General features: G+C 46.3%; 47 protein-coding genes (2 of these 47 running past the window's edge). 34 read left to right on the top strand and 13 right to left on the bottom strand.

The window, feature by feature from the left end:
• Window positions 1–270: the end of a YdiU family protein gene (locus MHI53_RS20005; protein WP_061140882.1), read on the top strand. 1194 nt of this gene lie to the left of the window's left edge; the window shows 270 of its 1464 coding nt (coding positions 1195–1464); its start codon lies off the left edge, out of view; it ends in the stop codon at window positions 268–270.
• 64 nt (window positions 271–334) lie between these two features.
• On the opposite strand, the gene MHI53_RS20000 is transcribed toward MHI53_RS20005, so the two are convergent.
• The gene (locus tag MHI53_RS20000) at window positions 335–766 is read right to left on the bottom strand and encodes a MarR family transcriptional regulator (RefSeq protein ID WP_100532850.1); all 432 of its coding nucleotides are present in this window, start codon (window positions 764–766) and stop codon (window positions 335–337) included.
• Between the two features lie 221 nt (window positions 767–987).
• Between MHI53_RS20000 and MHI53_RS19995 the strand changes: the two genes are divergently transcribed.
• Both MHI53_RS19995 and MHI53_RS19990 read left to right on the top strand, forming a co-directional pair.
• Window positions 988–1389 carry a VOC family protein gene (locus MHI53_RS19995; RefSeq protein ID WP_340372067.1) on the top strand — a complete coding sequence of 134 codons (402 nt, stop codon included), beginning with the start codon at window positions 988–990 and terminating at the stop codon, window positions 1387–1389.
• A gap of 476 nt (window positions 1390–1865) precedes the next feature.
• Window positions 1866–3959, top strand: coding sequence for an Ig-like domain-containing protein (locus MHI53_RS19990; RefSeq protein WP_340372066.1), 2094 nt, complete (start codon window positions 1866–1868; stop codon window positions 3957–3959).
• A 49-nt stretch (window positions 3960–4008) separates the two neighbouring features.
• On the opposite strand, the gene MHI53_RS19985 is transcribed toward MHI53_RS19990, so the two are convergent.
• The 7 genes from MHI53_RS19985 to nikC all read right to left on the bottom strand — a co-directional run bounded on the left by MHI53_RS19985 (window position 4009) and on the right by nikC (window position 10729).
• Entirely contained in the window at window positions 4009–5328 is a 1320-nt protein-coding gene (locus tag MHI53_RS19985) for a transporter (protein WP_100532841.1), read from the bottom strand.
• A 3-nt stretch (window positions 5329–5331) separates the two neighbouring features.
• Entirely contained in the window at window positions 5332–6030 is a 699-nt protein-coding gene (locus MHI53_RS19980; protein ID WP_061140878.1) for an AraC family transcriptional regulator, read from the bottom strand.
• 14 nt (window positions 6031–6044) lie between these two features.
• Window positions 6045–6791, bottom strand: a complete 747-nt coding sequence (locus tag MHI53_RS19975) for a histidine kinase (protein WP_100532839.1) — start codon at window positions 6789–6791, stop codon at window positions 6045–6047.
• 79 nt (window positions 6792–6870) lie between these two features.
• The gene (locus MHI53_RS19970) at window positions 6871–7857 is read right to left on the bottom strand and encodes a dipeptide ABC transporter ATP-binding protein (RefSeq protein ID WP_061140876.1); all 987 of its coding nucleotides are present in this window, start codon (window positions 7855–7857) and stop codon (window positions 6871–6873) included.
• Window positions 7857–8882, bottom strand: a complete 1026-nt coding sequence (locus MHI53_RS19965) for an ABC transporter ATP-binding protein (RefSeq protein ID WP_340372065.1) — start codon at window positions 8880–8882, stop codon at window positions 7857–7859. The genes MHI53_RS19970 and MHI53_RS19965 overlap by 1 nt, the downstream gene beginning before the upstream one ends.
• Before the next feature lie 11 nt (window positions 8883–8893).
• Complete coding sequence (gene nikB / locus MHI53_RS19960; protein ID WP_061140874.1) at window positions 8894–9814, bottom strand: nickel ABC transporter permease; 921 nt, start codon at window positions 9812–9814, stop codon at window positions 8894–8896.
• A gap of 12 nt (window positions 9815–9826) precedes the next feature.
• Window positions 9827–10729, bottom strand: coding sequence for a nickel transporter permease (gene nikC, locus MHI53_RS19955; protein WP_100532835.1), 903 nt, complete (start codon window positions 10727–10729; stop codon window positions 9827–9829).
• 210 nt (window positions 10730–10939) lie between these two features.
• Here nikC and MHI53_RS19950 point away from each other — a divergent pair, with 210 nt between their 5' ends.
• The 12 genes from MHI53_RS19950 to MHI53_RS19895 all read left to right on the top strand — a co-directional run bounded on the left by MHI53_RS19950 (window position 10940) and on the right by MHI53_RS19895 (window position 29293).
• Complete coding sequence (locus tag MHI53_RS19950) at window positions 10940–12496, top strand: glutathione ABC transporter substrate-binding protein (RefSeq protein ID WP_061140872.1); 1557 nt, start codon at window positions 10940–10942, stop codon at window positions 12494–12496.
• Window positions 12497–12561: 65 nt separating this feature from the next.
• Window positions 12562–14070 carry an amidohydrolase family protein gene (locus MHI53_RS19945; RefSeq protein ID WP_340372064.1) on the top strand — a complete coding sequence of 503 codons (1509 nt, stop codon included), beginning with the start codon at window positions 12562–12564 and terminating at the stop codon, window positions 14068–14070.
• A gap of 1 nt (window position 14071) precedes the next feature.
• Entirely contained in the window at window positions 14072–15574 is a 1503-nt protein-coding gene (locus MHI53_RS19940) for an amidohydrolase family protein (protein ID WP_061140870.1), read from the top strand.
• Between the two features lie 100 nt (window positions 15575–15674).
• Complete coding sequence (locus MHI53_RS19935) at window positions 15675–17240, top strand: glutathione ABC transporter substrate-binding protein (protein WP_340372063.1); 1566 nt, start codon at window positions 15675–15677, stop codon at window positions 17238–17240.
• Between the two features lie 380 nt (window positions 17241–17620).
• On the top strand, window positions 17621–18868 hold the full coding sequence (locus tag MHI53_RS19930; RefSeq protein WP_340372062.1) for an amidohydrolase family protein: 1248 nt from the start codon (window positions 17621–17623) through the stop codon (window positions 18866–18868).
• Between the two features lie 24 nt (window positions 18869–18892).
• Window positions 18893–20143 carry an amidohydrolase gene (locus MHI53_RS19925; RefSeq protein ID WP_340372061.1) on the top strand — a complete coding sequence of 417 codons (1251 nt, stop codon included), beginning with the start codon at window positions 18893–18895 and terminating at the stop codon, window positions 20141–20143.
• 20 nt (window positions 20144–20163) lie between these two features.
• Window positions 20164–21417 (top strand): amidohydrolase, encoded by a 1254-nt coding sequence (locus MHI53_RS19920; protein WP_340372060.1) that lies wholly within the window; start codon window positions 20164–20166, stop codon window positions 21415–21417.
• Window positions 21418–21872: 455 nt separating this feature from the next.
• Entirely contained in the window at window positions 21873–23168 is a 1296-nt protein-coding gene (locus MHI53_RS19915; RefSeq protein ID WP_061140864.1) for a uracil/xanthine transporter, read from the top strand.
• A 248-nt stretch (window positions 23169–23416) separates the two neighbouring features.
• Window positions 23417–23677, top strand: a complete 261-nt coding sequence (locus tag MHI53_RS19910; protein WP_081092299.1) for a hypothetical protein — start codon at window positions 23417–23419, stop codon at window positions 23675–23677.
• Window positions 23678–23823: 146 nt separating this feature from the next.
• Window positions 23824–25773 carry a putative thiazole-containing bacteriocin maturation protein gene (locus tag MHI53_RS19905; protein WP_340372059.1) on the top strand — a complete coding sequence of 650 codons (1950 nt, stop codon included), beginning with the start codon at window positions 23824–23826 and terminating at the stop codon, window positions 25771–25773.
• Entirely contained in the window at window positions 25770–27713 is a 1944-nt protein-coding gene (locus MHI53_RS19900; protein ID WP_340372058.1) for a TOMM precursor leader peptide-binding protein, read from the top strand. Before MHI53_RS19905 ends, MHI53_RS19900 begins: the two co-directional genes overlap by 4 nt.
• 23 nt (window positions 27714–27736) lie before the next feature.
• Entirely contained in the window at window positions 27737–29293 is a 1557-nt protein-coding gene (locus tag MHI53_RS19895; RefSeq protein WP_340372057.1) for a SagB family peptide dehydrogenase, read from the top strand.
• Window positions 29294–29362: 69 nt separating this feature from the next.
• On the opposite strand, the gene MHI53_RS19890 is transcribed toward MHI53_RS19895, so the two are convergent.
• Complete coding sequence (locus tag MHI53_RS19890) at window positions 29363–30205, bottom strand: MurR/RpiR family transcriptional regulator (RefSeq protein ID WP_061140859.1); 843 nt, start codon at window positions 30203–30205, stop codon at window positions 29363–29365.
• A gap of 725 nt (window positions 30206–30930) precedes the next feature.
• On the opposite strand from MHI53_RS19890, the gene aspA reads away from it, so the two are divergent.
• The gene (aspA, locus tag MHI53_RS19885) at window positions 30931–32358 is read left to right on the top strand and encodes an aspartate ammonia-lyase (RefSeq protein ID WP_061141061.1); all 1428 of its coding nucleotides are present in this window, start codon (window positions 30931–30933) and stop codon (window positions 32356–32358) included.
• Window positions 32359–32678: 320 nt separating this feature from the next.
• Here aspA and MHI53_RS19880 read toward each other — a convergent pair whose 3' ends face one another.
• Entirely contained in the window at window positions 32679–33368 is a 690-nt protein-coding gene (locus MHI53_RS19880; protein WP_340372056.1) for an N-acetylmannosamine-6-phosphate 2-epimerase, read from the bottom strand.
• A 32-nt stretch (window positions 33369–33400) separates the two neighbouring features.
• The gene (locus MHI53_RS19875) at window positions 33401–34936 is read right to left on the bottom strand and encodes a maltose/glucose-specific PTS transporter subunit IIC (protein ID WP_340372055.1); all 1536 of its coding nucleotides are present in this window, start codon (window positions 34934–34936) and stop codon (window positions 33401–33403) included.
• A gap of 417 nt (window positions 34937–35353) precedes the next feature.
• Here MHI53_RS19875 and MHI53_RS19870 point away from each other — a divergent pair, with 417 nt between their 5' ends.
• The 13 genes from MHI53_RS19870 (at window position 35354) to MHI53_RS19810 (ending at window position 50962) form a co-directional block, all read left to right on the top strand.
• On the top strand, window positions 35354–35701 hold the full coding sequence (locus tag MHI53_RS19870) for a hypothetical protein (RefSeq protein WP_061140849.1): 348 nt from the start codon (window positions 35354–35356) through the stop codon (window positions 35699–35701).
• 193 nt (window positions 35702–35894) lie between these two features.
• Complete coding sequence (locus tag MHI53_RS19865; RefSeq protein ID WP_340372054.1) at window positions 35895–36941, top strand: ABC transporter substrate-binding protein; 1047 nt, start codon at window positions 35895–35897, stop codon at window positions 36939–36941.
• Window positions 36942–36962: 21 nt separating this feature from the next.
• Window positions 36963–37892, top strand: a complete 930-nt coding sequence (locus tag MHI53_RS19860; protein WP_061140847.1) for a nucleoside hydrolase — start codon at window positions 36963–36965, stop codon at window positions 37890–37892.
• A 24-nt stretch (window positions 37893–37916) separates the two neighbouring features.
• Window positions 37917–38738, top strand: a complete 822-nt coding sequence (locus MHI53_RS19855) for an ABC transporter permease (protein WP_340372053.1) — start codon at window positions 37917–37919, stop codon at window positions 38736–38738.
• A gap of 6 nt (window positions 38739–38744) precedes the next feature.
• Window positions 38745–39533, top strand: a complete 789-nt coding sequence (locus MHI53_RS19850; protein ID WP_340372052.1) for an ABC transporter permease — start codon at window positions 38745–38747, stop codon at window positions 39531–39533.
• Between the two features lie 15 nt (window positions 39534–39548).
• Window positions 39549–40613: an ABC transporter ATP-binding protein gene (locus tag MHI53_RS19845; RefSeq protein ID WP_340372051.1), complete on the top strand. Its 1065-nt coding sequence runs from the start codon at window positions 39549–39551 to the stop codon at window positions 40611–40613.
• A gap of 16 nt (window positions 40614–40629) precedes the next feature.
• Window positions 40630–42339: an adenine deaminase C-terminal domain-containing protein gene (locus MHI53_RS19840; protein WP_340372050.1), complete on the top strand. Its 1710-nt coding sequence runs from the start codon at window positions 40630–40632 to the stop codon at window positions 42337–42339.
• A 161-nt stretch (window positions 42340–42500) separates the two neighbouring features.
• Window positions 42501–42653, top strand: coding sequence for a hypothetical protein (locus MHI53_RS19835; RefSeq protein ID WP_155645369.1), 153 nt, complete (start codon window positions 42501–42503; stop codon window positions 42651–42653).
• An 857-nt stretch (window positions 42654–43510) separates the two neighbouring features.
• The gene (locus MHI53_RS19830; protein ID WP_340372049.1) at window positions 43511–45415 is read left to right on the top strand and encodes an endonuclease MutS2; all 1905 of its coding nucleotides are present in this window, start codon (window positions 43511–43513) and stop codon (window positions 45413–45415) included.
• Window positions 45416–46292: 877 nt separating this feature from the next.
• Complete coding sequence (locus MHI53_RS19825; RefSeq protein WP_061140841.1) at window positions 46293–48077, top strand: sensor histidine kinase; 1785 nt, start codon at window positions 46293–46295, stop codon at window positions 48075–48077.
• Window positions 48049–48792: a LytTR family transcriptional regulator DNA-binding domain-containing protein gene (locus MHI53_RS19820; RefSeq protein ID WP_061140840.1), complete on the top strand. Its 744-nt coding sequence runs from the start codon at window positions 48049–48051 to the stop codon at window positions 48790–48792. The genes MHI53_RS19825 and MHI53_RS19820 overlap by 29 nt, the downstream gene beginning before the upstream one ends.
• Window positions 48793–48933: 141 nt before the next feature.
• Window positions 48934–50727 (top strand): carbon starvation protein CstA, encoded by a 1794-nt coding sequence (cstA, locus tag MHI53_RS19815; protein WP_061140839.1) that lies wholly within the window; start codon window positions 48934–48936, stop codon window positions 50725–50727.
• Between the two features lie 79 nt (window positions 50728–50806).
• Complete coding sequence (locus tag MHI53_RS19810) at window positions 50807–50962, top strand: DUF1540 domain-containing protein (protein ID WP_064505156.1); 156 nt, start codon at window positions 50807–50809, stop codon at window positions 50960–50962.
• A 169-nt stretch (window positions 50963–51131) separates the two neighbouring features.
• Here the strand turns inward: MHI53_RS19810 and MHI53_RS19805 are convergent, their stop codons facing one another.
• Complete coding sequence (locus tag MHI53_RS19805) at window positions 51132–51767, bottom strand: O-methyltransferase (protein ID WP_340372048.1); 636 nt, start codon at window positions 51765–51767, stop codon at window positions 51132–51134.
• Complete coding sequence (locus tag MHI53_RS19800; protein ID WP_340372047.1) at window positions 51754–52077, bottom strand: hypothetical protein; 324 nt, start codon at window positions 52075–52077, stop codon at window positions 51754–51756. The genes MHI53_RS19805 and MHI53_RS19800 overlap by 14 nt, the downstream gene beginning before the upstream one ends.
• A 502-nt stretch (window positions 52078–52579) precedes the next feature.
• Here MHI53_RS19800 and MHI53_RS19795 point away from each other — a divergent pair.
• From MHI53_RS19795 to MHI53_RS19775, 5 genes are all read left to right on the top strand, one after another.
• Complete coding sequence (locus MHI53_RS19795) at window positions 52580–53977, top strand: DHA2 family efflux MFS transporter permease subunit (RefSeq protein ID WP_340372046.1); 1398 nt, start codon at window positions 52580–52582, stop codon at window positions 53975–53977.
• Between the two features lie 232 nt (window positions 53978–54209).
• Window positions 54210–56282, top strand: coding sequence for a BglG family transcription antiterminator (locus MHI53_RS19790; RefSeq protein WP_340372045.1), 2073 nt, complete (start codon window positions 54210–54212; stop codon window positions 56280–56282).
• Entirely contained in the window at window positions 56279–56548 is a 270-nt protein-coding gene (locus MHI53_RS19785) for a PTS sugar transporter subunit IIB (RefSeq protein WP_061140836.1), read from the top strand. Before MHI53_RS19790 ends, MHI53_RS19785 begins: the two co-directional genes overlap by 4 nt.
• A 14-nt stretch (window positions 56549–56562) precedes the next feature.
• Complete coding sequence (locus MHI53_RS19780; RefSeq protein ID WP_133350448.1) at window positions 56563–56829, top strand: PTS sugar transporter subunit IIB; 267 nt, start codon at window positions 56563–56565, stop codon at window positions 56827–56829.
• 31 nt (window positions 56830–56860) lie between these two features.
• A protein-coding gene (locus tag MHI53_RS19775) for a PTS ascorbate transporter subunit IIC (protein WP_340372044.1) crosses the window boundary here: on the top strand, window positions 56861–57671 show its 5' portion. It continues 458 nt past the right edge of the window; only the first 811 of its 1269 coding nucleotides appear in the window; the start codon lies at window positions 56861–56863; the stop codon falls past the right edge of the window.

Below are 57671 nucleotides of genomic sequence, written 5' to 3'. Positions count from 1 at the left end.
TGGCATGAGCTCTGGCAGGCCAGACTGGGCAGGCAGCAGGAATCGAAAGCCTCAGCGAGCCAGCTGATGCAAAGCAGCAACCCGGCGGTGATCCCGCGTAACCACCGGGTCGAAGAGGCACTCTCAGCTGCCGTGGAAAAAGGAGACTACAGCGTGATGCAGCGGCTGTTGGATGTTCTCTCAAACCCTTACGAGCACTCCGCCAAGCAAGCCGAATACACCACATTGCCTGTTTCATCAACGCCCTATCGGACTTTTTGCGGGACTTGAGATCAGGTGAAAAAAAGACGGTATCCCGAGGTTTCGGGATACCGTCTTTTCATATGGCTGCGTATCATTTAGGTCCTTGTTTATTCGAGCTGAGCTGCTGAATCTGTTCATCGAGGACAGAGCTTGCTTTACCCAAAAACGTGGTGATGAGCTCCAGCTCTTCCGGCGTGTAGCTGGAAACGAGCTTAACCATTTCATTATGAAGCGGTAGATACGTGTTGTACACTTCTTCTTTATCTTCATATTCGGGTACGATGATCACCCTGCGCCGGTCATTGGGATCATTTTGTCTGCGGACGTATCCGAATTTTTCAAGCCGATCGACCAATGCCGTTATGCTGCCAGTGGTGAGGCCGGTTTTTTTGGCAAGTTCTCCGGCAGTGATCGGACCGGTTTCGCGCAGGATATCAACGGAGATGAAATCATGATTATACAGTCCAAGCGAGGTGGCGACATTTTGCTGATATAAAATCGTTCGGGTCCCTAGACCCCGCATGGCCGAGACGAAATATTGCTGTGAATCTGTCGTTGGGACTTGATGTGGGTTTGACAAAAGTGAATCCTCCTTTTAATATAAATATATATCTTGATGACAAAGATGTTTAATTGTCGAGATAATGAATGTTCGTTTATTCTTTATGCATTCATTCTAACGAAACATTTCACATGTTGTAAAGGAAGCATCCTAAATCAAAAGCAGAAAGCGAGGGAACGATATTGAAAATCAATCATCTGAATTTAACGGTAACGGATGTCCCTGCAACGCGAAACTTTTTGGAAACGTATTTTGGTTTAACCTGTATCGGAAGCAAAGGATCGGGTTTTGCGGCCATGTTCGATGACGATGGATTCCTGCTGAACTTAATGAAGGGCAAGGATGCACATTATCCAAAAACATTCCATATAGGTTTCCCCCAGAAAAACAAGCAGCAGGTGGATGAGGTAAATCGAAGACTGTCAGCGGATGGATACGAGGCGGGGCTGCCGAAACATGAACATGCCTACACCTTTTATGTTTCTGCACCAGGCGGATTCCTCGTCGAAGTTTACTGCCAAATAGCTAAGGAAGAAGCAACAGGACCATCCACAGTCGGCAGTTTGGAACGTCCTACAAGTTAGCCAGAAGGCCGTTGAAAGCTGTTCATGCATGAAGCCAATAATGAGCTTCCCCGATTCGAAGTGGCCGTGTATCCACATCAATCGGGGAAGCTTGTCTTTTTTTAGAAAGCAAAATACCCTGAATGAGTAGGAAGCCCAATCGAGATTAAAGCGACCAAATCAAGAGCCAGCTGCTGAATTCGTGAGTAAAAGTGTCGAATTCGCGAATAAAGTACCGAAATTCGCGAGTAAAAGGGCTAAATTCGCGAATAAAGTGCCAAAACTCGCGGATAAACCGAGGAAACTCAAGGTTAAAGCGACCAAATTAAGAGCCAATCACTGATTTGGCTAGAAAACAGAAAATTCTTCTAAATATTTTTAAGTATTATCCATACAATTCCAGTGAATTATTGCATAATGAAATTATTGAATTTGCTGTCGATATACTTATAGGATGACTTAAAGAAAAATTAATGAAGAAGGATGGTTCACTTTTTATGAAGAGAAATATAATTATCAAGATGATTCTCGTGATGATACTATCGCTTTCGATTGGTTTGGGCAGTAGTACGGTACAAGCTGCAGGTACTGATTCAATAAGTGATGGGACTTATACAGCTGGGGAGGGAATATCCGCTGGCTTAACTGAATTCAGTATTACAAGAGGGACCGCAATCATTACTATTACGAGGGATACGAACGAAATAATTAATGAAACGCTCAGTGATGATGGATACATGCCTACACGATTTACGGTACGCTTGAAAGCTGGAGACAAAATAGAAAGCAATCTATATGATGGTGCTTCCACTATGGACGTCCGGCAAATCCCGAAAGTAGACTTGAGAAACATATCCGCTGGTTATTATGAGATAGGCACCGATATTCCTGCAGGCACGTATGCATTGGATATTGACCGCCCTTCGGATGACTATGATGTGGCGTATATAAATATTTTGGATGACCGATATAACCGAAAAGATTCTCTTAACCTCTTCAACGAAGAAGATCCTTATGAGTATAGGGCTTCGGAGGGAGAAAAAATCTACATTTCTTCATTGGTCGGTACGATGAGTTTTAAAGAAAAGATCCTAGTTCCGAAAAGTATCACGTTGAGTAAGCCTAGTCTGTCCCTGTTAGTGAGCCAAACCGCACAATTAAAGGCTACGGTGTATCCGAACAGTGCCATTAATAAAAGTGTTAGTTGGACTGTCGGTGATCCCCGAATTGCGACAGTAGATGTGAAAGGAAATGTAAAAGCACTTAAAGCTGGCAGGACAACAATCACAGCTACTGCCGATGGTGATGCATCCATTAAAAAAAGCATCGAAGTTACAGTGACGAATATTGTTCCTACTAGTTTGAAATTAAGTAAATCAGCGTTAAACATCTCAAATAACCAAACGATTAAAGTAACTGCGACAGTAGCTCCAGGCAATGCAGCGAATAAAACGATTTTATGGAAAAGCTCGAATTCCAGAGTCGCTAAAGTCGATTCAAAAGGCAATATAAAAGGATTGGAAAATGGATCGGCGACCATAACGGCGACTGCCAAAGAGAACACGAAGGTCATGAAAACCGTTGCCGTAAAGGTTTCCACAAAAACGGTGAAGGTGAATAAATCAAGCTTGTCTATCATGGCAGGCAAGACAGGAACCCTGACTGCGTCCGTGTCACCCTCTGATAGCACGGACAAAACGGTGAAGTGGAAATCCGCTAATACCAAAATCGCCACCGTTGATAGCAAAGGGAAGGTCACCGGCAAACTAAAAGGGACGACCACCGTCACGGCAAGCGTTAAAGGGGCAAAGGATGCTAAGGTGAAGGTCACCATTACAGCCCCGGTCATGGCAAAATCAATTAAAGTGAACAAGACTTCCGCCACTTTGTTAAAAGGTAAAACATTGGCCTTATCCGCAACTGTTAGTCCTAGCAATACAACGAATAAAACGGTGAAGTGGAAATCGTCCCATACAAAAATAGCGAAGGTCGATAGTAAAGGGAAAGTGACCGCTGTGGGAGTTGGAACGGCCAAAATTACGGCGACTACTGTAAATGGAAAATCAAGCGTCACCACGATTTATGTACCTTATAGTAAAAGTTTAAGTGCAGGAAAATGGAAGGCAGGCAAAAATTTGCCGGCAGGACGTTATAAAATCACGACAAAATCGGGCAGCGGCAATTTATTTATCGCGGATAATAGCTACGATCGCTATGTAAATGAAATCCTATCAAATGAAGATGATGGTTATAGTGTAACGGCTGTTACAACGGATATTAAATCGGGGGACAGTATTGAAATAGCTGGACTGGACAGTGTACAGTTCACCAAAGTATCCCATGTTAAATCGAATACCCTGCATGCTGGATACTGGACAGTAGGCAAAGATATAGCAGCGGGAAGATATAAAATAACGACACCAAGTTCAGCAGGAAATTTATTCATTTACAGGGGAGACCATTTACTTGTAAATGAAATCCTCTCCAATGAACGTGATGATTACATGGTAACAAGTGTAACGACCACGCTGAAAAATGGAGATCGCATTAATATTTCTAGCTTGAATAAGGTGGATTTCACCAAAAAATAGCATTCCAGCAGAGGAAAAAAGCTGTCGACATCATGTCGGCAGCTTTTTTTTAATCTTTGCGAAGCTCCCATTTATTCCGGATGAAGCTATAGATCATGCATGCGACGATGATCGTGAAGGATGTTAAACCGCTGAACCATATGCTTTGAAATTCACTTGCATAAGGCTGGATGATGTAGGAGGCAGCGATGGCCAAGACCGCACTTATCGGAATGTAATTGGCGACTTTCCCTTTGCTGAACACAATCACCAGGATGGGGGCGAGCAAGGCCGAATAGATATTCCCGGAATAAAATAAAAGCTCCAATAGGTTTGGGGAATATAAGAGTGTAGCCATGAATATCAATACGCCGATACTGATTGATAGAAGGTAGGCCATCCTTATTTTTTGCTGGTCAGTCGTTCTGTCCTGGAAGGGATCGATCATATTGGCGACAATCAGGCTGACCAAGGCATGCAGGCAGGCTCCGAATGTTGACGTGATTGCACTGAAGGCACAAAGCACGAACAGGATGAAAAAAAATGGCGTCGTGATCTTGTTTGCCAGCCCCTCTAAAATGGAGTGGATATCAGTGAAGCCGCCAGTGAAGATCACCATGATGAACAGTGATGAAAATGAGAGCGGGAATATGAGCCATATCAGGCCGGACAAGGAAAAGGTTAAGGGAACCTTTTTCAGTTCGATCATGAACAAACGCTGCCATGATGTCAGATCAAAGAAAAATTGGCCGAATCCGACGAGCAGTCCGGCAAAAATGAAACTCCATAAATCATATTTATTGATCACGAGCATATAGGGATGATACAGGCGGATTCCATCATAAACGGGCTGGATGCCTTCTTTGACGAAAAAATATAAAGGAATCAAGATGACGGCGGCAAACATGAAAACGACTTGAAAGGCGGCGAAACGATGAATGAGCTTCAACCCGCCGAAGCCTGCAAAAAGAACACAAAAAACGAAAAAGAAAAATAAACCGACATACAGCGGTGTATCGAAAAGGAATTGACAGAGGGTGGAGGCGGCCATTCCCTGAATGAATAAAATGTGTAAGCTGGTTATGACCAGGATGACCAGCAAGATCCAATATCCCAGTGGATGCAGCCTCGTTTTTAAATAGTCGCCCATGGTCAATCCCACCGGAAAATCCTGCCGAACCCGCTTGCCGATGAAGCTGAACATGAACAGGGCGATCGCCCCCATTATCGCGTAGCCGATTCCACCGAACACGCCATACTTCACCATGGATTCAGGAGAGGATAAGATGGTGGTTCCCGTCACCCAGCGTGCCAGGAGGGAGATGATTCCTAAGCCCATTCCGATTTGGATCGGGCCTTGTACGTATTCTTGAAATGTCCGTGATCGCAATGGTCATTTTCCTTTCTCGCGGAACTCCTTCGGTGTAATTCCCTCTATTTTACGGAATAACGTGCTGAAATAATGCTGACTGTTGAAACCGGAGTGTTCAGCTACATCCGAGATGCTCCAGTTCGTGTTAGTGGTTAACGCCCTTTTAGCGGCTTCGATTCGATAGTGCATTAAATATTCGGAAAAGGAGGTGCCGACCTCTTCATGGAATTTCCTGCTCAAATAAGTCGGGTTCGTATGTACTTCACGGGCGATGTCCGAAAGCGAGATTTTATCCGCATAATTTTCATGAATGAATGATAGCGAATGATGGATCAGGCTTGAATAGTTTTGGGTTACCCCGCTTTCTTGATACTTGGATAGCACTTTATGCAATTCACTTTCAATCACCGGTTTCGTTAAGTAATCAACAACCCCGATCCTGATGGATTGCTGGGCATAGTCGAAGCTTTGATGGGCGGTTACCATGATGATTTCCACATCTTTATTGAGTGCCCGCAGATCTTCACCGAATTCAAGGCCCGATCGCCCTGGAAGGTTAATGTCCAGGAAAGCGAGGTTGATTTTGTGATTCTGGTTGAGGGTAAGGGCTTGAACAGCATCAGCGGCTTTATGGAACTTCCAAAAAGGGAATATCGATTGGATCATATATTCCATTTGTTCAAGGACCAGTGGTTCGTCATCAACTAATAATACATTCATTCCGGTGCCTCCTTCTATTTCGTATCAAAAACAAGTGGCCAGGACACCTCCACCTTTGTGCCCGATTCATCAGAAGCTATCGTTAAATGTGCACGAGTGCTGAAATACAAGTGTAGGCGTTTTTGGATATTGTCCAGGCCATGTCCGCCATCCTCAGCAGCGGAAGTGGCGTTTCCGATGAACCCATTATCCTTCACGACGAGATACATCGTCTCCGATTCCAAATGGAATTGAATATGAAGAAGGGCTGCCCCGACCTTTTTTTCCAAGCCGTGCTTGAACGAATTCTCCACTAATGTTTGCAGGATGAAAGGGGGCACCAGTGCGATGGTTAAGTGGTCAGGGCACGACATGTCGATCTTAAGCCGATCTCCAAAGCGAATGCTTTGGATGTCGAGATAATGCTGCGTGTACTGAATTTCCTGGGCAAGGGGAATCAATGGCTCGGAAGCTTTGTATTTGAATTTCAGGAATTGCGAAAAAGCCTCCAGGGCTCGGATCAATTCGGCCTTCCTGTCCAGGCGGGCCAAGCCCAATATGACATTCAGGGTATTGAAGAGAAAGTGTGGCTGGATTTGCTGGTTCAGCTTGTTATATTGCGCTTCCTGCAGGGCTTGCTCCAGCCGGATCTCTTTGTTTTTATTTTCAAGCAGGTCGATTCTCTTTTCGAATATGAATAGAAATAAAAGAGCGATAGCCCCCATGATGGGAGCTAAAATGAAGAGCATGATAATTATGGTGAATCCCTCGTAACTTAGCATGGAGAACCTCTGCTGGTTATATTTTTGAATTATTTTGTCTATGAGTATCTTACTAAAGACTTCTGCGGAAATCTACAATTTATGACACAATGTGACAAGCCACTTGATGATTTTGTGTTGATCTTTTCAATTCCGGTGCCTTCGTTTTGCAGATGTCCATGACAAACGGGCACCGTGTATGAAAACGGCAGCCGTTCGGAGGGTCGATCGGCGAGGGGACATCACCCGTCAATAGGATCCGTTCCCTTTCCTGCACGGGATTCGGTACAGGGATCGCAGACAGCAAGGCCCTTGTATAAGGGTGCTGAGGCTGTTCGAATATCGACTTTTTGTCGGCGATTTCGACGATCTTTCCTAGATACATCACCATGACGCGATCCGAGATATGGCGCACGACCCCTAAGTCATGCGATATGAAAAGAAAGGTAAGTTCGAATTGCCGTTGCAATTTTTTTAATAGATTCAGCACCTGCGCCTGAATGGAGACATCGAGTGCAGATACCGCTTCATCGCAAATGATCAATTTAGGATCTACGGCAAGTGCCCGTGCAATCCCGATCCGCTGCCTTTGACCGCCGCTGAATTCATGTGGGTATCTTTCCAGCGATTCAGGTCTCAGGCCGACATGTCCCAATAATTCCTCAATCCTGCCCCGGCGATTTTCTTTAGGCACTACATTTTGAATCGCTAAGGCTTCTCCGAGAATTTGCCCGATCGTCTGTCTAGGATTGAGGGAGGCGAAGGGATCCTGAAAGATGACCTGCAAATCCTTCCTCGTACGCCTCATATCCTTTTTTCCTAAACGTAAAAGGTCCTTGCCCTGAAAGTGTATCTGCCCGCTTGTAGGTTGATCCAATCGAAGGATGGCCCGTCCGGTTGTCGATTTACCACAGCCGGATTCACCGACTATACTTAACGTTTCCCCCTGATAAATATGGAAGCTGATGTCGTCGACGGCCTTTACATGGTTAACGGTCCTTCCGAAAAAACCACCCTTGATCGGGAAATATTGCTTCAATTGATCTACTTTAAGCAAAACCTTCTTGTCTTCCACCGTTGCTCCCATCATTGAACCCCCACTTTCTCTTCCGCTTCATATTCTTTTTCCCATTGCGGGGTATACATCCAACAGCTGACCAATGTGTCGGGTCCGATTGATTCGAGATCCGGTACGGCTTGTTCGCAAATGCTCTTCGCATGTGCACAACGGGGTGCGAAGCTGCAGCCCTTGGGCATATCATACGGACTTGGAACGGTCCCGGGGATGGTGGTCAATTCCTCCTGATCCAAGTCGAGGCGAGGAAGGGAGTTCAATAATCCGATGGTGTAAGGATGTTTAGGGTTGGTGAAAATTTCTTTCGCCAAGGTGTATTCAACCATTTTTCCGGCATACATCACCGCCACCTTATCGCATGTTTCATACACGACACCTAAATCATGCGTGATTAAAATCACAGCCGTTCCGAAATCCTTTTGCAGCGATTTTATCAGTTCCAGGATTTGCGCTTGGATCGTCACGTCAAGCGCCGTCGTAGGCTCATCCGCTATCAATACCTCAGGGTGGCAGGCAAGTGCCATCGCAATCATGACCCTTTGCCTCATTCCGCCGCTCAGTTCATGCGGTTCCTGCTTTGCCCTTTTTTCAGGGGAAGGGATTCCGACAAGCTGAAGCATGTCGACCGCTTTGTTCCACGCTTCTTTTTTTCCAAGCTTTTGGTGAAGCCGGATGGCTTCTGCAATTTGTTCGCCCGCTGAATATACCGGATTCAATGAAGTCATCGGTTCCTGGAAGATCATCGAAATTTCGTTTCCGCGAATCGACCGCATTTGTTTTTCGGTTTTGGCAAGCAGGTCCTCTCCTTTAAAAAGGATGCTGCCGCCGGTGATTTTACCGGGAGGGGATGGAATTAACCTTAACAGGGATAAGGAGGTGATGCTTTTCCCGCTTCCTGATTCCCCTACGATTCCAAGCGTTTCTCCTTTGTTCAGGGTGAAGCTGATTCCATTCACGGCTTTGCTTATTCCTTCGTCTGTGAAAAAGTGAGTTTGTAAATTTTTAACTTCCAGGATTTTTTCATCAAACTGTTTCATCACGTACCTCCTTAGTTTAGGTCTATTCGCTTGTTAAAGTATCGATAGAGGACATCGACAGCCAAATTCATGAATACGAAGATGACGGAGGCGATAAGGACACCGCCTTGGACCATCGGCAAATCCCTCGTTCTGATGGCATCCACGATCAATCGTCCAAGTCCGTTGATGGCAAATACGGACTCGGTCAATACGGTGCCGCCAAGGAGTGCACCGAACTGGAGGCCAACGACCGTAATGACGGGGATCAGCGCATTTTTCAGCCCGTGCTTATAAATGATGACATGCTCCTTCAATCCTTTTGCTTTCGCGGTACGAATGTAATCCTGACGAACGACCTCAAGCATGCTTGACCTGGTCATCCGGGCGACAATCGCCGCTCCGCCGGCACCAAGGGTTATCGCAGGCAGGATCATATGCCTGAAGGTCCCCCAGCCTGAAACGGGAAACCAATGAAGATTGACGGAAAAAAAGTAGATGAGCATCAGCCCTAACCAAAAACTAGGCAGGGAGATTCCTAATAAAGCAACGATCATGATGGAAATGTCAGCTGCAGAATATTGCTTGGTTGCCGAGATGATTCCGGCCACCATTCCAAACACGACAGTGATGAAAATACTGGCAAGTGCGAGTTCAAGGGTAATTGGCAAGCGGACCATAATCTCGTCCAGGACAGGGCGGCTGCTCCGGAGGGATTCGCCGAAATCGCCTTGTACGGCATGAATCACATAATCAACGTACTGATAGATGATGGGGCGGTCCAAACCAAGCTGGTGCCTGATCATTTCTATCGTTTCTTTTGTCGCACCTTCACCTGCAAGCAGGGTTGCCGGGTCACCGGGAACCATCTGCATGATGAGGAAGACGACTAAACTTACTCCTAACAATACCGGTATCGTTTGCAAAATGCGCCGGACGATGAATACGAACATGTTCTCTCCTCCTTATTTTTTCATTCTTGGGTCCAAGGCGTCCCTCAACCCATCCCCGAAGACATTGAAGCCAAGTACAAGTGTGGATATGGCGATGCCCGGAAATAAAGCGATGTGCGGAGCGCTGAACAAATAGTCCCGTCCGCTGCTTAACATCGCGCCCCATTCCGGTGAAGGAGGCTGGGCTCCTAGTCCGAGGAACGACAAGCCGGCTGCCGAAAGAATGGCCGTTGCCAGGCGCAATGTCGCTTGTACGATGACGGGTGAAAGGATATTAGGGAAAATGTGCTTGAATATGATCGTGAAATCGGTGGCTCCCAATGCACGAACGGCGTCAATGTATTCAAGCTTCCTGACCGAAAGTGTGGAACCCCGTACGATTCGGGCGAACATGGGGATGGAAAACACACCAACCGCTACCATTACGTTGATTAAGCTTGGTCCCAGGGCGCTTATGATGGCAAGGGCCAGCAATATTCCCGGGAAGGCAAGCAGGACGTCCACGATCCTCATGATGACCGTATCGATCCACTTTCCATAATAGCCAGCCGTCAATCCCAAGAGGATGCCAATGAAGGCGCCGAAGAAAACGGAAACGAATCCCACCGTTAAGGAAAGGCGAGTCCCATATAATAACCTGCTCAAAATATCTCTTCCCTTATCATCCGTCCCCATCCAATGCTCTGCCGTAGGTGGCTGAAGCTTGTTGACCAAATCGATTTCATATGGATCCTGCGGTGAAACGACAGGTGCAAAAATGGCCAATAAAATATAAAAAAGTACGATGTATCCGCCTACCAATGCCAACTTATTTCTTTTGAACTTTTTATAAAAGGCTTTCCAGTTTTGTAGTTTTGTAGATTTGTTTTTGTTTAGCTTCAATCCTGGATTCTTGATAACGACCTCTGGCTTCATGACAGTTCCTCCTTTTCTTTCATTTAATTTATGCAAAATAGGTATCGAAGTAAATATGATGCCTGAAAGCAGTAAAGATAATAAAAAAATGAGTAAAGATTCTGAAAATATAAAATTTTGTTTTTTCTTATAATTTGATTATGCCCAATGTGCTCATCGTAAAAGTTGCGTGGAAATCAAAGGGAAGTAGGAAAGGGAGGAACAACTATCATGAGAAAAGGTATAACTGGATTACTATTTGCATCGTTATTATGTATCTCGACGGTTTTATCTGGATGTACATCAGATCAAACAAGCAGCAAGAAGCCAGAAAGGGAAGCGAAGGAAGGGGGAACATTGGTCGTTGCGCGGCTCTCTGATGCGACGACACTTGATCCGCATTTCATTACGGACATTCCTTCGGCAAACGTCGTCTATGAAAAGGTGTATGAAACATTGGTCGTTCCTGACAAGGACATGAAACCACAGCCATTGCTCGCGAAGGAATGGAAACAGCTCGATGATAAAACATGGGAGTTCAAATTGCGTGAGGGCGTGAAATTCCATGATGGGGCACCTTTCAATGCTGAAGCGGTAAAAACCAATTTCGACAGATTACTGGATCCGAAGACTTCTTCGCCACAGGCCGGGAAATTGGAAATGATCAAGGAAATCAAGGTAGTGGATGATACGACTGTACAGTTCAAACTGAAATATCCATATGCTCCCCTACTTTCGATATTGGTCAGTAATGAAGGAAGCATTTTAAGTCCAAAGGCGATTAAAGAGCATAGTGATAAACTTGGCCAAAATCCGGTTGGGACAGGACCATTCGTTTTCAAATCGTGGAAATCGGGAGAAGCGATCGAGCTGGAAAAGAATGAAGACTATTGGGGGAAAGAACCGAAGATCGATGGGGTCGTATTCAAGGTCGTCCCTGAAGATGCAACGAGAATTGCGATGATCGAAACGGGTGAGGCACATGTGACCGATCAAGTGCCCGTGACGGAAATCGATCGCATCGAGGCGTCGGACACGATGGGGCTTTATCGCACCGAAGGACTTGCCGTCGAATACTTAAGCTTCAATGTCAAGAAAAAGCCGTTCGATGATGTTCGTGTCCGGAAAGCGGTCGCACATGCCATCGAAGTCGATTCCATCATCAAAGGGGTATATAACGATGTTGGTACAAAGGCAAATTCAACGATGAGTCCGAAGGTTTTCGGCTATGATCCGAATATAAAGGGATACGATTATGATATTAATGAATCCAAAAAGCTATTGAAGGAAGCCGGAGTCAAGGAGGGCATGGAAATCACTTTAACGACAAGTGACCGTAAGGAAAGAATTAACATGGCAGAGGTGATTCAATCCCAATTAAAAGGAATTGGAATCAAGGTGAAAATCCAAGTTCTTGAATATGGAGCTTATATTGATGCGACCGCCAAGGGGGAGCATCAGGTTTCCATAGGCGGCTGGGGCAATGCGACAGGCGACGGGGATTATAATCAATTCAATCTTTTTGATAGCAAATCCCAAGGTGCAGCAGGGAATAGCTCATTTTACAGCAATCCTGAAGTGGATAAATTGATCGAAGCGGCACGACAGGAATCAGATGGCGATAAACGTAAGGAACTTTATTCGAAGGCACAGGAGATCGAAAGGGAAGAGGTGCCGTATGTTCCGATCCGGAACTATGAGCATCTGGCTGTTTATGGCGAAACGGTTAAAGGGCTTTGGCTGAACCCGGCAAATTATTTAATGCTCGATGACATAACCGTTCAATAAGGAATGGATCAAAAGAAAAGACAGCATACGATGGTTATGCTGTCTTCTCGATTAGGAGGGGAAATATGATCGATCTGCTGCTCATTCACGGAACTGTAATTACGATGGATCCAAACAGGCGAATCCTTTCGGATGGTGCCATCGCCATAAACGAAGGACGGATTTTAGACGTTGGCATAACCGGAAAACTTACATCGAAGTATGAAGCGAAAAAAGTGATCGATTGCAGCCATCAATGCATATTGCCAGGATTGATAGATGTTCATGGTCATGGGGGGCACTCGATGTTCAAGACCATCGCGATGGAGAATATCGATTTTTGGATGCCGATCATGACGAATACGTATAAACATTTTGTAACCGATGATTTTTGGTACTACGAAGGAAAGCTCTCCGCCCTTGAGAGATTGAAGGCGGGTGTGACAACGGGTGTAAGTGTGTTAGGCTCGATGCCGCGATCCGATGACCCGATTTTCGCCATCAATCATGCGAAGGCTTATGCCGAGGTGGGGGTGAGGGAGGTTATCTGCACAGGTCCCTGTAACCCTCCATGGCCTCATTCATTCAGTCGATGGGTTGATGGGAAAAGAATCGTGAAGGAGGTTACCTATGAAGAGGTATTAAAGGGAGCGGAAGCAGTGATTGAAGCACTGAATCATGCAAATGAAGACAGAACAAGGGCCTTCATTACACCTTTTGTCATCGTCACATCGGTTGACCCCTCCAATCCCACAGCTCCTGACAGGCTATATGGGCTAAGTGATCATGATCTTTATCAAGCGAAAAGAATTCGGGAAATTGCCCGTAAATATGATACGAGGATTCATTCCGATGCTTTTGGCGGGATGATCCATTTAGCGATACAAGATAAGCAGAATGCCCTGTTGGGTCCGGATGTCCATTTACAGCATTGTCGCGGCATTTCCTTCGATGAGGCAAGGATACTGGCAGAAACGGGGACGAATGTCAGTGCCTCGCCAGGTTTTGGACAGGTGCTTGCCCGAACGCCGATCACTGAATTATTGGAAATGGGGGCAACGGTGGCGATCTCTACCGATGGAACCTCGCCTTCGACTAGCTTTGATATGTTCCAGGCGATGAGGAAAACCCAATTTGTTCACCAGGCGGCACTACGGGATTATTACTATTTACCCCCAGGAAAACTGCTAGAAATGATTACGATCGATGCGGCGAAATGCATTGGCTGGGATGATGAAATCGGTTCGCTTGAGATTGGGAAGAAAGCGGATGTAATTACGGTCAATTTGCATCAGCCGCATCTGACTCCTGAATTCATGCATGTTCATCGGCTTGTCTTCCAAGCAGTGGCGAATGATGTGGAGCATGTCATCGTCGATGGGAAATTAATCATGGAGGGGAGGGAGGTCCGAACCGTTCATGAAAGTACCGTACTCGACGAAGCGAATGAAGAAGCCTTTTCGACGATCGAGCGTGCGGGGCTGGAAAAGTATATGAAGCCGACGAAATATTTCTGGGGACACGCCAGGGCCTATGTCGATGAAAGGAGATATGACGAACGGGAAAACGCTGCGGCATTGCGGAAAGGGGAATAAAATGAAAACGAAGCTTAAAGGAAGATACGTAATTGGTCATGATGGCTGCGATCATGTCATTTTGGAAAATGCGGAGGTCGTATATGAAGGGGATACGATTTTGTATGTAGGAAAAAAGTATTCGCAAGAAGTGGATGCGGTATTGGACGCCGGGAATGCCATCATTAGCCCCGGCTTCATTGATTTGAATGCGTTAGGGGACATTGACCATGATATCTTGCATTTTGAAGCTGGCTCCGATAGACAGAAAAATCTGCTTTGGTCAGAGGACTATATCAAAAGCGGCCATCCCGAATGGATGTCCAAAGAAGATGAAGCTTTCAAATCTCTATATGCATATTCACAGCTCATCCTTCATGGCGTGACGACGGCGATGCCGATTACCTCCGTTTTTTATAAAAGCTGGGCCGAAACCTATGAGGAGTTGGCAACTGCGGCGGAGCATGCAGCTGGATTGGGGCTAAGGATTTACTTGGGGCCAAGCTTCCAATCCGGGATCAGGGTCGTCCAGCCTAACGGCAAGGTAAAACTGCACTGGGATGAAAAGGCCGGTGAAGCTGGATTACGAAGGGCGGTCGAGTTTGTCGAAACGTTCGATGGAGCCTATGATGGCCTGATAAGAGGGATGCTTGCCCCAGAACGTGTAGAGTGCCAAACGGCAAATAGTTTAAAACAGACAAAATACTATAGCGATAAATTGGGTGTACCGATCAAGCTTCATGCTGCCCAGGGGAGCTTTGAATTCGAGACGATATGGGAAGCTCATCACGTGACACCGATTCAATACTTGTACGATCTTGGTTTCCTCGGTCCAAGAACGGGAATTCCCCACGCCCATTATATTTCAGGATACAGCCGAGCGAAATATGGCCAGAGTGATGACTTGGCGCTTCTCAAGGAAACGAAGACAACGGTGATTCATTGCCCGCTGATTATCGGCAGGCATGGCGAGGCGCTGGAATCCTTCGCTGAATATAAAAGGGCAGAAATCAATATAGCCCTTGGAACGGATACATTCCCTCCAGATATGTTCCAAAACGTAAGGGTAGGCAGCATGCTTTCACGAATGGCGGAAAGTGAAGTGGAAGGCTCCACGTATGCCGACTTGTTTCGGTCCGCGACTCTTGGTGGAGCCGCTTTTCTTGGCAGGGACGATTTAGGCCGGATTGCCCCAGGGGCAAAGGCCGATATCATTGCGGTCAGCCTGGACAGCTACCATATGGGTGTCATGGATGACCCCATCCGAACCATGTTTATAAGCGGCACCGGGAAGGACGTTACCTTATCCATCATCAATGGGAAGATCGTCATGAAAGATCAAATGATCCCCGGCCTTGATTTGAAAGAGATGAATAATAAGGCGCAAAAATATTTCAATAGGATGAGAAGCGGATATATGGAGAGGGATTATCAGAAACATCCTGAGCAACAGTTGTTTAAGCCCTCATTTAAGATGGTAGAATCAGTTGCTCCCCAATCAGGAATAGAGAGAGAAAAGAAGTAAAGAAAGTGCAAAATATAGTAAATATTTTCACGATAAATAGTAAGAATATTTTCTATAATTAGATAAATATACAAAAAAAGAAATCGGGAGGTCATGGTCCATGGCAGGTAATCTTGGCATAGGAAGGCTTATTCTAGTCATGTTCATCGGATTGATCATTACAGGCTGTTCTTCTAACAATGGTGTAAGTGAAACGGCAAACGATTCGAGCGTCGCATCAAAGGAAGGGGGGACATTGGTCATTGCCCGTTTATCGGATGCTGAAAATCTGGATCAGCAGTTCATGTCCACGATTAATGCTGCCAGTGTCACGCACCATAAGATCTATGAAGGACTGGTGCAGCGGGATAAAAATGGCGAGATACAGCCTATGCTCGCAAAATCGTGGAAGCAAAAAGATGACACCACTTGGGAATTCAAGCTAAGGGAAGATGTAACGTTTCATGATGGTATACCATTCAACGCAGATGCAGTAAAAAAGACGTTCAATCGATTATTGGATCCGGCAGTTGCCTCTCCTAGAGCGGTCGTATTTGAAATGGTGAAAGAAGTGAAGGCGGTTGATGAATATACCGTGCAATTCATACTTAAGGAGCCATTTTCCCCGCTGCTTTCAATCTTGGCGAATCACGAAGGGGGAATCATCAGCCCGAAAACGATCGAGAAGTATGGCAAGAAAATTATCCAGGAACCGAACGGCACAGGTCCTTTCGTATTTGATTCATGGTCCCCGGGACAGGAAATCACCTTGGTGAAGAACAAAGACTATTGGGGAAATGAGCCAAAGGTGGACAAGGTCATTTTCAAGGTTGTCCCTGAAGATTCGACGCGGATATCGATGATTGAAACCGGTGAAGCACAGATAGCGGAGCCTCTTCCGATAGCGGTCATGGATCAAGTGGAATCCTCAGCGGCAATGGATGTTTACCGCAGCGAGGGATATGGTACCGAATATTTAGGGTTCAATGTCAAGAATGAACCATTCAATGATGTCCGGGTCCGTAAAGCGATTGCCCATGCCATTGAAATGGATTCGATCATTAAAGGCGTCTTTAATAATGTCGGAGTAAAGGCGAACTCGTTGATGGGCTCTAAAGTATTTGGGTATAATGCAAGTTTGGAAGCCTATGATTATAATCTCAAAGAAGCCAAAAAGCTGATGGCCGAAGCCGGATATTCAAAAGGCTTGGACGCTACCATCCTTACAATGGATAGTAAAGAAAGAGTCAACTTGGCCGAGGTCCTGCAATCGCAACTAAAAGGAATCGGAATCCACTTGAAGGTACAGGTCATGGAGTACGGGTCGTTCGTGGAACAAGTGAATAAAGGGCAATCGGAAATGTTCATCATCAGCTGGAGAAACGCGACAGGTGATGCCGATTATAATCAATACAATCTATTTCATACGAATTCACAGGGAGCGGCCGGCAATACGTTCTTTTACAGCAATCAAAAGGTTGATGATTTGATAGATGCGGCAAGGAAAGAAAAAGAAGAACAAAAGCGCAAGGAATTATACGCCGAGGCCCAGGAAATCGAAATGGCGGATACCCCATATATTCCGGTAAGGGTCATTGAAAACGTAGCTGCGGTCGCAAAGGATGTAAAAGGCTTCTCGATCAGCCCTTCAGGCTATCTCGAAATTAATGAAGTAACGATAAAGTGATGAAAGCAATGGGTCCGCCCCAATATAGGCGGGACTCCGTTTGCTGATGAAAAGGTTTCTGAGATTTCTTCAGAAGCCTTTTTGTTTTAACTCGATTACTGTGATGTGACTTTCCACGGCACTCTGGATGAAACGAAAATTTGGTGCTCAGTCTAAATTGGCGAGTAAAGGCACGAAACTCGCGAGTAAGGTGGCCCAGTGGAAAGGGAGCGCCTGTAGCGGAAAGGAACAGTCCAAGTCCAATCCATCCCAACTTGGGGCAATTTATGCAATATGTAAAAATAACATAAAAATGAGTAAAAATTCTGAAATTATTCAATTTGCAGGAGAGCTATAATGAAAGGGACGCATGTTCAATATGTAGTGGAAGGGTGAGTTCAATGTCACGATCGTATTGGTTGACGAATGTTCGGCTGGAAAAAGGCTTCACGTATAATGAAAATGAAGTGATCACCGGTACGGAAACCGGGAATTATCACATTAAGATTGAGAATGGGAAAATATCCGCGATTTTATCGGCTAAGGAATCTTTACCAGATCAAGACCCGCAGCATGATGCAGGGGGCCTGCTGATGGTTCCTTCGTTTAAGGAAATGCATATCCATATTGATAAAACTTACTACGGCGGGCCATGGAAGGCTTGCATGCCTGCCATAAACGGGGTGAAAACAAGGATAGAAGAAGAGCAGGCGTTACTTCCTCAGCTGTTGCCTACCGCCAAGGCAAGAGCGGAAAAAATGCTCGATTTATTATTGGGTTTCGGATCTACGCATATACGCACCCATTGTAATGTAGATCCCGTAATTGGCCTGAAAAATTTAGAGGCCACCGTTCAGGCTTTGGAGGGATACAAAGATAAATTGACGTATGAAATCGTCGCCTTCCCCCAGCATGGCCTTTTACGTTCGAATTCCGTAGGGCTGATAAGGGAGGCCATGAAAAATGGGGCAAACCTGGTAGGCGGTGTCGATCCCGCCACCATTGATGAAAACATCGAGCGATCACTTGAAACGATCATGGATATTGCGGTTGAATCGAATTCGGATATCGATGTCCATCTTCATGATCCGGATCAGCTTGGGCTGTTTACGATGCAGCGGCTCGCTTCCATGACGGAAGACGCAGGTTGGCAGGGAAGGGTGACGGTGAGTCACGCCAGCGGGTTAGCAGATCTTTCGGTTGCAGAGGCAACGAGTATAGCCGAAAGGTTTTCGGAATTGGACATCTCGATTACCTCCACTGTGCCTATCTTCAGAACGATCCCGATCCCGCTGCTCCGTGAAAAAGGAGTGAAAGTCGAGCTGGGCAATGACAGCATCACGGATCATTGGACTCCATTCGGAATCGGTGACAATCTTGAAAAAGCAGGTCGTCTTGCCGAGAGGTTCCGCATGATTGAGGAACGTTCCTTGGCAAGCAGCCTGCAGCACATAACAGGCGGAAGGACGCCATTGAACCAAGAAGGAGTCAGTACATGGCCGAATGTTGGCGATGAGGCGAACATCGTCCTGCTACAAGCAAGCTGTTCGGCAGAAGCAGTGGCTAGGAGGGCGGAGCGGGCCGCTGTCATCTTCAGGGGCAATGTCGTAAGCGGGTCGATTTCAGCTTTTGCGACGACAGGTGTTTAATCTTCTATTAAAGAGAGTGATGAAATGTATAAAGCATACTGGCTTACCAATGTTACGCTTGATAGCGGATATGTTTATGAGGATGGGAGCCTGGAAGGAACGGAAACCGCATTATACAACATCCGGATAAAGGATGGGGTGATCGAAGAAATGCAAGTGGCCCAAGGCCTGCCTTTGATGACGGATCTGCCCGTACAAGATGCCAAAAAGCTGCTTGCCCTTCCCCCTTTTAAAGAGATGCATAACCATCTTGATAAAACCTATTTAGGACTTCCATGGAAATCGTGCACCCCGGTGCCGAATTTAACGGAACGATTGAAATTGGAAGCGGCGGAGCTGGCTGAATTGGCACGGACCGGGCAGCATCGTGCGGAACAAATGCTTCAGCTTTTGCTGCAGGGCGGCGCGACGCACGTCAGAACTCATGTGAATATCGATCCGTACATTGGTTTGAAGAACTTGGAAGAAATTCAGAAAGCGTTAGATTGCTTCAAAGGCAAAATGACGCATGAAATCGTGGCTTTCCCGCAGCATGGATTGCTCCGGACGAATTCGACCGAATTGATGAGGCACGCGATGAAAGCGGGGGCTTCGATAGTGGGCGGCTTGGATCCTGGCGGAATCGATCAGAATATTGAAGCCTCCCTCTATGAAATGATGAACCTAGCTGTTGAGTTTGATGCGGATATTGATATCCATCTGCATGATCCGGGACATCTTGGGTTTTATACGATCAAGAAACTGGCCTCCTTGATCGATGAAGCGGGATGGAAAAACAGGGCGGCCATCAGCCATGCCTTTGCACTCGGTGATGTTTCCCTTGAAGAATCCGCTGGAATGGCGGAGGAATTAGCAAGTCTGGGGATTTCCATCATGTCTACGGTTCCGATTAACCGGGTCATGCCCCGAATCGATGTATTGCATGAAAAAGGTGTTCACGTAGCTCTTGGCTGTGATGGGTTTTATGACTCATGGTCTCCATTCGGTACAGGCGATATGCTGGAAAAGGCGGGCCGGTTGGCCGAGAGTTACAAGTGGAAGGATGAGTATGCATTGTCTCAATCGCTCCAATTCATAACAGGAGGCATCAGGACACTGGACCGTGAAGGAAACCGTCTATGGCCGAAGATGGGGGATGCGGCAAGCATGGTACTGGTGGAGGCATCATGCTCTGCCGAGGCAGTGGCAAGAAGATCAAGAAGGGCAGCGGTCATTTCCGGTGGTAGTCTGATTTACGGTGGATTGAACAGGGAAACGGCCTTGGCGAAGAAGTGAATTAAGAAGGGATGAGAGGGATGGATCATATCTTTTGGTTGAAGAATGCACGGTTGGAATGTGGTTTCCAAAAAGAGGATGGAAGAGTGACGGGGACCATTACCGGCCTATTTCATCTGTTGATCGAGGATGGAAGGATCTCGAGAATGGTCAAGGATGGAGAGCCGGTTCCGAATGATGTGCCTGTCGAGGATGCAAAAGGGTTGCTTGTGCTGCCTTCGTTCATTGAAAAGCACGTACATCTTGATAAGACCTTGATGGGGGATGTATGGAGAGCGTGTACCCCTTCGTCCGGTGTCATTGAGCGCTTTGAAAATGAGAAAAAAGTGCTTCCGACCATTGCGACAAGCACACGGAAGCGGGCTGAGTCATTATTGGAAGTGCTTTTAGCTTCTGGCTCGGCGCATGTCAGGACTCATGTCGATATTTACCCCGAAGTTGGCTTGCAAAACCTGGAGCAAGTGCAACAGGCTTTGGGAACCTATTCCAACCGACTCAGCTCGGAAATCGTGGCATTTGCCCAGCACGGATTGCTGCGATCGAATTCCGTCAAGCTTGTCAGGGAGGCTTTGCGAAATGGAGCAGGAATCGTGGGGGCAGTCGATCCGGCAACGATCGATCTAGATATTGAAGCATCACTTGTGCAAATGATGGAGCTGGCAGTGGAAGCGAATGCCGATGTTGATCTGCATTTACATGATCCTGGTCACCTCGGTACGTTCACCATGAAACGTTTGGCCGCTTTAACCAAGCAAGCAGGCTGGGAGGGCAGGGTAGCCATCAGCCACGCATTCGGCATCGGCGACGTATCCAAAGCAGAAGCTTATGACCTGGCCGACATTCTGAGGGATGCCGGGGTTTCCATAGTCACAAGCGTGCCTATCAATAGGCAAATGCCGCCAGTGGATGTATTGCATGAAAGAGGCGTTGAGGTTGCAGTAGGGAATGATAATATCTTCGATGTATGGTCACCGCTGGGGAATGGTGACATCCTGGAGAGAGCTGGCAGGCTGGCCGAGCGTTTCAAATGGGTGGATGAAGTTTCCCTCGCTCAAACATTGAGGTACATAACGGGCGGAAAAACGCCGCTTGATGAACAAGGGAACCAGGTATGGCCGAAGGTTGGGGATGCGGCAAGCCTGGTGCTGGTTGACGCCAGCTGTTCTGCCGAAGCAGTTGCCAGAAGGTCTGAGCGAAGAGCGGTCATGTACAATGGAAATATCGTTTCCGGTTCACTTAGTAAACAAAAACGGCCCATCGACGTGAAGGGCTAACCCGAAAAAGGATTTCTGGATATTTCCGGATTTCCTTTTTCGTTTTGTGTCTGGAACACATGACGGGCTTCGTTTGCCATTCGTTTCAATCTCGTGTACTTTTACGTACTTGTGTTATATGCTTGGAAAGGAATTTCTTTTTGCTTTATTGGTTAATCAGTTTTGTCCGTAATGGTCCTATATGCTGTAAACGAAATAAAATGGAAGATGATTTTACCGGTTAACTACGCTCTTTATATTCCAAACTAAAGGAGCTAGGCGATAGCCATCATTCTTCAAAAAAACGGAACCGGAGCTTGCATTTTTCACGCACCGTTCCAATATTTTCTGCATGTGCACTATCATTCGGCATTCACGTTTATCAGCATGGGCATTCCCGTCGCCTTCCTTACCGGGAAGGATCCATGTATTAACCATAAGCTAGAAAAGTATCATGTTCAAAGGAGATGGAAGCAATGAAAAGTTGGGGTTCTTCCGTGACTCTATTTTCTTCTTTTCAATGGTTATTTTTTATTTTTGCCAATACGGTGGTCGTGCCGATATCGATCGGGGCAGCTTTTGATCTTCCCACCGATGTTACGGAAATGACGATGAGGAGCTCGCTCGTTTTCACGGGGATCGCCTGTGTGATTCAAGGGTGGAAGGGTCATAAATACCCTATCATGGAGGGGCATTCCGGACTATTGTGGGGAGTGATGCTGAACCTCGGGTTATCTGCGCCATCGATCGGCCTCAGTTATGTGGAGATAGGAGGGGGAATCGCGACTGGCCTCCTTGCGGCAGGTGTCGTGACCATGATCATTTCGGCCTTCAACCTGATTAGTTACGTCCAGAAGATTTTCACTCCAATGGTCATGACCGTTTACCTTTTTCTCCTGACCTTCCAGCTCATCTTCGTCTTCTTTAAAGGGATGTTGGGAATTACGGATGCGGGGGAAATTAACATTCCAGTCAGTTTCCTTTCATTGGGGATTGTCCTATTAGTAAGTATATTGAAGATTAAAGGCCCAAGGACCATTAGTAATTTCTCGATTTTGATCGGTATCATCGTCGGGTGGATTTTTTATGCGTTGCTCTTTCCATCTACGGGGGCCGGATCGGGGTCGGCAAGTGCTTCTTTTTCATTATTCCCGTTGGGTACGCCGAACCTGGAATTCGGCATCATAGCGATCGCCTTTTTTGCCGGCTTCCTGAATTTATGTAATACCTTCGCTTCGATCCAGGCTGCATCCGAGCTATTGGGGGAGGAAGCATCGAATAACCAATATCGCAAATCCATATTCATGACAGGCGGGTTCACCATTTTATCGCCATTGCTAGGCCTTGTTCCATATACGCCTTTCACCTCCTCCATCGGATTTCTGCAAAGCACTCAAATTTATGAGCGGAAACCCTTTTTACTGGGGGGCATGCTGTTGACCATAATCGGACTGATCCCTCCTTTTATTTCTTTCCTGGCAACGATGCCGATAACCGTTGGGAATGCAGTATTGTTCGTTGCGTACCTTCAATTGTTCGGCACGGCCTTCAACAGTGTCAAGGGGGAGTATTTCACTTCGGATACGATCTTCAGGCTTGCCGTACCAGTATTGATCGGCGTGAGCTTGATGAACGTACTTCCGGGAGCTTTCGCGAATATTCCATCGCTTTTGCAGCCGTTTTTAACGAATGGGCTCATCATGGGCGTCATAATATCGATCGTTCTGGAAAAAGCGGTAAACTGGAAGCGGTTTGAACAACTTCAGAACTAAGCTGTAGACTTCATAATTGAAATTCAGCATGAAAACCAGGGGGATTCCAGCCTTCTGGTTTTTTTAGCTTGGCTCCGGGAACCGGCCGTACGGTGAAAATAGGCTTTTGTATCAGTGACAATACCAACTCCCCTTACATATTTTGTTGGAGGGAGTACTTGACGTGGTTCGGACTCCCAGCCTATTACATTGTGATTTTTTCTGTAACGAAGCACTACCTTATTAATGACTATATGGAGGTTATATAAATGAATGAGTTTCAAAATCAACTTCAAATGCTGAATGTTGACGATTTTCAAGTAACCCAGCCGGTTCCATGGGAACAAAATCAACCACAGTATTCCATGGAGGATTCCCGTCTTATAGGTGTTGGCTGCTTTGGTTGTTTCTTGTGCTTTGGCTGCTTTGGCTGCGGCGGGTGCGGCGGACGTTGTGGCGGATGCGGTGGACGTTGCGGCGGGTGTGGCGGTCGTTGCGGCGGATGCGGCGGACGTTGCGGCGGGCGCTAATGGTTCGAATTTTCTTACGGTCCCTGCAGTGATAGTGCAGGGACTTTTCTTTTGGTTTAGACATAAGAGACAAATTGTCATACATAGGATGAAAGTGAAGTGATCAGAAGCAGAACTTAGAAAAGCTTCGGGTCAGGAGGTGCAAAATGGTCAAGTTGACCCCTTCTATGCGATTGAAAGTGAAAAGGGACACGTTTTTCTTCCCTGAACCAAACAAAGGTGTATATTTCAGGAATAATATAAGTTCGTTCACTATGGAAGGAAGCACGATCGTCCAGTGGATCGAAAAGCTGCTGCCGATGTTCAACGGGAACCATTCGCTACGAGAGCTGACGGATGGATTGCCTGGACCATACAGGAGCCGCGTTATGGAAATTGCCGAGGTGTTGTACAGGAATGGATTTGTTCGGGATGTAAGTCAGGACAGTCCCCATCAATTGAGCGATCAGGTTCTAAAAAACCATGCCTCCCAAATCGAGTTCCTCGAAAGTTTCGGTGACTCTGGCGCTAGCCGTTTTGAAGCTTATCGAAAGGGAAAGGCGCTGGCGATCGGCTCTGGACCGCTGTTCCTTTCCTTGGTGTCCTCGCTGTTGGAATCCGGTCTGCCCAAATTCCACGTGCTCATCACGGACACGGTACAAACTAATCGGGAGCGATTAAAGGAAATCGTAGCCCATGCGCGCAGCATGGATGAAGAAGTGGCGATAGAGGAGGTTGTACGAGGTAAGGATGCAAGCAAAGGCTGGCAGGAGGTCATCCAGCCATTCGATTCGATATTATATGTATCACAAGAGGGCGATATAGAGGAATTGAGGGAAATCCATTCAGTTTGCAGGCAGGCGGGAAAGGTACTATTTCCGGCTGTGGTCCTCCATCTGGTGGGCTTGGCAGGTCCGCTTGTCAGCCCACAATCCAAGGGCTGCTGGGAGGCAGCTTGGCGCCGTTTACATCAAACGGTGCTGGACGGGGATCAAGCATCCGCTTCGTATTCCTCGACGGCAGGGGCGATGCTTGCAAATGTCATGGTTTTCGAGTGGTTTAAAGAAGCCACAGGTGTCACGGCAGCAGAGCAAGATCATCAATTCTATCTGTTGGATATGGAAACTTTGGAGGGGAGCTGGCATCCGTTCCTGCCCCATCCTGGAGTGACGGGACACGGGGGCGCTAAATGGGTAAAGGATTTCGAAAAGCGCCTCGGGCAAGCGTCTGGCCGGGAGAAGCCAGGTCAAATGTTCATGCTTTTTGGCAGATTGACATCCAAGCAATCGGGGATTTTCCATAGCTGGGAAGAGGGAGACCTCAAACAGCTTCCGCTGGCCCAATGCCGCGTTCAGGTTGCCGACCCGCTGTCCGTCGGTCCGGCACTGCTTTTGCCTGATATCATCCGTTGTGAACTGACACATGAGGAAGCGAGGCGGGAGACCGGGCTTTCAGGAATCGAGGCCTACGTATCACGAATGCTCAGCCAGCATGTTGCGGCCCTTCCTCCCCTGTCTGGTTTGGGTGATATGAAGGGACCGATCGGAGTCGGAGCAGGGGAAACATTTGCTGAAGGTGTATGCAGGGGATTGCAAAGCTGTTTGGATGAGGAGTTCGGGAACCGGAAGTTCAACGAGGAGGCTCTTGTTCCGGTGCAGTTGACTGAGGTGGATGACGAGCGCTGCACGTATTATTTACAAGCACTGACCCGTCTGCAAGGTGAACCGATCATCGGCCTTGGCAGTGATGTATCCGGTTTTCCAACAGTTTGGGTAGGAACGAGCGATGGCTGGTCGGGAGCTGTCGGTTTGAATGTCACGCTCGGATTGCGTGAGGCGTTGAAAAAGGCCATCATGAAGGTCCAAAATCAAACCATTTGCCTTACCGCTTCAGATTTCGCTGCATCATCCGAGCATCCGGCAGAACGAGCAGCAGAAGACCTTTTGATTCCTGCATGTGAAGGGCCAGCGACTTCCGAATTGGTACGCTCCGCGATGCAGGTAGTGGAAGAGGGAGGAAAGCGGCTCTTCGTTTTCGAAGTGGAAACGGAAATTGTTTTGCAAGAAGAACTGGCAGGGGTGTTCGGGGTGTTTTTGCGAGAGGGGGAATCAGGGTGAAAGCTGACGTATCGGTTGTCGGGGAAGGCGTATTGGCCGACCAGATTCATCGGGACTTATCCGGCACATATCAGGTCCATCGCCTATCCGATTTCACGGCAGGAATTCCTAAGGACACCGCTTTGCTCCTGGTGCTGCAGGATGCCTGGGATCCCGCCGTCCATTTGAAGGCGGAAGAGATGGCAAGGTCACAAAACATTCCTTGGCTGAGAGGGTTCGTATCATTTGGAGAAGGTGTGGTCGGCCCGCTGGTGCGAGCGGGCATACCCGGCTGCTCCCAATGTGCCGACCTGAGGCAGCTCATGGCCGGGCGTGACCGAAAGGAAATGTGGGGCATCAAAAAGCAGCTCCTGGAAAATGGCGGGATCGGGCGGGATGCCGCAGCGTCGCGCTCAGGTCTGTTGCAGATGTCTCATTTGATTGGGGAGGAAGTAAGGAAGGCGATGGGCGGCGATCAACCCCGTTCTGAGGGGCGGGTGGCATTCATCCATCTGAAAACACTTAATGGGTCGTGGCATTCATTTTTACCTGATCCATTGTGTCCGGTTTGCAGTCAATTGCCCGATGACTCGATGAATCGGGCAAGGATATCCTTGCAGCCAAGCCCGAAAATCAGCCCCGGCAGTTACCGTACCCGTTCAATGGAGGACCTGGGTAAAGTTTTGGCCAGGGATTATTTGGACACTCGCACGGGTTTCCTCAATAGTAAAATGATAGACCTCATTCCGCCATTTGCCGATGTCAGTGTTAATTTGCCTTTGTTCATAGGCGATGAGGGGACGGCTGGGCGGACGCTTTCCTATGCAGCAAGCGAGATGACGGCCATATTGGAGGGACTTGAGAGGTATTGCGGAATGGAGCCGCGCGGCAAGAGGACCGTGGTGCATGACAGCTACAACAACCTGAAAGATCAAGCGCTTGATCCAATCAAGATAGGCGTTCACGCAGAGAAGAATTATGCACAGCCAGATTTTCCGTTTCAACCGTTCGATCCTGACCGCTCGATAGATTGGGTATGGGGATATTCGTTCATGCAGGAGCGGCCGATTTTGGTTCCAGAGCTGCTCTCCTATTACAGCTTGGGCTGTGGAAACGGGTTTGTCTATGAAACCTCCAATGGGTGCGCTCTTGGCGGCAGTTTGGAGGAGGCCATTTTCTACGGAATCATGGAAGTGGCGGAACGTGATTCGTTTCTGATGACATGGTATGCACAGCTTCCTCTTAACCGGATCGACCCCTATTCGGCCAATGATAAAGAGCTGGAATTGATGATAGACAGGGCAAAGGCAGCCGCCGGATATGATATCCAGCTGTTCAATTCGACGATGGAACACGGTATTCCGAGTGTATGGGCACTGGCGAAAAACAGGAAAGAAAGAGGATTGAATCTCATATGTGCGGCCGGGGCCCATCTTGACCCGGTCCGGGCGGTGAAAAGCGCGGTTTTCGAGTTGGCGGGCATGATGCTGACCCTTGACGAGAAGTTGGAGGAAGACAAGGAGGAAATCGAGAAAATGTTCCAGGACTCCTCCCTTGTACGGAAAATGGATGATCATGGCATCCTGTACGGTTTGCCGCAATCGGAGGCACGACTGGATTTTTTATTGAAACCGGAACGCCCCTTGCGGACGTTTGCTGAAGAATTCGGGGAAATCGAGAAACATCAGGACTTGACTGATGAACTGCAAACTATTCTTGAGGAGTTTCGCCGCTTGAAGCTCGAGGTGATCGTGGTGGATCAGACGACGCCTGAAATCGAGCGTAATGGATTACATTGCGTCAAAGTGCTGATTCCGGGAATGCTGCCGATGACATTCGGCCATCATCTTACACGGGTGACAGGACTTGAGCGGGTACTCAGGGTACCAATGGAACTTGGATATGTAAAACGGCCGCTTGCATTCGAACAGCTCAACCCGCATCCGCATCCGTTTCCATAAAGGTGGATTAAGGAGGTAGGGGGATGAGTTTAGAGACATTTCTTCATAATTTGCATTTTGACATTGAAAAGGCAAGTCCGCCTGATTGGGAAGTGGATTGGGATGATGCACCGCTTACGTTCAAGCTTTACCGTGACTTGCCACAGTTCCCATTGTCGCTGGAGGTTCCGCTTGCACTGGATGGATCCGCCAGGTTTTCGAAGCCTGACGGAAGCGTAATCGGCCATTTTCTTTGGTATGCCTATGGTCTTACCCAAATCAGCCAAGCGCAGAGAGCCTCGGATCCCGATGACCTGATGCAGTCATTCCGGCGCTTCCCCCCATCAGGGGGAGCGCTGTATCCAAGTGAGCTGTACGTATACTTGAAGACGGAGGAATTCCCGGACGGCGTGTACCATTATGATGCAGCCCACCATCGATTGGTGCTGTTGCGGGAAGGGAATTTTGATTCATATTTAATCAAGGCCCTAGGTGACCGCTTCAATGCATCCGCTTGTTTTGGCGCCGTATTTGTATCGACGATGTTCTGGAAAAATTTTTATAAATATAATAATTTCTCATATCGGCTGCAAGGTCTTGATGCTGGCGTGCTTATCGGACAACTGCTGGAAGTGGCAAAACGGTTCGGCATGAAGACGAGGGTGTGCTTTCAATTCCTGGATCGTGCCATCAATCATCTTCTTGGACTATCGGAGGAGGAAGAAAGCGCCTATGCGATGATTGCCTTATCGAAGGAACCAATAAAACTGGAGAAGGATGAGGATACAGGGGAGGATGCCACTGCGACCGATTTGTGTCTGGAATTGCCCCTTATCCGGCCGGAACACTATGTTCGATCGCTTGTGGTCAGGGATTTCCCGTTGTTAACGAAAATGAATGGAGCATCGATGATCGAATCCAGTCAAATGATTCGGCCTGTTGAAGCCAGGGAACAAGGGGAATGCGAGGGACATGTAATCGCCCTGCCTATCGTGAAGAGAATGTCCTATGATTTGGCATCGGTTTGCAAAAAGCGCTTTTCCCCGGAAATGGACTTCATTTTAGAAAAGGTAAGTCAAGAGCGGCTCGCCCTTCTCCTTCAAGAGGCAACAGCCGCGTTCACCTATCAAAATGACCTGGATGAAGACAATGAGCATCGCGTAACCATCTATGCAAGCTTATATAATGTAGAAGATATGGAGGATGGTGCCTACCTGTATGAAAGGACGACACATTCATTGAGGCTGATAAGGCCAGGAGATCATCGGGCTCGATTGCAGTGCGGAATGTCCCTCGATGTCTTGAATTTTCAGCAAGTCCCGATCTGCATCCATGTGGCGGGTGATCGGACGTACTTCAAGTCTCAGCTTGGATACAGGGGATACCGGATCCAGCAAATGGAGGCGGGGATGCTCGTGCAACGAATATTGTTGGCGGCATCTGCCCTCGGAATGAATGGGCATCCGCTGCTGGGGTTCGACGTCAATATGTGTGATGAGCTTTATAAGATGGGCGGATCTCAAGGGAAAACATCCCTGATCCAAATCCCGATCGGAGCGTACCGCAATCGCCCATGGCTTAAGGGGGGACTGCATAGCTAAACGAATGAAACGAAGGCCACCGTCCCTGTTTGGGAAGGGTGGCCTTCGTTATTTGGAGGGAAGTAAGATTCAGTGGGTGTCCGTTAATGCCTGCAAGGTTTTTTCCCTGATGCCGATCCTGTTTTTATAATCCTTTGAAACCAACTCGGTATAAAGTAAATCGAAAAGCAATAGGAGCGGCAGCAAGGGAGAGATGTTCTGCCCCATATGCATGCTGTTTTTGCTTGTGACCAATAACGATAGGTCACTTAACCGTGAGAGCTCGGAATTCTTATTGCCTGTGAAAACCAAGATCAGGGCGCCTTGCTTCTTGGCGATTTTCATCGCGCGGATGACCTCTTTTGTCGCACCGCTAATGGAAATGCCGATGACAACACTTTCCTGGTTGCTTAAAGCGGCATCCATCATCGACTGATGGGGGTCCGTTATCGCTTCTACAGACAGGCCGATCCTGAAAAACTTCGATTTGAACTCATGAGCGGCTATACCTGAGCTGCCAATTCCGTAGACATGTATCCTTTTTGCATTCGTAAGGAAAGAGACCGCTTTTTCGATATCCTCATAAGAAGTGATATGAAAGGTATCATCGATGATGCTCATGTGATCTTGATATAATTTCGCGAAATAATCGACCTGCTTGAGATCCTTCATATGTATCGGCGAATTGCGAAGGTCGACGAATCGTTTTAACTCATGCTTAAACTCATTGAAACCGGAAAAAGCTAATTTCTGGCAGAAACGAGTGATCGTTGCCGGCGAAATATGCAGTTTTTTGGCGATTTGACTAATGGTTAACTGACTCACTTCCTCAGGGCGCTGCAGAATATAGTTGGCTAATTCTTCTTCCGTCTTGGTGAATTTACTCATGCTGCATTCGATTCCATATATGAGGTTTTCTGCTAAATATTCCAAATGACCACCCATTCCAGGCAAAATAGATTCTATGTATAGTTTAATGTATCCAGGAAGGACGTCAATAACCGATATCTTTTAATGATGGCGATCGATCGTCAAACCTGTCATATTTCAGCCTGTTCAAACAAGGAAGGCGGATTTCTTGCTTGGAAGCGTTTTATTATACTGGACAAAACAATGAAGTTGTAGGAAGATATTCTAATGGAAATCAGCCAATTCAGTGGGTGGAATGAAAAAATACTCCATTTATCCGTATTTCCCGATGCCGTTTTCGCGAAAAGATGAGTGTATCATCCAAGGATAATGGGAGAAAAAAACCACTTAAATATTATTCCTATATAAAATTATAAAATCTAGTATAATTAGATTGTCCATTTCTCTAAGAATGAGGAAGTTGCGTTACGTACCTTCCGTGGGACTGGATTGGTTAAGGTTCACCCCAATAACGGAGCCAAGATTCCTTGTTTTCTGATCAATGAAAAAGATCGATTTGAAAGTGAATGATGGGGTGTTATAGTATTCCTTGGAAAACATTTTTGAGAAATGTATGGAGTTAGGGGAGTGTTGCATATCTGTTGTCCAAACTACAGGATGGTAGGGGAGCGGGAGCGAAAGAAAATAAGGCTCGTCCCAGGTTAGATGACGATGGAGCCAACCGTTCCAAAACTGATGTGATGCACAAATTGAAAAAATTACTTTTTAAAAACATGGGGGATCAAGGAATGATAGATGAGAAAGCAATCCGTATTGAGAAAGACTTTCTTGGTGAAAAGGCAATTCCGGCAAATGTGTACTATGGAATTCAGACTTTACGCGCTGTAGAAAATTTTCCGATTACCGGATACAAAGTCAATGAAGAGATGATTCGTGCATTGGCGATGATAAAGAAAGCGGCGGCGTTAGCCAACATGGACACAAAGCGTTTGTATGAGGGTATAGGGAATAGTATCGTGAAGGCTTCTGATGAAGTGATTGAAGGGAATTGGCATGAGTATTTCATCGTCGATCCAATTCAGGGCGGCGCCGGCACATCGATGAATATGAACATTAATGAAATCGTTGCCAATCGGGCCATAGAACTGATGGGGCACGATAAAGGCGACTATAGCAAAGTCAGTCCGAACAGCCACGTCAACATGTCACAGTCGACCAATGACGTCTTCCCGACGGCCATTCATATTTCGACACTGCGATTATTAGAGCGTTTACTGGAAACGATGACGAAGATGGGGTCCGTCTTTAAAGCGAAAGCGAAACAATTCGATCACGTCATCAAAATGGGCCGTACTCACCTTCAGGATGCCGTGCCTATTCGTCTCGGCCAAGAATTCGAGGCATATAGCCGTGTGCTGGAGCGGGATATAAAAAGAATCAGCCAATCACGCCAGCATCTATATGAAGTGAACATGGGAGCCACAGCAGTCGGAACCGGTTTGAATGCCGATCCGCGTTATATCGAAAACGTCGTGAAATATTTAGCTGAAATCAGTGAAATGCCGCTTGTTGGTGCAGAACACTTAGTGGATGGCACACAAAACACGGATGCTTATACCGAAGTATCGGCTGCCTTGAAAGTATGTATGATGAATATGTCAAAAATCGCGAACGACTTACGTTTGATGGCTTCAGGACCAAGAGCTGGATTAGGGGAAATCACGCTTCCTGCACGTCAACCAGGTTCATCGATCATGCCTGGAAAAGTGAATCCGGTCATGCCTGAATTGATCAACCAAGTAGCTTTCCAAGTAATTGGGAACGATAATACGATTTGCCTCGCCTCTGAAGCAGGTCAATTGGAATTGAACGTAATGGAGCCTGTACTCGTATTCAATTTATTGCAATCGATCAGCATCATGAACAATGCCTTCAACGTATTCACCGATTATTGCTTGGCAGGTATTGAAGCAAATGAGGAACGCTTGAAAGAATATGTCGAAAAAAGCGTTGGCGTGATCACGGCCGTCAATCCGCATCTAGGATATGAAGTCGTTTCACGTATCGCGCGTGAAGCGATCTTGAAAGGCAAATCCGTTCGCGAGCTTTGCCTGCAGTATGATGTGTTGACCGAAGCAGAATTGGATTTGATCCTAAACCCTTATGAAATGACGAAGCCGGGTATAGCGGGCGCTTCTCTTTTCGATCGGGAATAAGGAATAAGTGTAGAATGAGATGTTTCTTCGAAGAACTATGCCTTGAGTTAGGGGCATAGTTCTTTTTTCTAACGGAGCGGTCATGCCGTTAATTATAAGTGCCCGAAGACCACATATTGGCTTTTACTAGGAATGTCGGTGTTATTCGCGATTTTGCTGGTGCATCCATAAAATGTCCGCCTTCTTCATTCCCTTCCCTTAGGGGTTGTTTTAGTTAGGGATAACAGTTGTTGCATACAAAAAGAGATGGTATGAGTTTTACTCATACCATCTCTTCGTTTAACGTTTTTTTCAAGTTCGACGTATCCCATGACTCTCACTCATTGAATCGCATCGACGAATCTTTTAGTGATTTGCTGGGGCCTGGTGATGGCGCCCCCGACTACTACTGCATGTACGTTCATATCCAATACGGAACGCGCGATTTCCGGGGTAATGACATTCCCTTCAGCGATGACTTTTGCCTTTTTCACGGCGCTTACGATTTCCTTCAGCACAGCATAGTTGTCGTGATAAATTTTCTGGCCGCTCGTTTCGTTTGTATAGCCGTATAAAGTAGGCGCGACAATGTCGAATCCTAATTGGTCGGCGTATATGGCCTCCTCTTTGGAGGATACATCGGCCATGAGCAAAACATCTGGATATTTTGCCCGTATTTCATCGTAAAACTGCTTTAACGTTTTGCCGTCCGGCCGTACACGCGCAGTCGCATCGGTCGCAATGATTTCTGCTTTCGTTTCCATCAATGCATCGATTTCCGTCATGGTAGGGGTGATATAGACATCGTTTTGTCCATAGACCTGTTTAATGATCCCGATGACTGGCAGGTCGACATTTTTCTTGATCTCGATTATATCGGCTACAGAGTTAGCGCGAATGCATTTCGCACCGCCTTCCTTTGCGGCGACAGCCATGCGCCCCATGATGAAAGAACTGTGCAGCGGCTCATTCTCCAATGCCTGACAAGACACGATCAATCCCTTATGAATGGTATCCAGCACATTTTGCATGTGTAACACTCCCTTATCGTTTATCTATCCGCTTAGTGGCCCAAATACTCTTCCACTTCATTTTTGATGATCGTTACTTGTGGTCCGTAAACGATTTGAATGCCTTTTCCTTGTTTGACGACGCCCTTGGAACCGGTTTGTTTGATGACGTCTTCTTTTACCAAAGCTTCATCCTTTACCGTGACGCGCAAGCGAGTTGCACAGCAATCGACGATCTCGATATTTTCCTGTCCGCCCAAGCCCTCGACAATGGTCTCGGTTCTTTCCGATGCCGCCACTTGTTGCGAGACGGCTTGTTCCTCCTCTTCACGGCCAACCACTTTTAAGTTCTTTCTCTTGATCAAGAACTTGAACGTGAAGTAGTAAAGGAAGAACCATGGAATGCCCACTACTAGGACATAAATCCAATTAGTTTTACTGATCCCCTGGAGTATCCCGAATAAGGTGAAATCGATAAAGCCTCCAGAGAAGGTTTGACCGATCGTGATATTGAATATATCTGCCATCATGAACGCCAAGCCGTCGAATATGGCATGAAATACATAAAGGATCGGAGCGACGAATAAGAAACTGAACTCCAACGGCTCGGTAATGCCCGTTAAGAAGGACGTTAAGGCTGCTGAAAGAAGCAAACCGGCCACTACCTTCTTGTTTTTTGGTTTAGCACAATGATAGATGGCCAATGCCGCTCCAGGCAAACCAAACATCATCGTGATGAACCGTCCTGACATGAACCGTGATACCCCTTCATAGTACTTGGTCGTAGTTGGATCGGCCAATTGGGCGAAGAAGATATTCTGCGTTCCGCTTACAAGCTGGCCTTTGATCTCCATCGTTCCGCCTAAAGCAGTTTGCCAGAAAGGGAGATAGAAGATATGGTGAAGCCCTAACGGCCCAAGCATGCGCAAAATGAATCCGTAGAAGAAGGTTCCAATCGTTCCTGTGCTCGTTACCAGTGCACCAAGCTGGTTAATGAAAAGCTGGAAGTAAGGCCATACGACAAACAATAAGGCTCCGACCAGGATGGATGCGAATGAAACGATGATGGGGATGAAACGGGAGCCCCCGAAGAATCCCAATACTTGTGGAAGCTGAATTTTATTATATTTATTATGCAAAAATGCCGCGGTGATACCAACTATGATACCGCCGAACACCCCAGTCTCCAGTGTCTGGATCCCAACAGCCATTCCCTGTCCGGCACCAGCCAAATTATCCTTGGCAAGCTCCCCGGTTATTTGAAGCAGTGCATTGATCGAGCTATTCATCACGAAGTAGCCGATCATGGCTGCCAGGGCAGCGGTCCCTTTATCCGAACGCGCTAAGCCTACGGCGACGCCGACGGCAAAGATGACAGGCAAGTTGGCGAAAACGATATTGCCTGCAGAGCTCATGATCGTGAATATAGCCTGCAACCAGGCAAAATCCAAAAATGGATAAGCCTCAACTGTATTAGGATTGGAAAGAGCACCGCCGATTCCCAGCAATAATCCGGCCGCTGGTAAAACGGCAATCGGGAGCATAAAAGATTTACCGAACTGCTGCGCTTTCTCAAAAGCTTTCTTCATAAAACATTCCTCCCTTATTCATTGAGCCTATGACCCTCTTTATTTATTGGCTAAGCTATACTTGTATATTAATTCCCCATAAAAGCGTTTACAATAAGGAACCAAGAGATATCAATTGTTTTCAATAAGGAGCAAATTTCTCTGAAAACATTTTCAACACATGGACGGGCATGAAAATCAAAACGGGTAAAGACTTCCCAAAATAGGTAGGATCAGTGGATGTGGCTCGTTGTAAAGTTATATGAATATAGTGAAGGATCATAAGGAACTTACTGATATAATTCGGTTATTGGTATTTAAATGGTCGATTTTCAGGGATTTGAACATTTTTTCGTATCAAATCCGAATATTATCTTGTGCTATTGAAAAAAAGTATATATAATTACCTCAAATGATAGTTTTGGCAGGTGAAAAGTCATCTTACCGATAAACACTAATGAAACGAAGAAATTGCTTTCTCATATGTATAATGAGGTATCGAAGGAATTGTTCGGTTTTGGTACGACGGTGCTCAAGGTTACCGTTGAACTGAATGTGATCACATTTCAGGCCAAACATCGCCGTGCACCACGCTCCGAGGCTTTGGAGGGAGAAGTTCCCAGCCTGAAGCAGGAGGTTGATTTTCATATGTCACTGCTTTATAAAAAGAAATTGAGACAAAAACTGGAAACACAAACGGATTGGGAGATCGAAGCGGTCTTGAGGGATTATGACTCAGCAACGCAGCGGGCTTTCACCAATATTGTATTGAAGGAAACTATGTAATCCTATAAATGGATTTCGCTCCGGATATATCTGGAGCGAACGCCGCAAAAGTACCAAAATGATAAGTTTTATCTTTGTTTACAAAGAAAAGACAATCTTGGGTAGAATGCTAATTCTATTTAAGATTGTCTTTTTTTACATGTATGGCTGTAAAAAGGGAATTTTATACAATATAAAATTGGAGGGTTCGATGATGAAAAAAATAATTAGCTTATTCATGATGTTCACAGTGTTCACACTAGTTTTAGCGGCTTGCTCCTCAAAGGAGGAGGGAAAGGAAAAACCGGCCAAGTTAGTCGTTTCGACTTGGGGATTTGCCGATGATTTCTTCCGCCCTGAGGTCTATGAGCCTTTTGAAAAGGAGCATAATGTCAAGATCGTCGTCGATTCAGGAAATAATGCAGATCGATTGAATAAGGTACGCCAAGCAAATAGTGACGTGGATGTCATCTATTTATCCGATTATTATGCACAGCAGGGGATCGATGAAGGGTTATTCGAAAAAATCGATGCTGCAAAGGTTCCGAACATGAAACAGATCTACGACCAAGCGAAGGCCCCGAATGGCGCCGACTATGGTCCGGCCTATACGATTGCCCAATTTGGGATTGCCTATAATCCCGATGAAGTGAATGCACCGATTTCCTCGTGGAAAGATCTTTGGAGCAAGGATTTGAAAGGGAAAATCACGATTCCATCCATCACTTCAACGACTGGCCCGATGTTTTTGGATGCGGCTTCGAAAGTAAGCGGAAGTAAGGAATTCAATGAAGATAAGGCCTTTGCCCAAATGAAAAAGATCATGCCGAATGCGGTAAAAGAGTACGGGCAAACATCCGAGTTCGTCAACATGTTCTCGCAAGGGGAAATCGCGGCTGGCCCGATCATGGAAATGTATTTCGGTGATTTACAGGAAGCCGTCCCGAATGCGAAGTTCATTGCTCCGAAAGAAGGCGGATACGCGGTCATGAATACGGTGAATATCGTAAAAGCCAGCGATCAAAAAGAATTGGCTGAAGAGTTCATGAATTACATCTTAAGCAAGGAAGTACAGGAAAAATCAGCGAAGGCGAAAATCGACTCTCCTGTCAATACGGAAGTGAAGCTGTCTGAAAAAGAGGCGAAAGGCTTAACATATGGTGAAGACGTCATTAACAGCCTGCGTGTCCTGGACATGAAGTTCGTTAATGAAAACTCGAAACAATGGATCGATCGTTGGAATCGTGAGCTTGCACACTAAGAATGGAATGAGGTTTGATGAATGAAGAAAAAACTGATTCTCGATGTGGATACTGGAATAGATGATGCAATCGGGATCATTCTCGCCGTGAAAAGCCGTCAATTCGACATATTGGCGATTACAACCGTAAACGGCAATGTATCACTTGATACGGCCACTCTTAACACGTGCAAGATACTCGATATGCTCGGCGAACAAGACATTTCAGTCATAAAGGGCGCAGATGCCCCCCTCATCAGGCCCTCCTTTTTTGAGCATAGGATCCATGGGGAGGATGGGATAGGGGGCGCCCTCGCGAACGTCCCCGTTACGAAGCAGCCTGATGATGGGTTTGCGGCTGATTTCATCATCAATTCCATTTTGAACTTTCCGGAAGAAGTGACGCTGATCATGACGGGACCGCTTACGAATTTGGCACTTGCGGTGAAGAAATGTCCGCAAATCACCCAGCTGGTGAAGGAAGTCATTTTCATGGGCGGAGTTGTACAAGGGGGCGGCAATGTTACGCCGACCTCTGAATATAACGCATACGTCGATCCGGAAGCAGCCAAAATCGTCCTGCATGCAGGGTTCCGATCGATCACCCAGGTCGGTCTCGATGTCACGAGAAAGGTGCTGCTGAGCGAGGCGCATATCCAAGCAATTCAAAATCAAGAGCTTGCTGACTATATAAGCGAAAGCACATCAGACTATCGGAAAAGGTATTTTGAGCGGAATGGTGTTTGGGCATGCGCCATGCATGATCCATTGGCGGTTGGCGTCGCTTTGCAAAAAGATCTTGTCACGACAAAAGAATATTATGTAGATATAGAAACAAAAAGTGAGATTTGTGATGGACAGATGGTTTGCGACTTTCAGGACCGGCTGATGAAGCCTGCGAATGTGCATGTTTGTCTGGATGTCAATGCAGAAGCGTTTTTCGACCTGTTCATTCGCACCATCCATTCATAAATCAAACGATCAGGGGGCTCCGAGGTGAAAAAACGCTATTTATACCTGCTGCTGTTGCCAGGGTTACTTTTTTTGACGGTTTTCATGATCATTCCCATCTTTTTGACGATAGGGACGACATTCATCCATGACAATGGTTTTTCGATACAAGGATATCTGGATTTTTTCAAAGATCGATACTTTATTGAAATCCTGCTCACGACACTTAAGGTGAGTCTGTTCACGACGATCCTTTGTATTCTCTTAGGTTTTCCAGCAGCCTATTATATTTCGAAACTAAAACAACGAAAAAAAGCGATCATGCTTTTGCTGACGATTTTTCCGCTCCTGACGAGCCCGGTCGTCCGCTCATTCAGCTGGATGGTGATCATCGGTAAAAACGGTGTGGTGAATAAATTGCTTATGGGCATCGGCTTGATCGACAAGCCGCTTGACATATTGTATACGCCGACGGCGATCATCATCGGCTTGGTCCATTTATTCCTGCCTTTGATCATCGTAACGCTGGTAGGCGTAATGGAAAACATCGAGACCGATTTATTGAAGGCGGCGGAGAGCCTTGGAGCTTCACGGCTGGCCGTGTTTTCAAAGGTGATCATCCCGCTTTCCGTTCCAGGCTTGGTCATTGGCAGCATCCTCGTTTTTGTAGGAAGCTTCACGGCGTATACGACGCCAGCCTTATTAGGCGGGAAGCAGCGAGTCATTTCGACATTTCTTTATCAAAATGCCATAACCTTGAATGAGTGGCAGGTGGCATCGATCGTCGCGACGATCATGATTGCCGTAACCGTCCTTATCATCTCGATCATGAATGGTTTGGCAAAAAAATTAAATCCAAAGGGGTAGAGGTGTATGCAGGAAAAAAATCGAGGATTGGCCCTGTTTACTCTCCTGGTGTTTCTCTTTTTACTAGGGCCTTTACTGATCATATCCGTTACGTCATTCGAGGGCGGAAATATTTTGAAGTTCCCGCCAGAAGAGTTTTCTTTAAGATGGTATGAAAATATTTTCAAGGTGGACATGTTTTTAGTCGCATTCAAAACGTCCATTCTTGTTTCGCTTGCCGGCAATCTATTGGCGCTATTACTGGGAGTTCCGGCTGCTTATGCATTAAGCAGAGTTGATTTTAAAGGGAAGTCCCTCATTAATGCGTTTTTCGTTTCGCCGATCTTAGTTCCGGGCATCGTGCTTGGCTTTGCGTTTTTGCGTTATATTGTGGGAACGTATCAGCTTCCGATCCATGCGGCCCTGTTTGTCGGGCATACAGTCATCATGCTGCCGTTCATCATCCGCGTGATTTCCTCAAGCCTGTCAAACTTCGACTTTTCCATCGAAGAAGCGGCCGAGAGTCTTGGGGCAAGTAAGCTGGGGACATTCTTCACGGTCGTCCTCCCGAATATAAAATCAGGAATCCTGGCAGCCGTGATGATTGCCTTTTTGGAATCCTTCAATAATGTGGACATTTCCGTTTATATGACGGGTCCTGGAGTTAGCACGTTCCCGATTCAGATGCTGACGTATGTAGAGAATTATTTCGATCCGACCATTTCGGCCATTTCCGTATTGCTCATGTTCATAACGGCATTCTTCATGTTCATGGTTGAACGGCTGATGGGCTTGTCTTATTTCACAAAACGATAAAGGAGGTAATGATGGATGGCGTTATTCACTTTACAAGATGTATCTGTAGCCTATAACAAACAGAATATTTTAAAGGACTTCAACCTGGAGATTGAAAAAGGGAAATTGGTCTCCCTCCTTGGCCCGAGCGGCTGTGGGAAAACGACGACCCTGCGTTTGATCGCCGGCTTTTTACAGGCGAACGAAGGAAGATTCTTATTCAAGGATAAGGATTATACGAAGGTTCCCGTCAACAAGCGGAACTTTGGCTTTGTATTCCAAAACTATGCTTTATTCCCGCATTTGTCGATTTTCGATAATATTGCCTTCGGTCTGCGCCTAAGAAAGAATTCAAAGGCTGAAATTGAAAAAAAAGTAATGAATGTGCTCGAAATCGTAAATTTAAAAGGATTTGAAAAACGATATCCCCAAGAGCTTTCCGGCGGGCAAAAGCAGCGGGTCGCGATTGCGAGGGCGCTGGTGATCGAACCTGATATCCTCTTGTTTGACGAGCCATTGAGCAACCTGGATGCGAACTTAAGGGTGAATATGCGGGTCGAAATTCGCCGCATCCAACAGGAACTGGGGATTACGACGGTTTATGTTTCCCATGATCAGGAAGAATGTTTTTCCATATCCGACCAAGTGGCGATCATGAATAAAGGGGTCATCGAGCAGCTGAGTGATCCTGCGACCATCTACAAATATCCTGAAACCAAATTCGTCGCGGATTTCATCGGCTTCAAGAACTTCATTGACTTCGATAAGCGGACGGATCATGACGGTAAAATTGTTCTGAATAAATCCGGCTACTCCTTCGTATTGGATAAGGATGCCCGGATGGCCAATCATGCCGGGAAAATAGGCGCGATCAGACCGGACGATCTGTTGATCAGGGAAAAGGATGATGCCGCAGCCGTGCAGGAAAATAGTGTATCCGGGCGAGTCAAGGTAAGCACGTATCTTGGAAGAAGCTATCAATACGTCGTTGAAACGCCAATAGGGGATTTCATCGTCAATAAGGAAATGACGGAATCCTACCGGATGGGTCAGGAGATCGTCCTTGAAGTTCCGAGAAGCCAGATGGTGCTTGTCGATTAGGTTAGGGGGGGAAGTTATGCGAATGGATATGCTTATAAAAGATATCAACATTTTCAACAGTTACTTTAAGAGGTTCATGAAAGGGAACGCGGCCATCAAGGACGGCAGGTTCTATTATATTGGAGCTGGGGAGCCGGATGCCTTCGCTGCCGATCGGATTCTCGATGGAAAGGGGAAGTATCTGATCCCTGGACTGATCGATATCCACCTGCATATTGAAAGCACGATGGTGACACCGGCCACGTTTTCCTATGGCCTCATCAAGAATGGCGTGACCACAATCGTGCCGGAACCGCATGAAATGGCCAATGTCTTCGGTATTTCCGGAGTGAAGGAAATGATCAAGGCGAGTAAAGAGTGTGTCGCGGATATGTTTTATGCCATCCCGAGCTCCGTCCCTGCGACATCGATGGAAACGACGGGCGGTTCCATCGAAATTTCCGACATGGACGAATTGATGCAAACCGAGGATATTATCTGTCTCGGCGAAATCATGAATTACTATGAGGTCATCTCCGACCCCGAATGCAAAACGAATAAAATCCTGTCCCACATCCGCTCCCATTATCCAGATCTGATCATAGAGGGGCACGTTCCAAAGCTGCTCGACTTGGACTTGCAAAAAATCATTCATGCCGGAGTGGATTCAGATCATACGCACCAGACCGTTGAAGGGTTGGATGCGCGGATCGCTGCCGGGATGTTCATTGAGATACAAGAGAAATCGATGACTGAAGAAGTGATGGATTATTTGAAGGAAAATCAAGTGGATGAGCATTTCTGCTTCGTCACCGATGACGTCATGACCGACTCTTTCCAAAAAAGGGGGCATCTGAATGTCCTGTTAAAGAAAGCGATCCAAATGGGCATGTCCCCGGAAAAAGCGATATATGCTTGTACGTATACACCGGCACAGCGGATGCGGATGCATGATCGCGGCGCAATTGCCCCTGGAAAGGTGGCTGACTTCCTGCTTATCTCGGACTTGCAAAGCTTTGACATCGAGCAGGTATATAAAAACGGCGAGCTCGCTTATGATTCGTCACAGCCTTACGTGCAGGAAGCAAGCGGCAAGCAATTTCCGGAACACTTCTATCAAAGTGTGAAGCTTGCGGACCTGAGCGAAAACGATTTTCACCTATCTGTACCGGATGAGCAGGGACAAGCTAAGTGCCGGATCATCAATGTGCAGAATGGTTCCACCTTCACAAGTGAAACACATGATTGGCTCACGATGGAGAATGGTGAATTATGTTGGGAAGAAAGCCCCTACGGGTTGATTGCCACCTTCGAACGGTATGGGAAAAACGGCAACCGGGCCCACGGCCTGATCACCGGCGATGTTTTGAAACGGGGAGCGGTTGCCACCACCTATTCACATGATAACCATAATCTATTGGTGATCGGCCGCAATAAGCAGGACATGGTGATGGCCGCTAATGAAGTCATCAGGAACCAAGGCGGCGTCTGCAGTGTCCATGACGGCAAGATCCTCTCGATGATTCATCTCCCAGTGGGGGGGATCCTTTCCGAAGAACCGATGGACATCGTATCGGAACAAGTCGAGCGACTGACTGACTCGCTTAAATCGTTAGGCTACGAACATTATAATGTCATCATGTCATTAAGCACCTTATCGCTCCCAGTCAGCCCGGCCCTGAAAATAACGGACCATGGATTGATCAACGTAAATGAAGGGAAAGTAGTCCCTCTCATAATAATATAAGAAAAGGGATTATCCGAAGGTGGATAATCCTCTTTTCCTATTTAATGTTGAGTATGATTTCAAAAAAATGGAAATATATGATAAGATAAAAGGACAACTGAGGATAGAGTGGTAGGTCACATACTTTTCCATCTAATTATGGATGGGAAGGAGGTGACTGCATGATTCATTTCTTATTGAACATCATGATAGATATGGGTAAAGAGATCGTTGTTGCAGTAGCAACCAGTCTTGTCCTGTCTATGTTCGCCAAGAAACGGAAAAAGAACCACTCATCCTCCCAAGATGGCAATGGTTCTTCTTCTGACGATTAAATTAAGTTAGTTGTGACCAACCACTCTTGCTAGTTGTCAGCCTCATGTTAGCGCATGGGGCTGTTTTTAGTTTATGACAATATAAGGATAACATACCCCGATTTTAAAGTAAATATTCAGACATTGAAAACAGAAGTTGAGGACCCGGATCCATTTTGTCGTCATCATTCATAAAAAAAAGATTTGTGCTTTGCTCGTGAATTCGGGAGCCTTACTCGCGAAAAACGTGCGTTTACTCGCCAATTCGGACCCTGGCCTGCCTGACTGGCGAGCTATTAAAGTGCTCGATAAATAAATGCGGGCTATCGAGACTACAAAACGCCCAAACACAATTGTGCAGTCTCCCCATTGGGCGCAACGTAAAGAACCATGAAATTATACCTTCAAAAGTCCATTCGAAAATAGTTTGACTCTTTCTTACTAATATGGTATGTTAGTTCCAATTCTTAGAAAAGGTGTGGTGTTTTATGTCGGGAGTAGGTATCAACTAATTCAGTTGAATAAGGTTTTTTAATCACTGATAAGTCAGTGGATTAAGTATGCCTTTTTTCACGGTGCAATTATGCATTTGTGAATGCCTACTTTAAGACTGCTTCCTTTTCCATAATTCGCGTAACATGTAGGTGTTACGGCGAAATTGCATGGTGGGATTTGTCCTATCATGCTTTTTTGTTGTAGATCAGGTTTATTTGACCTGCCTATTTTGTTATCGATTTTAGGTTCTTATCATTGATGAGGCCGTGCCCGCAGGAGCTTTCTACTCAAATGGCTTGTTCATTTGTAAAGGTAGGGGGGACTTTTGCGGGCATTTTTTGGATTTAAGGAGAAAATCACACTCATTCAAGGAGGATCATGCTATGAATACGATGACTTATGAAAAATTACAATATATCCAACTAAAAGAAATGGTGAAAAACCATTGTGTAAGCGGCTTAGGGAAGGAATTGTTGGATCGGCTTCAGCCAAGCGGCGTGTTGAAGGTTGTTAAGAACCGTTTGAACGAGACGACGGAAGCGAGGAACTTATTGAACGCGGAAAGCCATATTCCTTTAAAAGGCATTTCCCATGTTGGTCTTCATATCGACAAACTGGAAAAGGGAATGATCCTGGAGCCGAGTGAACTTGTGGCGATAGCCGACTTTTTGAGAGGCTGCCGGAATATCAAGACGTTTATGACCGATAAAGCGTTCTTTGCCCCAACCCTGCATTCGTACGCGCATTCGGTGACCGAATTAAGGAGCATCGAGGAAGAGATCCAATTCACGATAAAAGGGAATGCGGTTGCTTCGGAAGCCAGCAGGGATTTGAAGCGGATTCGGAATCAAATCAGCAAAATGGAAAGCAAAATAGAGGAGCGGCTGAATAAGTTCTTGAAGAGCGGGGCCAATAAAGAGTTCATTCAAGAATTCTTCATCAGCAAAAAAGATGATCGCTACACCATCCCGATCAAAGCCTCTTATAAAAACCAGGTGGCCGGAACGATCGTGGAGGTTTCGGCCAAAGGGGCCACCGTGTTCATCGAGCCAGCCACCGTGACGAAGTTGAATGCAGAATTGGCCAGCTTCAAAGCGGAGGAAGCGATGGAGGAGTATCAGCTATTGGCTACATTATCAGGCACGGTTTTCGAGCAACTGAAACCGATCAAAATCAATATCGAGCTCATCAGCCAGTATGATATGATCTTCGCAAAAGCCAAGTTCAGTAAAAGCATGGACGGGATTGAACCGAAAATCAATGGTCATGGGTATATCCGGCTAACAGGCTGTAAGCATCCGCTTTTGCCCGCCGAGAGTGTGCCATTGGATTTCGAAATCGGCCAGGATTATCGCAGCTTGATCATCACAGGACCTAATGCCGGCGGGAAAACGGTCGTCCTGAAGACGATTGGCATCCTTACGCTGGCTGCGATGTCCGGGCTTCATGTTGCCGGAAAAGAGGGAACGGAGCTGGCTGTCTTCGATCACATATTCGTCGATATTGGTGATAACCAAAGCATGGAAAATGCGCTGAGTACGTTTTCGTCGCATATGAAAAACATTTCGGAAATCATGCTTGCTGTGTCCAATAACTCGCTGCTGCTTTTCGATGAAATCGGGAGCGGAACGGAACCGAATGAAGGCGCGGCTTTGGCGATTGCGATACTGGAGGAGTTTTATCAAAAGGGATGCATCACCGTTGCGACGACCCATTATGGGGAAATCAAGCGCTATTCCGAAATTCACAGCGACTTCATGAATGCGGCGATGCAGTTTAACAGTGAAACATTGGAGCCGAAGTATAAGCTGCTGATCGGTCAATCCGGCGAAAGCAATGCCTTGTGGATCGCGAAAAAAATGGATATACGCCAAAAGGTATTGCAAAAAGCAAAACACTATATTGACAATAAAGACTATAACTTGGAACGTGTCCAGGAAGGAAAAATCAAAAAAGCGAAAGCCGAAACCCCTTCCAAAAAAGCCTTACCCCAATTTGACATCGGTGACAAGGTAAAAGTAAGCGGACTTGACGGATATGCGATCGTCTATAAAAAGAAGGATTCATTCAATCATGTCATTGTCCTTTTCGAAGATGAATTCAAGGAAGTTCATGCAAATAAGCTGGAGCTTGAAATAAAAGCCGCCGACTTATATCCGGAAGGCTATGATCTGAACGCCCTATTCGTCAGCTACGAAGAAAGGAAGCTGGATCATGACCTAAAGCGGGGGTCGAAGAAAGCCTTAAGGAATGTCGCGGCGGATATGCGGAAGAAGCTAAACGAATAAACAACGTTAGGCAGGGGCTCTTTGTGGATTCATCCTTAATTTAACTTTATTTCCCGTGTATATCGTTACCTGTAAAGGCGATGTGAGAAAAGACTGGGAAATCAAGTGAAATCCTAAAATAGGGATTGGGCGTAGATAGGAAAGGTATCAAACAAACAAAAAATTTATGGAAGAAGTGTTAGTAATAAGCAAATTTACTGACTATTAAATTTGATGGAAATGAACGATAAAATAAGAAAGGTGATGCAAACAGCCTCCGAAAAGGTTGATTGTATCACCGGAATCTTTAGCTTTTTGAATGATCAAACATCTTTAAAATAAAAATGGCACTTAGAAAAAGGACTGGAATTCCTACAATAAAATAATAAATACCTTTGGGCATATACATTTCATAGAAATATAAAAATAAGACCACCCAGAGAAATAGGATAAAATATTTGGTTAAATTTTTCATGAATAATTCGTCATATCTCTTTTATCGTATTAGTTTACTACCAAATTTAATCTCCCTCATTTTTCTTTCCTCTTGTGAATTTGAGCGATTAAGATAAATATCAAACCTAAAATAAACAAGGAGATAAATAAATGGAAAGACTTTATATATCTGAGCGGAAATAATCCTGCAGCAAACAAGGATATTCCAGCCAGAATATAAAATGTCAGGACCTTACTATTCATGATTCCTCCTAATAAGTACTAGCTTTGCTGACTCCACTATACATGTTTTTTCAATTGCTGGGTTCCTAAAATGATCGGTACCGTTTCAGATATGGTACGCCCTCCAATGATGTGCTGGGCTGAGCGCAAAAACAAAATTCGACAAAGATTTCAAAGCTGTTGTAAGATGAATGAAAAAGCCAGAAATGGAGGTGATGAGTTGGTTCATTTATTACCGTCGCTGTTTGAAAAAGTGGGGATCATCGTGATTGCTGCGTTCCTGCTTTCTTATATGAAGCCGTTTCGGCAAATGATCGGCCATGAACATCAAATGTCAAAGAAAATCATGCTCATCGTCCTTTTTGGAACATTCGGCATCATTAGTAATTATACGGGGATTGAAATCGGAAATCATGAGATGCCCGTGGGAGATTGGCACACCGAAATTGCGCCAGAAAATGCGATTGCCAACACCAGGATCATGGGTGTCGCCATCGGCGGCTTGCTTGGGGGGCCATTCGTAGGCTTGGGGGTCGGTTTGATTGCTGGCCTTCACCGTTATACTCTCGGCGGTTTTACAGCAGGGGCTTGTGCCGTGGCGGCAATTTTGGCTGGCGTCTTGTCAGGTTTTTTAGGAAAAAGGCGGCAAAGGCATGGAAGGATCACCCCTTGGTTTGCCCTCCCGATTTGCATGGCCCTGGAAGCGATCCAAATGGTCATCATCCTGGCAACGGCCAAGCCATTTGAACGGGCCTGGGAGCTCGTTCAGGTAATCGGACTTCCGATGATTTTCATCAATGGCTTTGGCACGTTACTGTTCATGCTCATCATTCAATCGATTACGAGGGATGAGGCCCGGACGCGGGCGGTGCAGACGAATTTGGCGTTCCTGATTGCGGATCAGACATTGCCTTATTTCCGCCAGGGCTTGAATCAAAGCTCCTGTAAGAAAATTGCCGAGATCATCCTTGGGCTGACAGAAGCCGATGCCGTGGCCATAACCAATCGGAATAGCGTACTTGCTCATGTGGGGGCAGCTTCCGATCATCATGTCCCGAAGGAGGGAATCGCGACGGGTATAACGAAAAAGGCTCTTGAGCAGGGTGAGATCATCGTCGCGAAAACAAGAAAGGATATTTATTGCTTTCAAGATCAATGTCCATTGCAAGCAGCGGTCGTGCTGCCCCTTCAGGTCCAACGGAAGACGGTCGGGACGTTGAAGATGTACTTCAAGCATCCCGATAAATTAAGCCAAGTGGAACAGGAGCTGGCTGAAGGGCTGGCCAAGCTTTTTTCCACCCAGCTGGAGCTCGCTAAAGCGGAAATGCAGACGGAGTTATTGAAAGATGCTGAAATCAAGGCCTTGCAGGCACAAGTCCATCCGCATTTTCTGTTCAACGCAATCAATACGATTTCCGTTTTATGCCGGACGGATGTGGAGAAGGCAAGAAGCCTATTAATGGAGCTAAGTGCTTTCTTTCGCAGCAACCTCCAAGGCGCAAGGCAAATATTGGTGCCGCTTGAAAAGGAATTGGAGCATGTCCATGCATACTTATCGCTGGAGCAGGCCCGATTTCCGGATAAATATGAAATCGTTCATAACATAGAACCAAGTCTTAAGGAGGTTCCACTGCCTCCATTCACGCTGCAGCCGCTCGTTGAAAATGCCATCCACCATGCCTTTTCGCAAATGAGAAACAAAGGTGAAATCCTCATTGATGTATCTTTTCAAGAGGCGGCGATGTGCATAACCGTGAAGGATAACGGAAAAGGGATTTCAAGAGAGAAATTAGCTGAATTGGGGAAGCGGACTGTCAAATCGCCGAAAGGTACAGGAACGGCCCTTCATAATATCAGTGAAAGGCTGGAGGGCATCTATAAGGGCCAGGCCAGCCTCTCGATAGAAAGTGAAGCGAATGTTGGAACAGAAGTGAAAATAACCATACCACTCAACGAAAAAGGAGCATATGACAGCGATGTTGAAAGCATTTATCGTAGAAGATGAACCCCTCGCAAGGGATGAATTGAAATACCTTCTGAAGAGAAGCAGGCAAGCTGAAGTCATCGGTGAGGCAGAAGGGATAGAAGGGGCCATCAGGGATATCCCCAGCTTAAAGCCGGATCTTGTTTTTATGGATATTGAGCTGGCTGACGGCACAGGCCTGCAATTGGCTAAACAATTGGCCGGGCTTGACCCAGCACCAACGCTCATTTTTGCCACGGCTTATGACGAATTTGCCCTTCAGGCCTTTGAATCGTATGCATTTGATTATCTATTGAAGCCCTTTAATGAAAAGCGAATACGCCAAACATTGGACAGGCTGAACAAAGTGCGCAAAGCAGGGGAGCGCGAAACCAGGACAAAGCCGCCGCATCGCAATGGGGCGGAGCAGACAGGCAAACTGGCTGTTGAAATCGATGACCGGATCGTTTTGATCGACCGGGATTCGATATTATTCATCGGGCTCATTGAAGGAAAGACAATCATCAAAACGGAAGAAAATGAATATAAAATGGGCGATCCGCTCATCGTGTTTGAACGGAAGCTTGACCCACGCTCGTTCTTACGGGTGCATCGCGGGTTTATCGTCAATGTCATCCATATCGCCGAGATCCAGCCCTGGTTCAATTCGACGTATAATCTCATCATGAGCGACGGATCGAACATACCCGTGAGCCGCACATATGTAAAGGAGCTAAAGCAGCTTATTGGTTTTTAAAATTTTCATAATTCTGCATTTTAGTATCTTTATATTGCAATCCAGCCCTCATTATCTGCATTGTAGCTTGAAAACCCTTTGCATCCGCTTACATCGTGATATCATCAGTCTACGATGTAAGAAATAGAGGGGGTTTTCAAAATGAATGCGGTTTCAATCGTCATAGGCTCGATTTGTATATTAATGATCGCTTACCGTTTATACGGGACATTCATAGCACGGAAAGTACTGAAGCTGGATGATTCCAAGCCGACTCCGGCTCACGCATTGGAAGATGGAAAAGATTATGTTCCGACCAATAAATGGGTGGCATTCGGCCATCACTTTGCCGCCATCGCAGCGGCAGGTCCGCTCGTCGGTCCGATTCTTGCGGCACAATTTGGTTATTTGCCAAGTTTGCTATGGCTATTGATCGGGGCTGTCATCGGCGGAGCGGTCCATGATGCCGTCGTGCTGTTCGCATCGATGCGTAAAGACGGAAAATCGCTATCGGAAGTGGCCAAGGAAGAACTTGGACCGGTCGCAGGCTTCTGTACAGGACTTGCCATGCTTTTTATCATCACCATTACGATGGCAGGACTTTCTATGGTCGTCCTGCATGCATTGGAAAATAACCCATGGGGAACGTTTGCTGTCGGGATCACGATTCCCATCGCCATGGGAGTCGGGCTGTACCATAAAAAAACAGGCAATTTGAAAGGCGCGACCATTGTCGGCTTCGCGCTCATCATGGCTGGGATCTTGCTTGGTCCGAACATTCAAGGAACGGCCCTTGGTGAACTATTGACACTCGAAGCAAGCACGCTGGCCCTCATTTTGCCGATTTATGCTTTCTTTGCAGCGGCATTGCCTGTGTGGCTGCTGCTTGCACCGCGCGATTATTTAAGCACCTTCATGAAAATTGGTGTGTTTGCCGCTTTGATCATCGGCGTGTTCGTGGTGAATCCAGAGATCCAATTTCCGGCATTCACCGAATTCGTCAATGGCGGAGGCCCGATTGTCGCCGGTCCTGTGTGGCCATTCATTTCAATCACGATTGCCTGTGGGGCGATTTCAGGATTCCATGCATTTGTCGGCTCCGGTACAACGCCAAAAATGCTGAACCGCTGGAGTGATATCAAATCCGTCGGTTTCGGGGCGATGCTTGTGGAATGTGTCGTGGCCATCATGGCATTGATTGCGGCAGTCTCCCTGCAGCCAGGTGATTATTTTGCCATTAACTCTTCACCTGAGGTCTTTCAAACATTAGGCATGGAAAAAGTGCACCTTAATGAGCTAAGCGAAGAAATCGGCATTAACCTTGAAGGACGGACAGGCGGGGCCGTAACCCTTGCTGTCGGAATGACCTATATTTTCACGGAGATTCCCTTCTTTGAAAAATTGGCTTCGTTTTTCTTCCAATTCGTCATCATGTTCGAGGCGGTGTTCATATTAACCGCGATCGACTCGGGGACACGTGTGGCCCGCTACTTGATCCAGGACTTCTTCGGCGAGTTCTATAAACCATTGAAGAAAGTCGATTGGCTGCCCGGCAACATCTTCGCCAGTGCATTAGCCTGCTTCATCTGGGGCTATCTGCTCTATTCCGGGGACATCGGATCGATCTGGGCACTATTTGGCGTATCCAACCAGCTCATGGCTTCGATCGGCCTCATCATCGGGGCGACCGTCGTCTTGAAAATCGCCGACAAGCGCTGGTATATGTGGACATGCCTCGTGCCCCTCGCCTACCTATATGTAACGGTTAATGTAGCAGGATACTGGATGGTGAAAAACGTATACTTGAACCCGGACGCTGCAGGCTTCAGCATCCTGAATGGAGCATTGTCGATCATCATGCTATGCCTCGGCTTGGTCATTCTCATCTCCGCCCTAAAAAAATGGCGCGAGCTCTGGAAAATCCCGCAAGCCGAACTACTGAAACAATCAGCCTGAAAAAATGATATAACCTAAAAAAGGAAAGTATCAATACCCCCAAATTTGTTAATGATAACAAATGAGGAGGTGTAATACGATGGCTAAAGATGTTCTATGTGAGGTAAACAACTGTGTACATTGGCATTCTGGAAACAAATGTAATGCTGAAGCTATTTATGTAGTGAGTCATAAAGGGAATCATGCATCAAATAGTAAAGAAACGGATTGCAAAACATTTGATCCAGGAGTTTAAAACCTCGGGGGGGAACCATCAACTGGTTGCCCTTCTTCTTTTTTATTATTGATAATAAAAATCATTTTCATTCAAGGAAAATGAAATTCCTTTTATTTTTCTTCCTCACTTCGTAAGATTGAGCGATACATCGGGAGGTTTGATCGATATAATCGTGAATGAAGCAGCTTTACTTTACTTTTGAAATGGTCAGCCCGTCACCAAGTGGAATGAGTAATGACTCCAAGCGAGGATGATTGGCGACAGATTCATTGAATTTCTTCATGAATTCAGTATAATGCTTAGGTTCAGCTTCCTGATCTGCGACACTGCCTCCGACAAGGACATTATCCATGACGATTAAAGCACCCGGTTCTGCCAGCTCTATGCAATGGTGAAGGTAATTTTCATAATTGTCCTTGTCAGCATCTATAAAGAAAAAATCAAATTTCCTGTTATCACGAACAAGTTGTTCAAGGCTTTGCAGTGCCTCTCCGGTCATATACGTTACTTGATCGCCAAAGCCAGCTTTTGATAGATGGCTTTGTGCCAAGGCTGCGTAATTTTCCTTTAATTCAAGGGACGTTAATTTCCCTTCGCTGCCGAAGCCCCTGGCCAGGCAAATTCCGCTATAGCCCCCAAGAGCACCTATTTCCAGTACATGTTTCGCACCTGATATGGATACAAGCATGGTTAGGAACTTCCCTGATGAAGGAGATACCGATATGGAAGGCATCCCGTTATCTTTTATCGCAGCCACGACTTCTTCCAAAAGCTCATCTTGGGTATGAAAAACTGAATCGATATAGTGGTTAATTTGTTTCATTCTGAACCATTCCTTCCTCATCATGATTGATGGCTTCCTTTTCTTCACTTTCTTGTATTTCAAATAATTGTGTGAATTCGTTGATTAACATATCGATGGCTTTTAACTCACCGACTAAGATTTGATTAATGGATTGAAACTCTGGTTTGTCTAACTGTTCCTTAATGGTTGAACGTTTAAGCTTCATCATCTCTAGAAAAGCGAGAGCCCGTCCGCGGCGAAACGTTTTTGGGCCGCGATGGTGTGAACCATGTCCTTTTCCTCTGTGATGTCCATCTTTTTTTAGATCCTTCATTTTTTCATCTCTCATAGCATTCCTCTTTCTGTATACAAACGTATACATGTTTTTTCTTGTTCTAACTGTATACTTATGTATACAAATTGTCAATGAATGAACAAGAAATCCCACTAAAATATGTGTAAAAGCCAAATTCGCGAGAAGGGCTACATTGGGGAGTAAATATACCGAATTAGCGAGTAAAGTCGTCAAACTCGCGAATAAAGCTCCGATCCAGTGAAAGAGAGCACTAGTCTTCCGGTAAAAAGAACATGCACTGATAAAAGTGTGTCCAAAATGTGAATTCGTTAATTAGAAGAGAAAAAAGTACTTACATCCAGAGAATTTTTTTTGGTATAGTTGCAAATAGACCGGTTGGTACAAAGAGAAGGAGGAGGCTTTCGGCTATGGGTACAAATCGTTGCCGAGGTCCTGCAACGATTTTTTTTCGGGAAATGTAAGAAGCTTTTGCAGATGTGTTCAGAGACATCGGGTTTGCGATGGCTATCAAATATATTGAGGGAGTTTTTAAAAAGTGAATAAACAGGTAAAAACAGGGCCGATAATGGCGGCTCTTTTAGTCGCGGGGTTTGTCGGGCTATTCAGTGAAACCGCATTGAACATCGCATTGGGTGAATTAAGCCATATTTTTGATGTAGATGCGACGACCATCCAGTGGCTGGCTACAGGCTACTTTTTGACACTCGGCATTTTAGTGCCGGTAACAGGAATTTTAATGCAAAAGTTTACAACACGCCAAATGTTCATGGCGTCTTTATTTTTTTCAATTGTCGGTACGATTGTCGCGGCTGTCGCACCAGAGTTTAGTGTGCTATTGGCGGCACGTGTGATACAGGCAGCTGGACTGGCGATCATTTTGCCGTTGACGCAAAATGTCATCTTCACGATTTTCCCGCCGCATAAACGTGGAGGGGCAATGGGGATCATGGGATTGGTCATCTTAGCGGGTCCAGCCTTCGGTCCTACCTTGGCGGGGATGATTTTGGATACGTTATCGTGGCATTTCATATTCTGGTTTACGCTACCGTTTTTATTATTTTCGCTTATTTTTGGCTATATTTTCATTCCGAATGTTAATGAAATCCGAACGGTTACAATTGATTTCTTGTCGGTTGTGTTATCGACGATAGGCTTTGGCGGTATTGTGTACGGGGTAAGCGCAGGCGGCGATCTCGGCTGGGCGAATACGACGGTCATGGGCACAATCATCGTTGGGATCATCGCACTCGTTTTGTTTGCGTTCCGTCAAACGAAGATGGAAAACCCGCTGTTGAATTTACAGGCATTCAAGTACCCACTCTTCGTGCTGGGACTTGTGATGAACATGATTACGTTCTTCAACATGTTATCGATGCTTGTTGTGCTGCCGATGTATATGCAAATGGCGTTAATCGTCTCGGCGTTCGCCACTGGCTTGATCATGCTGCCAGGCAGTTTGTTAAACTGCGTATTCGCGCCGATCATCGGGCGGCTATTCGATAAATATGGCCCTCGTGCCATCATTATGCCTGGGACGATATTGGTTGCGATCGGATATGGGCTATATGCCATGTACGGAACGGAAACGGCACTTTGGATCGTGGCAGTCACGCATATCGTGATGATGCTTGGCATTGGCATGGTCCTTGCTTCCGTCCAAACGAATACATTGAATGCCTTGCCAAGACAATTCTATCCAGATGGTATCGCGATCACGCAAACCTCCCAGCAAGTATCGGGGGCCATAGGCATTGCAGTCATGATATCGCTTTTCTCTGCGAAGCAAAGCAGCTATCTGACTGATTTCGCAAATGACCTGCCAACAGCTGCTGCTACGGGATCATCACTTGTATTTAAAGTCAGTTTACTGCTTGCCGGCGTTAATGTGGTGCTTTCATTATTCATGAAAAAACCGTCTGGACATGGAGTATGAGAGTATGATTGTCTAGTAGACAAAAGGTTTCGGTCACTCCGAAACCTTTTTTTATTTTTGAGTGGACGTACTCAGCCCTCGAACGGATGACTTCGTTGCCTTAAGCATGGTTGCAGGATTGTGCACAAAAAAATGTAGAGTATAATATTGTGCAGTCGATGTGACAACAAACGAACTCAGAAACCGTTCATTTCTAATGAGAAGTGAGATATTGTAGAGGAAGGGAGAGGGAATGAGCATGTTTTTAGATGAAAGAAGCGCCCATTTATTAAGGCTATTGCAGCATTCGCCAATTTCGAAAATGAAAGAGCTTGAAACACAAACCGGTTTGACGAGAAGGCAAATTCAATATGCCCTGACTAAAGCGAATGATTGGCTGCAATTTCAAGGTTATGAGCCGATTCAATTCAGCCGTGAAACGGGTTATTCCTTTTCTGGAACAATCAAGGATGAAGAATTGAATGTTAAGCTGACAAAACGCAATTATATATTTTCAGAGATGGATAGAGAAAGAGTTTTTTACCTGCTGATTTTGTTAAGCGAGGAGGAACTGTCCGTCTACCATTTCCAGTCACTTACCGGAATATCACGCAATACGGTGTTGAAGGATTTAAAGCGGTTAAAGGAAATACATAGAGACAAGGCGCTTAAAATCCAGTATTCGAAGCAAGAAGGATATGTGGTGAAGGGAGAAAGCCGGGTTAAACGATATGTCATCGAACATCTGGTGCATGATGTGCTGAACAGCCCGAATCGCGAGCCGATCATGGAGTGCATCTGGGGGAGATACGAAAGCCGGATCATCGCCATTCGGTCGCAGCTTGAAAGGGTCGAGCGTGAATTGGGCATCACCTTCACCGATGAACGGCTCCATGAACTGACGTATTTGTTTTTATGCACCGATCAGCTCATTGGAAAAGGGGAAGCGTTATTGGCAGACCCAAGCTGGGAGCCATTTGTTACGACTGACGAGTACAAAATGGTCGAGGAAATGACCAAAACGGATGCCTTTCAATCGGCATGGAGTGAAACGGAAAACCTATATGCGACTTTACATTTATTAAGCATGAATCGTACGAAGGACATATCGCCTCTAAAGGATGATGAGATCATTCAACAGCTATTGGAGGAGATCGTGGAAGAGTTTGAAAGGTTGGCTTTTGTTCACCTGAAAGACAAAGAGCAGCTATGCCAACAACTATATGTTCATTTTAAACCGGCATATCATCGCCTGCGGTACGGTCTCCCGCAAATGAATCCGATGACCGGCCGGGTCCAGAAGGTATATCCTGAGCTGCATCATTTGACAAAGAAGTCGATGTGGGTGCTGGAGAAGGAGCTGGATTGTCCGGTATCGGAAGAGGAAGTGGCCTACTTCACGATCTATTTTGGCGGCTGGCTGCGCAGGCAAGGAACGACATTGGATGATCGAAAAAGAGCGATAGTCGTTTGTCCGAATGGTATCGGTATCAGCAATATCCTCATTTATACATTGAGGGAGCTGTTTCCCGACATTTTGTTCCTGGATGTTCTGTCCGTTCGAGCTGCGGCCGATTACACACTCTCATATGACCTTGTCTTTTCAACCGTCCATATGCGGACGAACGCGACATTATTCGTCGTGCCACCCATTCTGGAAATGCAGGATAAGCATACATTGCGCCAGCAGGTGATGCAGCAGCTGTACGGATATACGGCGGAAAGTGTCGATGTTGCAGCATTATTGAAGCTCATCTCCAAGTATGCCACCATCCATGAACAGGATCAGCTTGAAAAGGCACTGCAGTCGAAGATGTATGATCGTACACCAAAAATTACTCAATTTTCATTAAAGGAGGCAGAGAAGCCTGTGTTAGAAGAACTGCTCAATATGCAAACCATTCAATTACAGCCGCACGTTTCCGATTGGAAGGAAGGCATTCAGGTAGCGGCTAAGCCTCTCGTGGATCTGGGAACCGTCGAAGATCGATATGTGGATGCCATGATCGAGGCGATAGAAACGAATGGTCCTTATGTAGTCATCACTCCCGGGGTGGCCATTCCCCATGCACGGCCGGAGCAGGGAGTCCGGTCCTTATCGATGAGCTTATTGAAGTTGGATGAAGCCGTCGACTTTGCGCCGGATAAACCGGTACGCTTGATCATCATTTTGGCTGCGGTGGATAACGATTCCCATTTGCGCGCATTGATCCAGCTCACTCAATTATTGAATGAACCAGCCAATATTGAAGAAATCCTGCGAACTTCAGACAAAGAGATCCTTATGGAGTACGTTCATAAATATTCGAAGGAGGAAGCGGAATGAAAAAAATCATGGTAGTATGCGGGAACGGATTGGGCAGCAGCTTCATCATGGAGATGAATGTGAAAAAGGCATTGACGGAAATGGGGAAGACGGCGGAGGTGGATCATACGGATCTGGCATCGGCCAAAACGGTTCAGGCGGATATATTCCTCGGTGCCGCGGATATTGTCGGTCAGCTGGATGATGGGACGCGTACGATCGTCACATTGGAAAACATGATGAGCATTCCGGAAATCAAATCTAAATTGGAAGTCCATATCGGATAAAAGGAGAGATTGATATGAAAAAAATCATGGTAGTATGCGGGAACGGATTGGGCAGCAGCTTCATCATGGAGATGAATGTGAAAAAGGCGTTGACGGAAATGGGGAAGGCGGCTGAAGTGGATCATACGGATCTGGCATCGGCCAAAACGGTTCAGGCGGATATATTCCTCGGTGCCGCGGATATTGTCGGTCAGCTGGATGATGGGACGCGTACGATCGTCACCCTGGAAAACATGATGAGCATTCCTGAAATTACATCGAAATTAGCTTCACATCTATAAGAAGAAAAGATAAAGAAGAGGGGGAGAGGCAATGCTGGAGCTTATCATGAATGACATCTTGGGTACACCATCGATACTGGTCGGGCTGTTTGCGCTAGTCGGCTTGCTGTTACAACGGAAAGCTACTGCGGATGTTGTATCTGGAACGCTAAAAACCGTTATGGGCTTCATCATCATTGGAGCGGGTGCGGCCGTACTCATTGGCGCCCTTGATATATTCAGCCAAATGTTCGATCATGCCTTTAATGTTCAAGGCGTCATCCCGAATAACGAAGCCATTGTTGCCGCGGCACAAAGTGATTTTGGGACTTCGACTGCCTTGATCATGGTTTTTGGGATGGTCGTCAATGTTTTACTAGCACGCTTCACGCCATTTAAATATATATTCTTGACGGGACACCATACCTTATTCATGGCTTGTTTACTTGCTGTCACCCTATCGGTCGGTGGGCTTGACGGCGTTGCGCTCATCTTTGTTGGTTCCATTCTGTTGGGGGCATGCATGGTGTTGTTCCCTGCGCTCCTTCAGCCATACGTGCGGAAAATCACCGGAAGCGATGATTTTGCCATCGGCCACTTCGGGACGATCGGATATTTCGTTTCTGCAACCGTCGGAAAATGGTTTGGCAACAAGGAAAGAACGACGGAGCAAATCAAAGTGCCTAAATCGTTGGGATTCTTGAGGGACACATCGGTCGCTGTCTCCCTAACCATGACGATTTTCTTCGTGATCGTCGCATTGTTTGCCGGGCAGGATTATATCGAAACAAAATTATCCGGCGGCTCGAACTTCATCGTATTTTCTTTCATCCAGGCAATCACATTTGCAGCCGGCGTCTACA

This window comes from Peribacillus sp. FSL E2-0218 (genome assembly GCF_037992945.1).
GTDB lineage: Bacteria > Bacillota > Bacilli > Bacillales > DSM-1321 > Peribacillus > Peribacillus simplex_B.
The sequence above is the reverse complement of the archived record's forward strand: the minus strand, read 5'-3'. Positions and strand labels throughout refer to the sequence as shown.

Coding starts and splice junctions, on each gene's coding strand:
- MHI53_RS20000 (WP_100532850.1), bottom strand. CDS start 766: ATGCGGGGTCTAGGGACCCGAACGATTTTATATCAGCAAAATGTCGCC.
- MHI53_RS19990 (WP_340372066.1), top strand. CDS start 1,866: ATGAAGAGAAATATAATTATCAAGATGATTCTCGTGATGATACTATCG.
- MHI53_RS19980 (WP_061140878.1), bottom strand. CDS start 6,030: ATGAATGTATTATTAGTTGATGACGAACCACTGGTCCTTGAACAAATG.
- MHI53_RS19975 (WP_100532839.1), bottom strand. CDS start 6,791: ATGCTAAGTTACGAGGGATTCACCATAATTATCATGCTCTTCATTTTA.
- MHI53_RS19970 (WP_061140876.1), bottom strand. CDS start 7,857: ATGGGAGCAACGGTGGAAGACAAGAAGGTTTTGCTTAAAGTAGATCAA.
- MHI53_RS19965 (WP_340372065.1), bottom strand. CDS start 8,882: ATGAAACAGTTTGATGAAAAAATCCTGGAAGTTAAAAATTTACAAACT.
- nikB (WP_061140874.1), bottom strand. CDS start 9,814: ATGTTCGTATTCATCGTCCGGCGCATTTTGCAAACGATACCGGTATTG.
- nikC (WP_100532835.1), bottom strand. CDS start 10,729: ATGAAGCCAGAGGTCGTTATCAAGAATCCAGGATTGAAGCTAAACAAA.
- MHI53_RS19950 (WP_061140872.1), top strand. CDS start 10,940: ATGAGAAAAGGTATAACTGGATTACTATTTGCATCGTTATTATGTATC.
- MHI53_RS19945 (WP_340372064.1), top strand. CDS start 12,562: ATGATCGATCTGCTGCTCATTCACGGAACTGTAATTACGATGGATCCA.
- MHI53_RS19940 (WP_061140870.1), top strand. CDS start 14,072: ATGAAAACGAAGCTTAAAGGAAGATACGTAATTGGTCATGATGGCTGC.
- MHI53_RS19935 (WP_340372063.1), top strand. CDS start 15,675: ATGGCAGGTAATCTTGGCATAGGAAGGCTTATTCTAGTCATGTTCATC.
- MHI53_RS19930 (WP_340372062.1), top strand. CDS start 17,621: ATGTCACGATCGTATTGGTTGACGAATGTTCGGCTGGAAAAAGGCTTC.
- MHI53_RS19925 (WP_340372061.1), top strand. CDS start 18,893: ATGTATAAAGCATACTGGCTTACCAATGTTACGCTTGATAGCGGATAT.
- MHI53_RS19920 (WP_340372060.1), top strand. CDS start 20,164: ATGGATCATATCTTTTGGTTGAAGAATGCACGGTTGGAATGTGGTTTC.
- MHI53_RS19915 (WP_061140864.1), top strand. CDS start 21,873: ATGAAAAGTTGGGGTTCTTCCGTGACTCTATTTTCTTCTTTTCAATGG.
- MHI53_RS19910 (WP_081092299.1), top strand. CDS start 23,417: ATGAATGAGTTTCAAAATCAACTTCAAATGCTGAATGTTGACGATTTT.
- MHI53_RS19905 (WP_340372059.1), top strand. CDS start 23,824: ATGGTCAAGTTGACCCCTTCTATGCGATTGAAAGTGAAAAGGGACACG.
- MHI53_RS19895 (WP_340372057.1), top strand. CDS start 27,737: ATGAGTTTAGAGACATTTCTTCATAATTTGCATTTTGACATTGAAAAG.
- aspA (WP_061141061.1), top strand. CDS start 30,931: ATGATAGATGAGAAAGCAATCCGTATTGAGAAAGACTTTCTTGGTGAA.
- MHI53_RS19880 (WP_340372056.1), bottom strand. CDS start 33,368: ATGCAAAATGTGCTGGATACCATTCATAAGGGATTGATCGTGTCTTGT.
- MHI53_RS19875 (WP_340372055.1), bottom strand. CDS start 34,936: ATGAAGAAAGCTTTTGAGAAAGCGCAGCAGTTCGGTAAATCTTTTATG.
- MHI53_RS19865 (WP_340372054.1), top strand. CDS start 35,895: ATGAAAAAAATAATTAGCTTATTCATGATGTTCACAGTGTTCACACTA.
- MHI53_RS19860 (WP_061140847.1), top strand. CDS start 36,963: ATGAAGAAAAAACTGATTCTCGATGTGGATACTGGAATAGATGATGCA.
- MHI53_RS19850 (WP_340372052.1), top strand. CDS start 38,745: ATGCAGGAAAAAAATCGAGGATTGGCCCTGTTTACTCTCCTGGTGTTT.
- MHI53_RS19845 (WP_340372051.1), top strand. CDS start 39,549: ATGGCGTTATTCACTTTACAAGATGTATCTGTAGCCTATAACAAACAG.
- MHI53_RS19840 (WP_340372050.1), top strand. CDS start 40,630: ATGCGAATGGATATGCTTATAAAAGATATCAACATTTTCAACAGTTAC.
- MHI53_RS19835 (WP_155645369.1), top strand. CDS start 42,501: ATGATTCATTTCTTATTGAACATCATGATAGATATGGGTAAAGAGATC.
- MHI53_RS19830 (WP_340372049.1), top strand. CDS start 43,511: ATGAATACGATGACTTATGAAAAATTACAATATATCCAACTAAAAGAA.
- MHI53_RS19820 (WP_061140840.1), top strand. CDS start 48,049: ATGTTGAAAGCATTTATCGTAGAAGATGAACCCCTCGCAAGGGATGAA.
- cstA (WP_061140839.1), top strand. CDS start 48,934: ATGAATGCGGTTTCAATCGTCATAGGCTCGATTTGTATATTAATGATC.
- MHI53_RS19810 (WP_064505156.1), top strand. CDS start 50,807: ATGGCTAAAGATGTTCTATGTGAGGTAAACAACTGTGTACATTGGCAT.
- MHI53_RS19805 (WP_340372048.1), bottom strand. CDS start 51,767: ATGAAACAAATTAACCACTATATCGATTCAGTTTTTCATACCCAAGAT.
- MHI53_RS19800 (WP_340372047.1), bottom strand. CDS start 52,077: ATGAGAGATGAAAAAATGAAGGATCTAAAAAAAGATGGACATCACAGA.
- MHI53_RS19790 (WP_340372045.1), top strand. CDS start 54,210: ATGAGCATGTTTTTAGATGAAAGAAGCGCCCATTTATTAAGGCTATTG.
- MHI53_RS19785 (WP_061140836.1), top strand. CDS start 56,279: ATGAAAAAAATCATGGTAGTATGCGGGAACGGATTGGGCAGCAGCTTC.
- MHI53_RS19780 (WP_133350448.1), top strand. CDS start 56,563: ATGAAAAAAATCATGGTAGTATGCGGGAACGGATTGGGCAGCAGCTTC.